Origin of the sequence: Cupriavidus sp. U2 (genome assembly GCF_009663685.2) — a bacterium.
Classification (GTDB): domain Bacteria; phylum Pseudomonadota; class Gammaproteobacteria; order Burkholderiales; family Burkholderiaceae; genus Cupriavidus; species Cupriavidus necator_C.
In genome coordinates, this window is record NZ_RCOG02000017.1 from 1 (window position 1) to 48,118 (window position 48,118).

Here is a 48,118-nt window from a genome sequence, read left to right on the forward strand (position 1 = left end):
ATCGACCATCGTACGCGCAGCTTCGCGCGGGAACTGGGCCTGGAGCCACTGACCACGCCGGTGCGTTCTCCGCAGAGCAACGGTATGGCCGAATCCTTCGTCAAGACCATGAAGCGCGATTACATCGCGTTCATGAACAAGCCCGACGTGCCGACCGCGCTCTCTCAGCTAACGGTCGCGTTCGAGCAATACAATGACTGGCATCCGCATAAAGCGTTGAAGTATCGTTCGCCTCGGGAGTTCCGACGCGCCGCAACATCATCAACTTAACGGTGTTCGGGTGTCCTGAGTTACAGGGTCAACTCCACCGAAACCGAAAAGAGGAATCTGCCGGAATAAAGCTCTTGACATTCCCATGGTAGGAATGATTAGGCTTCAGGTGCGCTCAGTTCGCCACTACACCAAGAAATGAAAAGCTCGATCGCCGTTCGCCGCCTTATTGCCTGGACTTGGCTCGCAGCGTTGCTGCTGACCGGTTCGGCATCTGCCGCCTATGTCTGCCCGACCGACATGGCTGGCGGCAATGTGGCCAGCATGCAGCAAGTTGGCTGCGTAGACGGCGATCAGCCCGCGCTTTGTGCAAGCTACCTTCGCGGTATCGCCACAAGCTCGCCACAGCCGCATCCGCCTGTTGGCGGTGATGCGCCCCCGCTAATCTCCGAGCCGTTCTGGCGTCTGTCTTCCCGGACTGCACAGGAAGTGTTGCCGGCGCTGCGAACCGTACCAACCACCTCGTCTGTACCAATCTATCTGGCGACAGCCCGATTGAGGCCTTGATGTTTCCCTATGCCTGACCACCTGACGGCAGGCATCCCGCGTTGACCACTGGGCAGGACGAAGCCACCTCTTCTTGTGCTTCGCCCGCTAGCCCGGCACGTTTGAACATCAATTCACTTAGTTGGGGAACATCATGAATCTCGCCAGAATCGCCACCGCCCTCGTATTCGCCGGACTCGCCACGTCTGCTTTTGCCGGTCCGAATTGGGATGTCATCCAGCGCGCGCGCCTGGCTGCGCATCAAGCCAATGTAACAGCCGCAGAAAACCAGGCCATGAAGGATCAATGCATGCAGATGATGCATCGGGTGTCTTCGTCCGATGCGCATTTGCAATGGATGAGCAATGCCCTCGACGCACACGGCACCACCACCGAATCAGACACTGTCTCCAACCGCACATGGGGCAACGCGCTTGCCTCGGTCCCCGGCGAACGGAGTCCGTACCTGGACGGTGGCCGCATTGAGCAGCGCAACGTCTTCACTGACGGAGCCTTGAGCGTGGCAGGTATGGACCGGACGGGGCCATCGGCACCACCGGCACGGGCCCGCGATCCGTACACCGATGGCGCGCGCGTCATCGATGCGTCATCGCTGGCATAACGCGCCCCTCGTCTTGTAGCTTGGACGCGCCGGCAGCCCATCACTGCCGGTGTGCCTGACGCTTCGCTATTGCAATCCATCAAAAAGCAGTTATGCTTGGCGTTGCTTTGAGATCCTCCACCATCGTGCGTTACTTGGCCCGCCGGCATTCATGGATTGCCGGATTCCTTCTAATTGTGTTCCTGTCAGTTCAACTGGCAACGGCCGCCTACGCCTGCGCGATGGGCGTGCACGAGCCAGCGGAACAGCCGATGGAAGCCATGGTGTCCTGCGCCGACATGGCCGAGCAGGATGCTACGCAGAGCGACGGTCAGAAGGCGCTTTGCATGGGCCATTGTCAGGCCGATTTCAAGCACGCCGATCACTCTGCGCCACAGATTCCGGCATTTATCCCGGTCCTCGCGAGCATCATCGTCGCAACTCCCGCGTTGGATGCCACGCCAGTCTTCGCCCGGCATGCACAGACGCAGCCGCGCGCGCCGCCACCTCCGCACACCATTCTTCACTGCTGTTTCCGCACTTAGCCTCCGAAGCCACGCCACTTCCTTGTCGCTCCCTATCCATCAGGAGCGGTGGTCGTTGTTTCCGGAGGCTTTATGTCATTCCCTCGTTGCCTAAGGCTGGCGCTCCTGTGCGCGTCCGCCCTCGGCATGTCGGCGTCGCTTGCCGCGTCGCCGCCTGCCGCACCCGCCCTATCCATAGAAGAAGTCGCCGCACTGGCAACGGCGCATGCGAATGACGCCGAGAATTCGCACGGTGCCATCGAAGCGGCCGTGCAACAGGCAGTTGCTGCCGGCCAGTTGCCGGACCCCGTGCTCAAAGTCGGGCTGAATGATGTTCCCGTCAATGGGTCCGACAAAGGTTCGCTGAGTCGAGATTCCATGACCACTCGCTCGATCAGCGTATTGCAGGAATTCACGCGGGCTGACAAGCGGCGGGCGCGCACCGCCCGCTTCGAGGCCGAATCCGCTTCCGCCGATGCGCGGCGCCTGGTGGGTGTGACCAATGTCCAACGCAACGCCGTCGCCGCGTGGATCGATCGCTGGTACGCCGAGCAGGCGGCGGCGCTGCTTGGCCACCACTCGCATCCGTTGAGCCTGGCGCTTGAAGCCGCCACTGCGGCCTACCGCAGCGGCCGCGGAACGCGTGCCGACGTGCTGTCCGCGCAACTGGAAGTGCAGAAACTGCGGGACCGTGAAGGCGAGAATCAGGCGGCACTCGATACCGCCACCGTCAATCTTTCACGCTGGATCGGCGCTGACGCCACGCGTCCGCTCGGCGAGCGGCCTGCGCTAATCGTACCGAATCGCGTCGAGCAACTCATCCGTACGCGCTACGACGGCGTGCCGGAGATCGTCGCAGCCCAGCGCGACGTTACCCTTGCGGAGAGCGAAGTGCGCGTGGCGGACGAATCACGCAAGCCCGATATCTCGGTCGAGTTGATGTATAGCCAGCGTGGCTCAGCTTACTCAAACCTCGCATCGGTCAACGTAAGCTTTCCGCTGCCATGGGATCGCGCCAACCGGCAGGATCGTGAAGTGTCCGCGCGTCTCGCACAGGCCACGGAGGCGCGCGCGAAGGCCGAGATCGTTCAGCGCAATACGGACGCAGCTGTCGGTATGCGCCTTGCCGAGTTGCGTCGCAACCTGGAACGCCTCAAGCGCTATGACGACGCCACGTTGCCGCTTGCCAATGCACAGGCAGAAGCCGCGCTGACAGCCTATCGAGCCAATACCGGGTCGTTGCTGGCCGTGGCGGAAGCCAATCACCGTGCCATCGATACCGCATTGGAGCGGCTGGCGCTGGAGCAACGCACGACAAAACTCTGGGCCGAGCTCACTTTCCTGACGCCCCTGCCGACCGCACAGACCGAATCGGCCACCAAGGATTTCAAATGACTCGACTGAAAATCGCCGCGGCGTGCCTGGTGCTGATCGGCGCGGCCGGATTTGCCGGCTATCGCTTCGGGGTTTCGCAAGGAACGTCAAACATGCTAGGCAAACCGGAGACGGGTGCGACATCGAAAACCGGCGATGTCGATCCGCAGACGGGTAAGAAGGTTCTCTACTGGCACGACCCGATGGTGCCGGGCCAGCGCTTCGACAAGCCAGGCAAATCGCCTTTCATGGACATGCAACTGGTGCCGGTCTATGCCGATGGCGACGGTGCAGGGGGCAACGGGGTCTCCATCGACAGCCGTGTGGCCCAGAACCTCGGGCTCCGCACAGCGGAGGTGAAGGCAGCACGCATGGGCACAGTGCTTGAGGCACCCGGCAATGTGACGATTGACGAGCGCAGCGTCCAGGTCATTCAGGCGCGCACCACCGGCTTCATCCAGCAATTAGGCGTGCGAGCCACGCTCGACCCCGTGCGAAAGGGTCAGACATTGGTCTCCCTCTACGCCCCCGACTGGGTGGCGGCACAGGAGGAGTACCTGGCCGTGGCGCGAATGCCCCAAGGAGTACAGGGCGATCTGACAGATGCGGCAAAAGCGCGCATGAGGCAGGCCGGCATGACGCCAGGCCAAGCCGATGCAGTCGTCCGTTCCGGCAAGCTGCAGACGAGCCAGAGCATCTCCAGTCCGCTCGACGGTGTGGTCACAGAAATTGCGGTACGCGAGGGCATGACGGTCAGCCCTGGTATGACACTCTTCAAGTTGGCGGATCTTGGGCAGGTGTGGGTGATTGCCGAAGTACCCGAGGCCCAGGCGCGCGGAATCATACCCGGACAGTCCGTCACGGTATTGGCCACCGCCGCGCCGGAACCCGTGGCCGGCAAGGTCGATGCGATCCTGCCCGACGTCAATCCCGCCACGCGCACCCTCAAGGTCCGCATCGTACTGCCCAACAAGCAGCGCCGGCTGGTGCCCGGCATGTTTGCCAACGTGAGGTTCGACAGCGGCGATCGCGAGGACGTCCTGCAGATTCCATCCGAGGCTGTGATTCGCACCGGCCAGCGTAACGTCGTCATGGTCGATGCTGGCTCCCAGGGCTACGTGAGCACCGAAATCCGCACAGGCCGTGAATCCGGCGGCATGACCGAAGTCCTTTCCGGACTGCACGCCGGGCAAAAGGTCGTGACCTCGGGTCAGTTCCTGATCGATTCCGAAGCCAGCCTGCGCGGCACGTCGGACCGACTGGCATCGCCGGCCAGTGCATCCGCGCCCGCCGCGGCTGCGCTGGAGCATGAGGGTACCGGTCGTATCGAAGCCGTAAATCCTGCGGGCCTGACGATCTCGCACGGACCGATTCCCTCGGCGCAGTGGGGCGCCATGACGATGGATTTCGCCACGCATGACGCTGCCATGCTTAAGGGATTGAAGCCTGGCGATCGCATCCGGTTCCGCTTCCGACTGGACCAGGACGGTGCCGCTACGCTATCGTCGGTGCAGCCGGCTGGCGCCGAGGGAGTCAAGCCATGATCGCGCGCATCATCCTGGCGTCGATACGCAACCGCTTCCTGGTGCTACTGGCAACGGTCATGCTCACCGCGTGGGGATTGTGGGCGGTACGAAGTACACCGCTCGACGCGTTGCCGGACCTGTCCGATGTGCAGGTGATCATCCGCACACCATTCCCCGGCCAGGCGCCCCAAATTGTCGAGAACCAGGTCACCTATCCACTCACCACCACGATGCTGTCCGTGCCAGGTGCCAAGACCGTGCGCGGATACTCGTTCTTCGGCGACTCGTTTGTCTATGTCCTGTTCGAGGACGGCACCGATCCGTACTGGGCGCGCTCCCGCGTGCTGGAGTACCTGAATCAGGTGCAGTCACGCCTGCCGGCAGCCACCAAACCAGCACTGGGACCGGATGCCACCGGCGTAGGCTGGATCTACGAATACACGCTGGTGGACAAGACCGGGCGGCACGACCTCTCACAGTTGCGCGCGCTACAGGACTGGTTCCTGCGTTTTGAGCTGAAGTCGCTGCCGAATGTTGCCGAGGTAGCCCCCATCGGCGGTATGGTGAAACAGTATCAGGTCGTATTGCATCCGGAAAAGCTGCGCGCCTACAGCATCCCCCAGGCCAGGATCTTGGAAGCGTTGAAGGGCGCGAACCAGGAGGCCGGAGGCTCTGTACTGGAGCTTGGCGAGGCCGAGTACGCGGTGAGAGCCTCGGGGTACCTGAATACGCTCGATGATTTTCGGCAAATTCCGTTGGTGACCAGTGAAGCGGGCATCCCAGTTCGGCTTGGCGATGTGGCCACAATCCAGTTTGGTCCCGAGTTGCGACGCGGTATCGCCGAACTTAATGGTCAGGGTGAGGTCGCCGGTGGCGTCATCGTGATGCGCTCGGGCAAGAACGCACTCGAAACCATCGAGGCGGTCAAGGCCAAGCTTGCCACGCTACAGAAGAGTCTGCCGGCCGGTGTGGAGATCGTCACCACCTACGATCGTTCCTCCCTGATCAATCGCGCCGTGGAAAACCTGACGCACAAGCTGATCGAAGAGTTTATCGTCGTCGCGCTGGTCTGCCTGGTCTTCCTCTTCCACCTGCGCTCCGCTCTGGTGGCTATTGTTTCGCTACCGCTGGGGGTACTGGCCGCGTTCCTCGTCATGCGGTATCAGGGCGTCAATGCCAACATCATGTCGCTTGGGGGGATAGCCATTGCCATCGGCGCCATGGTCGATGCCGCGGTCGTCATGATCGAGAATGCGCACAAACATCTGGAACACTGGCATGCGGACAATCCCGGGCGGGATCTGACAGGCCATGAGCGCTGGCGCGTGATCGGCGAGTCGGCGGCCGAGGTGGGACCCGCGCTGTTCTTCTCGCTATTGATCATTACACTGTCGTTCATTCCGGTGTTCACGCTTGAGGCGCAGGAGGGGCGGCTGTTTTCGCCGCTGGCCTTTACGAAGACGTACTCGATGGCCGCTGCCGCTGGATTGTCGGTGACCCTGGTGCCAGTATTGATGGGCTATATGATCCGGGGCAAGATTCCCAGCGAGCGGTCCAATCCGCTCAATCGATGGCTGATTCGCGCCTATCAGCCAATGCTGGCCAAGGTGCTCAGTTACCCGAAGACCACAATCGCAGTTGCAGCAGTTCTGCTGGTGGCGACCGCCTGGCCGATCATGCGAATTGGCGCAGAGTTCATGCCGCCCCTTGATGAGGGTGACCTGCTCTACATGCCTTCGGCACTGCCGGGGCTGTCCACCGGCAAGGCGGCGCAGTTGTTGCAGCAAACTGACCGCCTGATCAAAACTGTGCCAGAGGTGGCCACCGTGTTCGGCAAGGCGGGCCGCGCCGATTCGGCGACCGACCCCGCACCCATCGAGATGTTCGAGACCACGATCCAATTCAAGCCCCGCGACCAGTGGCGCGCCGGCATGACGCCGGACAAGCTGGTGGAGGAGCTCGATCGCGTGGTGAGGGTGCCAGGCCTGTCCAATATCTGGGTGCCGCCAATCCGCAACCGCATCGACATGTTGGCCACCGGCATCAAGAGTCCGGTTGGCATCAAGGTGGCAGGCACCGATCTGAAGGAAATCGACCGACTGTCGACTCGGATAGAGGAAGCCGTCAAGACGGTGCCCGGGGTCACGTCGGCGCTCGCCGAACGTCTATCCGGCGGGCGCTACATCGACGTCGATATCGACCGGATGGCGGCCGGGCGGTACGGGCTCAACATCGATGACGTGCAGAGCATTGTGTCGTCTGCCATCGGCGGCGACAACGTGGGAGAGGTGGTCGACGGATTGGCGCGCTTTCCAATCAATGTCCGCTATCCGCGCGACTACCGCGACTCGGTGGAGCAATTGCGCGCCCTGCCCATTGTCACTGGCAGGGGCCAGCAAATTACGCTTTCCGACGTGGCGCGCCTTGAGGTGGTGCAGGGCCCACCGATGCTGCGCAGCGAAAACGCCCGCCTGTCCGGCTGGATATACGTGGACATTCGTGGACGCGATCTTCGCTCCGCCGTCCAGGACATGCAAGCGGTGGTGGCCAAGGCGGTGCCGATGCCGGCGGGCTATTCCCTCAGCTGGTCGGGACAGTTCGAATACCTGGAGCGTGCCACCGAGAAGCTCAAGGTAGTGGTGCCATTCACGCTGCTGATCATCTTCGTGTTGCTCTACCTGGTGTTCGGTCGCCTGGACGAAGCGCTGCTCATCATGGGCACACTGCCGCTGGCGCTCATCGGCGGCTTCTGGCTGCTCTATGCGCTGGGCTACAACCTCTCTGTGGCCGGCGTCGTCGGCTTCATCGCCCTGGCCGGCGTCGCTGCCGAGTTCGGCGTCATCATGCTGCTCTACCTGAAGCAAGCCTGGGGCGAACGCGAGAACAGGGGAGAAACCAGCCTGTCCGCGCTGCTGGAAGCCATCCAGGAAGGCGCGGTGCTGCGCGTGCGCCCCAAGGCCATGACCGTCGCCGTCATTCTCGCTGGCCTGATCCCCATCATGTGGTCGCATGGGACAGGCTCCGAAGTCATGCAGCGCATTGCCGCCCCGATGGTCGGTGGCATGGTGACCGCACCCCTGCTTTCCCTCTTTGTTGTCCCGGCGGTGTACCTGCTCATACGCAAGCGCCAGACAAAGCCTATTTCACAACCCACCCACCCCTCACTTCAGGAGGAATCGCAATGAAACACGTCAAGGTTCTCGCACTCACGCTTGCACTCGCTGCGGCCCCCACCGCGTTCGCAGCCGGATCCATGGACGGCATGGACATGAAAAGCACGGACATGAAGCCGTCTGCCGCGTCGCAACAGGCGCCGCACCCTGTCGCGGCGGAGGTCAAGAATATCGATGCGAAGGCCGGTAAGGTCACGCTTAAGCACGGCCCGATCGAAAACCTCGGCATGCCCGCCATGGTGATGGCGTTTCCGGTCAAGGACCGTGCTTCGCTGAAGAACTTCAAGGACGGCGACGCGGTATCAGTGACGTTCGACAAGGTCAATGGCGCGCCGACCGTCGTAGACATGCAGCGACGGTAAGCGCGCTCAATTGCGTGTCGCCGCATTCGGCGGCATGCAATTGTCGGGCAATCCGATGCATCCCCGACATGAGGCCGAGCGTCCCGACTGATGCGACCACTCTACCTGCCATCCGACGTCGTTACGGTGATCCTGATCGCCCTGGCGCTGACATTCTGTACCGTTTGTTGGTTCGCCTGGTATCTCAGACGCCTGTATGGTCCTCGCCGCCGGCGTGCATCCACACAGGTCGTTCGCCCGCGCCGGGGGCGTCGCAAACCGAGGACGAGCCGCAAGTAAGCCAATCCAGACAATACGATCGAATGCGACCCGTCGGTTACTCGGCAGGCGGTAGATACTGTGCGCAGCCGTGATTTGGCGGACACACAAGTGGCGTACGAAACCGTCATCGCCAGATTTCCTGTCGCTGGCGCAACGCACTGTTGGGACAGTGGCCAGTAGATGACCGAGCGGCCGCACCTCTCCGTAGCTGACGCACTGCACCGCCCCACGCCCTGAGCGAAAGCAGGGATACCGTGGACGCGAGATGGCTTGGCGGAAGCGAGTTGATTCTTAGTCCATCGGCGCAAAGGGAATGCTGCCCTTGGTCATCTTGGGACCGCACGGGTACGGGCACCGGCAGGGCATCCTGATAGTCCCCGCACGGTGTTGCACAGGCACTGTCGCCCTGGGCATCGGCGCCATTCTCATGCTGTTGACCATTCGACAATTCGGCCATCCCGCTGCAAAACCCGCGTAAGTCGCCCGCCAGGAACGGGGTGTACAAGCCACACTGGCTTCTCTACGGCGAATCCACTCCGTTGGGAAAGAGAATGCTCCGATGTTCACGCCGTGCGAAGGGCGCCAATCTCACGACCTTTTGACTAGTGTCAAACACCAGATTCGCTAGTGGACGAAACTACAGAGAGCGATTTTGGATGCTCAACGACATGATTCCGAATGTAGCAGGCCGAACACCGCTAGCTCCGACGCCTGAAATCGACCGGTCCTCGCTGACGATAAAAAGGCGTCGGTAGCTACGCTATCGACCTCATTGCTGTTCCGACTGCCACCAGACGTAGCCGAATCTCGGCTTTTGAGCCGGAGGGGGATGCATGAAAAGCGCCGATAGCAATACCGAGCGGCCGGCAGACTCGCGTCGCCCTGTTTCCAGGTCAAGACTGGTCACGATCGGCTTTCTTCTCGTCATTGCCTACTTCCTGTGGACTGAACACCGCGCACACCTTGTTCAATTCCTGCCATACCTACTACTGGCTGCTTGCCCTTTGATGCATTTGTTCATGCACGGGGGGCATGGGCATAGTCGCGGCCACGAGCAAAAGTCCACGGATGTGGATCAGAAAGGAGCGCGATGATGCAAAACGGGACGCAACCCAGCTACGGCTTATGGTCGTTGGTGTTTATCAACTCCGCCATCTTCATCATCTTTGCCTTCAGCTTCACCAAGCCGAAGACACCGCGTGACTGGCGCTCGTTTGGCGCATTCTCGGCGTTCATTGTGGCGCTATTCACCGAGATGTACGGCATTCCTTTGACGATATATTTCCTGCTGCCGTGGCTCTCGGCAAAGTTTCCGGGCATCGACTTTCTATCCCACGACGCGGGCCATCTTCCCGAGATGCTATTTGGATGGCGTGAGAACCCCCACCTGGGACCGTTTCATATCGCAAGCAACCTTCTGATCTTTGGTGGCTTCATCATGTTGTCTTCTGCATGGCGCGTCCTGTACGCCGCACAGCAGCAGCAACGTCTGGCGACAACTGGCTTATACGCACGCATGCGCCACCCGCAATATCTCGCATTCGTACTGATCATGCTTGGCTTTTTGCTGCAATGGCCGACCATCCTCACACTGGCAATGTTCCCGGTGCTGGTCTGGATGTATGTACGGCTTGCACGAACGGAGGAGCAGGATGCGCTGGCTGAGTTCGGGCAAGAGTACGAAGCCTACCGTCACCGAGCTCCCGGGTTCCTTCCCCGTCTCCGTGCTGGCTATGCGCCTGGGAAACAACCAAGCTGACTCCCTCTTGGGGCCGCACGTGCATCCGGTGTTCGTCATGACGCATTTGAAAACAGGAGCCGCCCTGGCGGCCACCGTTGTGCTCTTTTACGCTCTGTGTACGCTGCTGTGGCTGTCGTTTCCCGAGCCCTTCCTAGACTTCATGAACGCGCTTTTTCATGGACTTGACTTCCGGCGCCTTCAGGCTGAGCGAGCGCTTTCATGGTGCTCGCTCATCTATCCGGCGGTAGTCTCGGCAGTCTGGCTCTTCGCTGCCGGCGCGCTTTTTTTATGGATCCAGAAGCGGCTGGAACGTAGAGCCTGAGTGCGTCGTCCCTGCGAGCCCCGCGTCTCACGACCCATCCGCCTCAAAAGACGGCTCTTCGTGCGTCAAATCTTCGCATTGCTCAGCCGCAAAGCATTTGCGACCACGGAAGCAGAGCTCAAGCTCATCGCCAGCGCGGCAATCATGGGGGACAGCAACATGCCGGTGGAGGCGTACAACGCCCCCGCAGCAAGAGGAACTCCCAAGGCGTTGTAGACGAATGCAAAACCGAGATTTTGCTTCATATTCCGAATTGTGCTCTCGGACAACTGCCGAGCCCGGGCGATGCCCCGCAGATCCCCCTTTACGAGGGTGACCTGCGCGCTGTTCATGGCAACGTCCGTGCCAGTTCCCATCGCAATACCGACATCCGCTTTGGCGAGTGCCGGGGCATCGTTGATACCGTCTCCGGCCATCGCCACAACCTTCCCCTCTGCCTGCAGCTTCGACACCAATGCCAACTTGTCTGCGGGTTTCACTTCTCCAAAAACCTCCTTGATGCCGAGCTTCTCTGCGACCGCTCGGGCGGTTTTCACCCCATCACCCGTCGCCATGACGACATGGATACCCTCGTCCCGGAGGCTCGCGAGAGCCTCTGGCGTGGTGGACTTCACGGGATCCGACACGGCCAAAATACCGGCTAGCGTGCCGTCCACAGCCAGGTACATGACACTGGCACCCCGGGCACGCAGCGTGTCAGCGTCTTTGGCCAGCGCGGCGGTAGAGACGCCCTCTGCTTGCATCAGAGCCGTATTACCTAAGGCAAGCCTGCGTCCACCGACCATGCCCCGTACACCGATACCGGTCCCCGATTCGAAGCCTTCGGTCTTTTCGAGCCCCAGGCCGCGCTCGCGCGCCGCAGCGACAATGGCAGCCGCGAGCGGGTGCTCACTGCCTTGATCCAGACTCGCTGCCAGCCTGAGCACTTCATCTTCGCCGAATCCATCGACGCCCATTGCTTGATCGAATGCCGGCCGGCCTTCAGTTAAGGTCCCAGTCTTGTCGACAATGAGTGTGTCTACTTTCCGAAGGTTCTCGATCGCTGCGGCATCCCGGAACAAAACACCATTCGACGCGCCTTTGCCGCTCGCGACCATGATCGACATCGGCGTGGCCAGACCCAATGCGCACGGACACGCGATAATAAGAACGGATACTGCGTTGATGAGGCCAAACACCCAGCCAGGCTCGGGCCCGAAGAGCCCCCAGACGAATAGTGTCAGCGACGCAATACCAATGACGGCCAGTACAAACACGCCGGATACCTGATCGGCCATGCGCTGCATGGGTGCGCGGGACCGCTGCGCCTGAGCCACCATCTGGACAATTTGCGACAGGACAGTCTGCGAACCCACCTTCTCGGATTTGATGACGAGACTGCCCGTGGTGTTCATCGTGGCACCGATGACGTGGTCACCAACCTGTTTGGTCACCGGAATTGGCTCCCCGGTAATCATCGACTCGTCCAGGGAACTCGAACCTTCGGTGACCACGCCGTCGACAGGCACTTTTTCTCCCGGACGAACTCGCAGCATATCTCCCACGTGTACGTGCGTCAGGGGAACATCCTCCTCCATGCCATCCGGTCTGATGCGGCGCGCGGTCTTGGGTGCCAGGCCCAGCAAGGACTTGATAGCCGCCGATGTCTGGCTACGCGCCTTGAGCTCGAGAAGCTGTCCCATTAGCGTGAGGGAAATGATGACCGCTGCGGCCTCGAAATAGACNTCCCCGGTAATCATCGACTCGTCCAGGGAACTCGAACCTTCGGTGACCACGCCGTCGACAGGCACTTTTTCTCCCGGACGAACTCGCAGCATATCTCCCACGTGTACGTGCGTCAGGGGAACATCCTCCTCCATGCCATCCGGTCTGATGCGGCGCGCGGTCTTGGGTGCCAGGCCCAGCAAGGACTTGATAGCCGCCGATGTCTGGCTACGCGCCTTGAGCTCGAGAAGCTGTCCCATTAGCGTGAGGGAAATGATGACCGCTGCGGCCTCGAAATAGACACCAACTCGCCCGTGCTCGCTGAAGGCGTCCGGAAACGCGCCGGGCATGACGGTAGCGATAACGCTGTAGATGTATGCGGCACCGGTGCCCAGTCCGATGAGCGTCCACATGTTCGGACTGCGATTGATGAATGAGCGGGCGCAGCGTTCAAAGAACGGCAGGCCGGCCCACAGCACGACAGGAGTCGCCAACGCCAACTCGACCCAACTCTGAGTGGTGGCCTCCATCCAACCCAGCCTGTGGCCGAACATCGCCAAAATGAACGCCACGACCGTAAGAGGCAACGTCCACCAGAAACGGCGACGAAAATCGGCGAGCTCGGGGTTTTCCTCGTCGTCTAGCCCCGGCATCAGCGGCTCAAGGGTCATGCCGCACTTGGGGCAGTTTCCCGGATGATCCCACCGGATTTCGGGATGCATCGGGCAGGTATATATGGTGCCCGCTAGCGCTGGCACATCCTCTGCTCGCGCAGCGGTTTGGACAAACTTCCCAGGGTCGGCTTGAAACTTGGACTCGCACGAAGCACTGCAGAAGTAGTAGGTCGCGCCTGCAAGCTCCAGATGAAATTCTGAGTCGGCTGTCACGGCCATACCGCATACTGGGTCTTTTAGCGCGGCCGGCCCGGCAGTTTCGGATGGATGATGGGCGGTCCGGTGACCGTCCCTGCCAGGAGAATGGTCGTGCAAATGACCGCCCGCATCGTGAGAACAGCCGTTATGGTTGTCTTCTCCGGCATGTGAAGCGGCTGCCTTATTACGGTCCATTCAGCGTGCTCCTTCAAGATCCATGGATGGGCGACCAACCTAAACCGAAGGTCTTGGAAAGGAGACTATCGTCGCCGGCATAGTCTCCTACGTGAAAGACTGTCGCTGCGGAGAATCATCCCTCGGGAGACAGTACGCCTAAAAACGCTACCACCGTAACAACCAACAAGCCAATCGCAAGTTCGGAATGCAGGCTTCTACGTAGTGCATCTGCCGCGACCGACGCGGTTGGGGAGTCCACCTCCGCGGCGAGCCTTGGCACTAACCGATATCGGTTCATGGTAGCCATACCCACCATGACCACGAAGAACGCAAGCTTCATCGACAGGAAAATGCCATAGGGCGTGACAGCTACCGCCATCGACGGCACCCCGGCAATGAGCCAAAAATTTGCCGCACCGGTGACGACAAGTGTCACGACTATTATGCTTCCCAATTTGGCGAAGTCGTCCCCTGTTCGCGCCAATAGTCCTAACGGCACGGTACCAGCCCGGGCTGAACGTGCGAGCATCACAAATGCTACCAACGCGCCCACCCACCCTCCAGCAGCCAGAAGGTGTGCCACATCGACCAGCAAGTGTATGACGCGGAGATCGCCGTCATCCATCGCGCCGTGGCCCGCCCACGCCAAGGTGGACAATGCCACTGCGCCAGTAAGTGCCAAGGCAAAAACCTGCATGACCGGCCGCCTCCGCAGAGCGATCGCGCCGGCGATATAGAGACTCAATGCGACTAGGCGAGCAATCCAGGCGATGCCAAAGTCCGTGCCCGCGATCATCATCTCGAAGACGTGTGCGCTTAGTTCCAAATACGCGGTGGCACCTGTCATGGATTTCGCCATGACCGCCATGCCGACCAGTGATAAAAAGATGCCCGCAACACAGGCCACAACAGACCATCTGAGATACCCGCAGGCGACTTCCGAACGCAACTCATTCCGGCGCAATGAGTAGCCCGCGAAGAGCGGCAGGCCGAACACCAACATCAAGTCCAGATACAGGAGGAGCCGCACCAGGATACTTTGCCATTCGACCTGCATGGGCTTATTTCACTTTAAAGTTCACGACGCCATTGACCGGGTGCGTATCCGAAGAAACCGCCCGCCACTCCACACGGTAGCTACCCGCGACGAGGGGGCTTTTGGGCGTAATGACCATTGTCTTCGGGTCGTCCGCACCCGAAACCGAAGCGGCAACCTTCATGGGCGCGTGATCACTCATGCCCGGCATGCCTGTCATGACAAGGCTCGCGCCGGAGAATTGCTTGGTCAGGTTCTCGGAGAATTGAAGTTCGATTTTCTGCGGCGCCGGTCCTTCCGTGCCGTCAGCCGGCGTCGAACTGACCAACTTGGGATGGGCAAATGCTGCGGCGCTGGCAAGAAGCGTCGCAACCGCGAGTAGGGGCTTTGCTACTGACATCATGGACTTCACTGGACTTCCTTTGAAGTTGGGGGCTGAATTTTTAGAACCAGACACGTACACCAGCGACGAAACGGGTCTCACCGCTACGTCCGCCTGATGAACGGACCATATCGGCAGTGTTGCCGAATGTTTGATAACGCTCCACGCCGATATAGGGCGCGAACTGACGGCTGAACTCGTACCGCAACCGGAGGCCAACGGCGCCATTCGAAAGCCCGCTGCCGACGCCGGTAGCAGGATCGTTCTTTCCATACACGTTGGCTTCAATACGCGGCTGCAGGATAAGGCGCTGGGTAATGAGCAACTCATACTCGGCGGACAGTCTCAGGGCGGTGCGACCTTCCGTTCCGACATAACCGGTAGCATCGACTTCGAACCAGTAGGGAGCGAGGCCTTGTACGCCGAATGCGAGCCAATTGCGCGCCGGACGTCCGTAACCTGAATCATTGCGCACACCGAGTTGGGTGTCCCAGTAAGTGGCAATGGCATGGCCCCACAGTAGTTCGGTGCGAGCGTCATGAACCTTGCCTTTCTCGGCCTCCCCTTCGGCCTTGATCACGAACTTGTTGTATGTACTACCGAACCAGGCCTGGGCTTCATACGAGGCGGCATTGCTGTCGCTACCGTGCGACCATTCGAGTCGATCCACCAGGATCGACGCGAAGGTGTGCTCGTCTGCCATATGAAGCTGACGATGCGGGCCAAGTGCGTATTGCCCGGCGCCCAGTTGATACCCACCCGAATAGGCATCTGGGTCCCTGGCGTCAGGCGGCGCCTTGCCCCCTTGCATATTCATGTCGCCATGATCCATCGACGTGGGTGGGGTTGCGCCTTCTTCCATGGTCTGGATTTGGTCTCCATCCATGGTCTGCATGTCCTCGCCCCCCATGCTTTGCATGCCACCATGATCCATGCCTTCCATGGCGGCCGACGGCGAGCTCTCCGCTTTCGGCGTGGCCGGCGCTCCGGCAGCGTCGCGCGAGGAACCGTGGTCCTCGTGGGAGTGCTGCGCCCACGCCGGCGCCATGCCGGTAGCGATCAGTAGCGCAACGAGAAGCGATGACCTGTATGTGTGCACGCGGGAATTTCCTTTGATATGAGACATCACGCGACCACCACTTCTCGGAACATTCCCGCATCCATATGCAGCATGAGGTGGCAATGCCACGCCCAGCGGCCGAGCGCATCGGCGGTCACGAGAAAACTGATGCGCTGCGCCGGCTGAACTGGGATCGTATGCCGTCTTGCCTGGAATGAGCCGTCCGGCGCCTCGAGCTCACTCCACATCCCATGCAGATGCATGGGGTGCGTCATCATCGTGTCGTTGTGTAGGATGACCCGCAGGCGCTCGCCGTACTTGAAGAACACCGGCGTCGATTTTCCAAACTCCACACCGTCGAACGACCAGCTATAGCGTTCCATATTGCCCGTCAGATGCAGTTCTACTTCGCGTCCCGGCCCACGCGCATCCATGGGACCTCCGATGGTGTGCTGGTCCGAGAGCGTCAAGACACGGCGACCGTTATCGCGCAGGCCGATTCCCGGATCATCTAGATTCGTGCGTGCCATGTCGACGCGCATGTCGGTGCTGGCTCCATATTCCGTGCGGGCATGCCGTGCCTTGGTGCTCGGAACCCTAAGGGGATCCATCCCAGCCATGTTGTGCATGCCAGACGAAGCGCTTTGGCTATGGTCCATTGCCATGCCGCCGTGTTGGCTATGGTCCATGCCGGCCATTCCGCCTTGCCCCATGGCGCTATGGTCCATGCCGGCCATTCCAGCGTGTCCCATGGCGGTGTGGTCCATGCCGGCCATACCACCGTGCCCCATGGAGCCGTGGTCCATGCTCCCCATCATGTCGGCCATGGTGAGCCATTTCACTGGGTCAAGAGCAGGGACGGGCGCCACGAGTCCGTCGCGGGATGCCAGTGTGCCGCGGGCAAAGCCTGTCCGATCCATCGACTGCGCGAAAATCGTGTGCGCCTCCTCTGTAGGCTCCACCAGGACGTCGCAGGTTTCTCCCGGCCCGAATCGGAATTCATCGACCGTAACGGGATCAATGTTCTGCCCATCGACTTGAACGACTTTGAGCTTGAGCCCCGGAATGCGAACGTCATAGAACGTGTTGCCTGCACCGTTGACAAAGCGCAAGCGAATCTTCTCGCCCGGCCGGAACAGCCCCGTCCAGTTGCCGGACGGCGTGACGCCGTTCATCAGATAGGTGAGCGTCGCTGCAGACAGATCGGCCAGATCTGTGGGATTCATCCGCATCTGATTCCACATCTTCCGCTTGTCCAGCGCCGCCTTAATACCTTCGTTCGAGACGTCGCGGAAGAAGTCGAGCGCCGTGGGTTGGTTGTAGTTGTAGTAGTCGCTTTGAACCTTAAGCTTGGAGAGAACCCGCATTGGATCCTCGTCCGTCCAGTCCGAGAGCAGGACAGAGTAATCCCGGTCGGCGCGTACGGGGTCCGTATCACCTTCGATGATCAGGGCGCCATAGACGCCCGTCATCTCCTGGAATCCGGAATGCGAGTGATACCAATAGCTACCGGTCTGTTCCACNCCTTCGTTCGAGACGTCGCGGAAGAAGTCGAGCGCCGTGGGTTGGTTGTAGTTGTAGTAGTCGCTTTGAACCTTAAGCTTGGAGAGAACCCGCATTGGATCCTCGTCCGTCCAGTCCGAGAGCAGGACAGAGTAATCCCGGTCGGCGCGTACGGGGTCCGTATCACCTTCGATGATCAGGGCGCCATAGACGCCCGTCATCTCCTGGAATCCGGAATGCGAGTGATACCAATAGCTACCGGTCTGTTCCACCTTGAAGCGGTAGGTGAAGGTTTCGCCTGGCGCGATACCGTTAAAACTGATGCCCGGGACTCCGTCCATTTGGAAGGGCAGGACGATGCCGTGCCAGTGGATCGAAGTCGGTTCGCGCAGGCGGTTCGTGACACGGATCGTGACGGTGTCACCCTTGCGCCAGCGCAGTGTGGGCCCTGGCAGCGTTCCATTGATGGTTTGCGCAACCCCTGGCTTGCCGGTGAAGTTCACCGCCGCGTCTTCGATAACAAGGTCGAATTCGGTTCCGCGCAGCACAGGAGCCGTACCAATCCCCGCACGACTGGGAGAGTTGGATTGAGCCCATCCGCCCGTCGACAGTCCGCCAAGAGCTCCCAGCACCCCGCCTGCTGCTAGCCCTTGGACAAAACGGCGCCGGGAAAGGCCCATGTGCTCGGGCAGGACAATGTCCGAAGACAGTTTCGATGGCATTAGTGCTTCCTTAGACACTTCATTCGCTCCAGGGGAATGGAGCAACGAGCACAGGTTAGGGAAAGCGGACTAACCTCGGAATTACCCAAAAATTACATTCCCGTAAGGTCGCTGTAATGTACAAGCCTCGGCATACACTGGCGGTCTTACTGTGGCTATGCCGGCATCCATTGGGGTTTTAATGAAGTTGTTGGTTGTTGAGGACGAACTTAAGACGGGGGAATACCTGCGTCAGGGCCTGACCGAGGCAGGCTTCGTGGTGGATCTCGTGCGAAACGGCCAGGATGGGTTGCATATGGCCATGTCGGAGGTGTACGACCTTCTCATTTTGGACGTCATGCTGCCCGATCTGGATGGCTGGAAGATACTCCAGCGCGTGCGGGCAACCGAGAACGCCGTGCCCGTGTTGTTTCTCACGGCACGCGACAGTGTCGCCGATCGGGTCAAGGGACTTGAACTAGGAGCAGATGACTACCTGGTGAAGCCCTTTGCGTTTTCCGAGTTGCTAGCGCGTGTGAGGACGCTACTTCGGCGCGGCGCAGGCGGCCTGCCCGCCGATCGCATACAGATTGGTGACCTCACCCTGGATCTGCCACGCAGGAGAGCCACCCGAAGCGGGCGCAAGATCGTTCTGACGAGCAAGGAATTCTCCCTGTTAGAGTTGTTTGCGCGTCGGCGTGGAGAGGTGCTTCCTCGCTCTCTGATTGCCTCCCAGATCTGGGACATGAACTTTGATAGTGATAGCAACGTGATTGACGTTGCAATTCGTCGCCTTCGCGCCAAGATCGACGACGGTTTCGAACCGAAGCTAATCCAGACGGTACGCGGGATGGGGTATGTTCTCGAAGTGCCGGAGGGCGATGAATGAGGCGGCGCCTGTCTTTGACTACGCGGCTGACTCTGTTGTTTTCGTTTTCGTCAGCGGTCGTATTGTCCGGTCTGGGCGTCCTCATTTGGTTGGCAATGGACAGGCACTTCGCAAACGAGGACTATGTGGTTCTTGGCGACAGTGTTCGGCTCATCCAGAAAATCACCAAGGAATCGCCTTCAGCCAACACTCGTGCGCAGTTGGAACAGATGCTGGAGCACCATCCCGGTTTTGTTGCACGGGTCCAGGCCGAAAGCGGTGGGACTCTGTACCAAACCAAGGGCTTCGACTTCGCTCTTGCTCTTAATGCAGTTCGCACACTCGGAAAGAGTGACGACAACCTGCTTTGGCGGCAGGATGGGCGTGTCTATCGCGGCATGCAAGCGCTAGCGACGACACCGAGCGATAACGGCAAGCTCCACATACTAGTGGGGATGGATACTGATATCCATGCTCATTTCATGGACGCATTTTGCCGGTCCTTAGCGTTCTATATCACCCTCGCCGTCATGGCCAGCGGCCTGTTCGGATGGTGGGCCGCGCGGCGCGGCCTAGCCCCGTTGCGAACCATGGCAGCCCGAGCCAGTGGAGTGACTTCGCACAAGCTGGATGCGCGGATGCCCGTCGAGACCGTGCCGGTGGAGATGGCCGATCTGGCCGTCACCCTCAATGCAATGCTGGGCCGCCTCCAAGAGGATTTTCGGCGGCTTACAGAATTCTCCTCTGATATCGCACACGAATTACGTACGCCGCTCACCAATCTGATGACGCAGACCCAGGTCGCGCTCTCCCAGCCAAGGAATACTGAAAAGTATCGGGAAGTGCTGGCCTCCAACGCCGAAGAACTTCAGCGTCTTTGCCGCATGGTGTCGGACATGCTTTATCTCGCAAAAATGGAACACGGTCTGACGCTCCCCAGCGAGGAAGCCATCACTATCAGCGAAGAGGTCAAAGCATTGTTCGAGTTCTACGATGCCTTGGCAGAGGACAAGGGAATCAGCCTTTCCGTGCAGGGCGACGCTCACGTCTGGGGCGACAGGCTGATGCTTCGCAGAGCATTGAGCAACTTATTGTCCAATGCGCTGCGCTATACCCCGCGCGGCAAGGCCATCGTAGTTACCGCATCGGAAGAGGATGGCACTGCGACGCTGGTTGTGGAGAACCAGGGTCCGGAAATCAATCCGGAACTTTTACCGTCGCTTTTCGACCGGTTCTTTCGCGCTGACAAGTCTCGCAACCGTGCCGACGCGGAAGGGGTCGGTTTGGGTCTGTCGATCACGAAGGCTATCCTGACCGCGCACGGCGGCACCATATTCGTTCAGTCCCATGGCGGCCACACAAGATTCGTCATGACATTCCCGCAAGTTGCAAAATGAGGCATGCGGCCTTTCGCTACGCTCTCGCTGAATAGGAGCGCGCAATGTCCGGCGAATACCACTGGACTGGTGTTAGTCGCTGCCCTTGGTCGGGTTGCCGGGGTGCCTTAAGGTGCGAAGAGTCGCGGCCCGACACATCGCTTAAGGCATGTCACCAGCGAACGTGGCGTCGACAAAGGCCCGCAACTGCGTCAGGTCCGTCCTGGCATAGGCCGCCGTGGTCTGCACGGAAGCGTGGCCGAGCAGTGCCTGGGCGGCGGGCAGCGGCACCTGGTGGTCAACCACCAGCGTGCGCGCATAGGCATGGCGCAGCCAGTGCGGCGATGCGGCGCGCAGCAGCAACGCCTGTGACGGCTCGCGCGCCTGCAGACCATCGGCCACGTCAGCAAAGATCGTTTTGACCTCCCGATAGAGGCCTGCCTGCTGCAGCGCTTCGCCCTTGTTGCCGTGGATCACGGGCAATGTCTCGTGCGCGGGCGGCTCGGGCGGCAGGCCGCGGGCGTGCCGGTAGGCCCGCAGCACCACCACGCACGACGTCGGCAGCGGAATGGCGCGCACCTTGCGCCCCTTGCCGCAGACATAGAGTGTCCACCGTCCGGGCGCCTCGACCTCCAGTCGGGGCAGTGCCGTCTCATCCGACCAGGCCAGTTCCGCTAGGCGCACGCCTGCATAGCGATACAGCGCCCAGATCGCCCGCCGTCGCCACGCCGGCAACGCATCGTCGGCACGGTTCGCCTCCAGCCAGGCATCGCACGCGTCCAGCAGCGCCGGCGGAATCAGCCGCGTCGGCACAAAACCGGTCCGCGCACGACTGCCGGCAGACAGGCCGGCGGCCGGGTTGGCATGCAGGTAGCCGGTGGCGTACCAGTAGCCGTAGAGGCTGGCCACCACGGCCAGTGCGCGCGTGCAGGTCGCTTCGGACAACGGCGGCGGGGCGGCCTCTGTGCCGGGTTCGCCGTGCTGCAACGTGTGCCGGTAGGCGAGCAGTTGCTGGCGCGTCAGGTCCGACAAAGGCCCTACGCCATGCAAGTCGCACCAGCGCATCAGCCGACGCAGCTCGGCGCCATAAGCGCGCAGCGTATGGCGCGATCGGCCGGTCCGGTCGCGCAGAAAAAGCGCCAGCGCCTGCGCGTCATCGATGGCGCCCAGCGTGTTGGCAGCGCTCTGCGGCTGGGCAAAGCGGCCGGCGCGCGCGAGCCACGCGGGGTCGGCAAGACCGGATGCGGCCAGCCATGGCGCAGCCACCCCCTCCGTTGCCTCTGTGGCGGCCAGCACTGCAGTCTTGCTCCCCGGCAAGGCGGCGCCGGAACGGAAGCGGCGGCGGTGCGTGTGCAGCAGCCGGGTGAGGACCGTCTCCCGGCTGGGCGCCTGGTCCGCCGGCGCGGCGCGCAGGCGTCCGCGCTCCCAATACTCGACCGCCCCGTCGTGGGCCAGCAGCAGCTTGAGGACCGTCGGCTGCGCGGCCTTGGCGTCCGCGAGCGATCCATACCGGCGCTTGATGCGCGTGAGGGTCCAGTGCGCGTACACCGGATGCCCGAGCGCTTCGGCGAGGTAGGCGAGCGCCGCGTCGACCGTCGCCGGCAAGGGGCGCGGCGGCACCGCGCCCGTATCGATCCAGTCGGCCGGATTCATGATTTGTCGCGGCGCTTGGTGCCGGGATTGGTGCCGGGCTGGTGGTCGGGCTTACCGGCTGGCTTGCCGGCCGGCCGCGGCACGCGGGCGACCTTGGCCGAGGGCGGTGCGGCGGCCAGCGTCGCGCGCAGCAGCTCATCAAGCTGGGCGCGCTGGCTGGCGGTGACGGCCTTGAGGGCACTCGCTTCTCCGACGGCGGTCTGGCGCGCGGCGCGCTCGCTGGCGAGCTCGGCGTCCAGTCGTCCGCGTTCCTCCTCGAGCGCCGCGATACGCCGCTCGGCGAACTTGAGTTGCGAGGCAAGTTGCGCACGCTCGGCACGCACGGCGTCGCGCTGATGGGCGGTTTCCTGCAGGAGCTGCTTCGACAGCGCCTCGTAGCGCGTCTGGACGGTAGCGATCGCCTCGATGTGGGCGCGCTCGTCCGCCCCGGCACGTGCCTGCACGGTCGCCAATGCCGTTTCGAGTTCGCCACGACGTGCCGCCTGCGCGTCGGCCCGTGCACTGGCGGCCGCGAGAGCAGCGCTGGCTTCGGCCAGCGCCGTGTCGCGCGCGGCCAGCTGCGCGCGCACCTCACTGAGCTCCTGGCGCAGCAGCTCGACCCGCAGGTCGGCCTCGGCGCGGGCGGCCTGCGCGGCCTCGGCGGTCTGTTGCGCCTCGCGCCGCAGGCGCACCACGTCGTCCAACTGGACCGCCACCGCGGCCTGCCAGAGCGCGCGCATCGCTTCGGCGATCTCGGCGGGAAGCTCGGGCAGGGCCAGGTCGGCCAGGCCCGCGCGCACGACTTCGGCCTCGATGGCATTGAGCGTGCGCGACAGGGTCGCCGGGTCGCCGCCGCCGAGGCGGTCGCGCAGCTTGCGCACCGACACCACGCGGCGAAAGCGCGCGGCGGTGGGCGGCGCTGCATCGCCGGCTTCGGTCAGCATGGCCAGCACGGTGGCGCGGATCTGGTCGGGCGTGGCGGCGAGGCGGGGCATGGCGATAGAAAGCAGTGGATGTGGCCCCTATCTTACGCACGAATATAACGTTAGGAAAGGTATATTCCTGCGGCTTAAGGAAATGAAAACAGGATAAATGTAATTATCTTGCCAAAACAGGCTGTCGCATGGCTCGCCGGCGCGCTGTCCGGGCCCAGGGCCGATCAACGGTTCAAAACAGGGAGCAAAGGACCAGTCAGCAAGTGACTGATTTGACTGGGGTATCAAGCGAGCAATGCCCGGAAACCCGCGTAGATGCTAGGGGCTGCTACCCCGGTAAAGTGTAGGGAAATCAAAGGGACCCCGAATAGCTCGGGATTCGGTCAAAACAGACGACGATGAACTTGCGCCGGCGCAGATAACGCGCAGGACCGTGCGAGCACCTCATACCAACAGGCGAAGAGAGCCTCGTTTCCAACACTCCTCCTCTGGCTGCAGCGAAGCTGGCTCGGACGTGCATGCCTGAGGGAAGGAGAACTCTTCAACCGTGAGTAGCGCCTCAGGGTTAGTCCAATAGGAGATGCTCTAGCGTCGCGCCGAGCCAATAAGTCGGCAGCGCGGGTTTCGCGTTACGGAGGCTAAGTGTCCGGAGATGCACTTTGTGGGTATCTTCGTAGCGAACAGGCGGAATGTTGAATAAATCGGTGCCACGGCGCGAGAGCCTAGTAGTTGCTACCCTCCTTCCCGGGGGGGGAGAGGTTCTTGTTGAGCTTCCTGTGTGCAGCTGTTGTTTGCGTAGCGCGCTTGCATTTTTCAGGCCTCATTCCTTGCTAAACTCGTGAGCGTCCATAAGGACGTTCAACCTTCACAATAAACGACTAGAAGGGGGATTGACCGGCTGAGACCCAGGGAGTCGCGTGCTGAAATGGCAAGCCGGCCAACGAGAAATGACGAGCACAGAGAACTCAGAAAGTCAGCAAAGACTAGAGCAATCGTTGATTGATATTGCCGTAGAGAGCTGGCGCTTTGCAAAATTGTTCGGGCGTGTCTTGAGCAAGATGGACGCGGGTGAAGGCACCCGATACGTGAATCAGGTTCGCTACTTTCACAAGAAAGTGGAAGAGAGCTTGTCCGAAAGTGGCCTAAAGCTTGTGAACGTCGAGGGCCATCCATTCGATCCTGGTATCGCAGCGTCAGCGTTGAATCTCGGTGACTTTGCGCCAGAGGACGTCCTAATCGTTGATCAGATGATCGAGCCCATCATCATGGGCCCGGACGGTCTCAAGAGGCAGGGGACCGTTATGCTCAAGAAGGAACACCAATGAAGTACATCGGCATCGACCTGGGCACGACCAATAGTGCCATCTGCTCGTTCGACGGCGAAAATGTTCGCCTTTACAAGAGCCCAGAGCAGAACGATGTGACCCCGTCAGCGATTTTCATTGACCGACGCGGAAACAAGTACCTTGGCAAGCGAGCATACGACAGTGCTGCGAAGAATCCAGATAACGCTGCGGTCAAGTTCAAGCGCATGATGGGCACGAGCACGCCCATCAAGCTCGACGCAGTATCCGTCACGATGACTCCGGAGGCTTGTTCGGCTGAGATCCTCAAGCTTTGTTTCGGCTATCTGCCCGAAGAGATTCGTAATAGTGGCGAAACTGGCACCGTCATCACGGTCCCAGCTGCGTTCAACCAAATGCAAAAGGACGCCACACTGGCCGCGGCGGAAATGGCCGGTCTCGGCCATGTTGCACTGATGCAGGAACCAGTCGCTGCCGTGATGGCCGTTATGCGCCAGCGCAAAGGTGATGGAATCTTCCTCGTCTACGATCTCGGCGGCGGTACTTTGGACATTGCGATTGCGGAGAGCATTAGCGGCCGCGTGAGCCTTCTGGCTCACGGCGGGGTAGCTATGTGCGGCGGCACAGATTTCGACAGGTCAATTCTCGACAATGTAGTGAAGCCCTGGTTGCTGTCGAACTTCGATTTGCCGCCAGACTTCTCCGTCGCCGCAAAGTACAAGCCTCTTTTGCGCATGTGTTTGTGGGCCTGCGAGAAGGCAAAGATTGAGCTCTCAGCCAAGGAAGATTCAGTCATCAGCCTGAACGAATCGGATCTTGGCGTGCGCGACGAGTCTGGGGAGGAGATTTATGTCGACATTCCTTTCATCCGCTCCCAACTGGATGACCTAATCGCCGAAAAGGTAGAGGAGGGCATCATCTCTGCACGCGATACCCTGGAAAAGGCGGGACTCAGTGCTCAAGACGTGGGGCGCATCGTCTTCGTAGGCGGACCAACGCAGTACAAGCCTTTGCGTGACAAGGTTGCCTTTGAGCTGGGCATCGCACCATCGCTTGATGTCAATCCGATGACTGCGGTTGCCGAAGGCGCTGCAGTATTCGCTGAGTCGATTGACTGGCAGTCGCAAACGCGCGGACGCAAGAGCTCCCGAGGCGCGCTTAGCGCTGGTGGGGCGCTCGATATCTCGTTTAACTATATCGCGCGCACGCCGGATTCCAGAGCCAAGGTTGTCGCGAAGCTTGGCGGTACGGCACTCGAGCGTGCAGAGTTCCAAATAGATAGTCTCGACACCGGTTGGTCGTCAGGGCGGATACCGCTCAAGAATGGCGCTTCGCTAGATCTGACGCTGTCGAGGCCGGGGGAAAACACGTTTAAGGTCTTTGTTTTTGACGCCGACGGTGGACCCTTGGGGTTGACGGACGACAAGATCGTCATTGCCAGGACCGCGGCGAGCATCGACGCTATCCCGGCCTCGCATTCTGTAGGGGTGGAAGTTCGCGACAAAATGGGCGGACGCTTAGTATTGGACTATTTGGTGCGCGAAGGCGACCAATTGCCAAAAAAGGGGCGTAAGCTCTTCCGCGCCGAAGAGTCGTTGCGGGCTGGATCGTCAGACTCGGTGAAGATCAAGCTGTGGGAGGGCGATATTTCCGACCCTATTACCGACAACCGTTTCATTGGAATGTTCGCAATCAAGGGGACCGACTTCCATGACAACGTCATTGCTGCCGGTGCAGAGTTGGTTTGCGACTACGAGATTTCGGACTCGGGAGCCATTTGGGTCGAGGTGTCTGTGCCGTCCATTGGCGGTTCGTTCGATAGTGGTCGAAACTTCTACTCGCGGATTGACGCACTGATCGACTACACGAAAGCTGCGGCGCTCGTGCGGGAAGAGACCGAGCATACGTTGAAACGTCTCCAAGACATGGCAGCCAAGGTCGACGATCCCAAGCTGAGTCAAGCGCGCGAACGTCTTGCACAGGCTAGCAAAGCTAACTCGCGTGACGCGGATGAGGAGGCCACTAAGCAGGCAATGGATCATGTGCAGGAAGCCAAGCGTCTCCTGGCACTGGCCCGAAAAGACAATCTTCCAGAAATCCGGCAGTTGGAGCTGGATCGGCTAAGGGAATACTTCGACGACTATGTGCGTGAGCATGCACGTCCGACGGAGGCCTCTGCCTATGACAACCTGGCGCGTACAGCGCAGCGCGCGATAGACAACAAGAGTGGGGATTTCGAGTCGCTGGCGGATGAGATGCGTACAAAGAACTTCCTCATCTTGTGGCGTCAAGACTGGTATGTCATTGACCGGTTCAACTGGCTGGCCAGGGACGCGCATCTCTTCCCAGATGGTGCCGAGCATGCTCGTCTTTCACAGCATGGATCGGATGCCATGCAGGCCAATGATATGGAAAAGCTCCGTGCGGTGGTCTTCGAACTGGATTCCCTGCGTTTCGGCTCGACTAGCGATGCCGATGACATGATGGCCGCGGCTAATATCGTGCGGAATTGATCATGGCACTCGAGGCATGGTTGCCCATAGGTTTCAAGCTGGAAGGGGGCGCGCATACAGGCCTGGCACTGTTCACGGGTCATGACTGGCAGATTGTGGACACGCGAGATGGTGGGCGGGCGTTGGTTGTCGGTGAGGATCTCCATAAGCGATGGCGAGGGGCTGGCCTGATTAGAGAGGGCCAGCTTCAGGAATTTGACTTTGGCCCACGCCGACTCTTTTCGCTGACTTCCGGATCCGGCCAAGTTTTAAGCCCGGTATTTGGTGGTGCTTCGCCCAACACGAAAGCAGAGGCTCTGTCGTTCGCGGTGGCCCTAAAGGAGACGCGTCGACTGGACGCTGACACTCCGATCCAGGACGCCCTGTACGTCGAACGGATCAGTCGCTTGCTGCCAACGTACGGCATCACGCCACGGGTAGATGATGATGTGGTGTTGGGTTGCTGGCTCACTGGCGGTGTTCCAATCTCTGCGAAGTCGGTCCGGCGCCTTCGTCAGACCTTGACCTGGCTGGGTGCAAAGCACTTGCAGGATGTAATTGAGGCGGCCGGCATTGCCTCTTCCTCGATCATACCCGCTGCGGACGGTGTTTCTCGTGTCGAAGTAGCCGATGGAGAGTGCCCAAGGGTGACTGCCTCCGGCCGTGAGCAGGAAGAACGCCGACAGTTTGTCCTGGCAGGTCGCCCGGCGCTGACGGCGTTTTTCAACGAGCACGTTGTAGACATCATCGAGAATCGCGAGCGTTACAAGGCGCTGGGTATTGATTTTCCGGGGGCAGTGATCCTTCATGGGCCGCCAGGATGTGGAAAGACATTCGCCGTAGAACAGTTGGTCGATTTTTTGGGATGGCCGAGCTTCGCGATTGATGCGTCCAGTATTGCGAGTCCATACATACACGAAACGAGCCGCAAGGTAGCCGAAATCTTTGAGAGCGCGATTAAGAGCGCACCATCTGTATTGGTAATAGACGAGATGGAGGCCTTTGTTGCCGACCGCGAATTCGGAAATGGTCACCATCGGGTCGAAGAGGTAGCGGAATTCCTGCGGCGCATTCCGGAAGCCGTCAAGAATGACGTCTTGATTATCGGGATGACCAACCGTATTGACATGATCGATCCTGCAATTCAACGCCGAGGTCGGTTCGACCACGTATTGAATGTCGGCTATGCGAGCGCAGCGGAAGTCGAGGCACTACTCGACAGTATGCTGACGAAGCTTCCGAAGGATGAATCCGTCTCGGCGACGTCGCTTGCAGTCCAGTTAGCCGGAAGACCTCTATCTGATGTGACATTTGTCGTTAGGGAAGGCGCGCGCTTGGCTGCGCGGGCCGGGAAGAATGTCCTCGACCAGAAGAGTCTTGAGGATGCATTAGCAAGTACCCCATCCCGCACCGAGGATAGTGGGGATCGGAAGATTGGTTTCCTTTGAGGCGACGTAGAGCGCAAAAAACAGTATGAATAACAGCGGGAAGAAGGGATTTGGCGGTCTGTCGTCATTGGTTTCAGACATCGAGTCAACTCTGGCCGAAGTGTCGACGGCGCAGCCAGAGCAGACGGGGTCGAAAGCGGAAAGGGGCGCAGGCACTACGACAGCGCCATTGAAAGGCGAGCTTCCCTCGGCAGGAGAAGACGCGGGTGGAGCGTCCTCTCCAACACCAGCCAAGGAAAAGACTGGATCGGTTGCAGGTTGGTATGTGGCAATCCTAGCGATTGCCCTCATCTTCGTTTTTTCAAAACTCATCGAGGATAGGGACGCACAGGTTGCTGCGAAAGCGCCTGTGGAAGACGCCGTACGAGCCGAAACGGCAGTTCCCGCGCCCCCGCCGGCACATACACGGCCAACTCCTGTACCCGCGGTGGTTGAGACAGCTCCACCGAAGCCGGCGGTTCTCCCGCCGGTGCAAACTCGCCCGTCAGAAGTTAAGCCTCCAGTTGGCTCGAATAACGTCCTCTCGGTCGCTGAGATTCGCTACTGCGAAGCTGAGAAGATTCGCCTTGATACGGGCGAGAAGGTTACAGACCGCTATAGTCAGGCCGCCATTCGAACGTTCAATGCCGCCGTCACGGACTTTAACAGTCGCTGCGGCTCATTTCGATACCACGGTAATGACGTTCTGACGGCTAGATCGGATATTTCCCAGTACCGCGGTGAGATCGAAATCGAGGCAATGGTCAAATTCAGATCCACACCTCCGGAGTCAGTCCCTAACGTTCAGCCGAGCAATGTCTATAGCCGGCCATATGGCAATAGTCGCTACGACACCGCTTCACCTTCGTCCACGTATGGCAACGCTTCGACTCGTACTCCGCGGTACGGCGTCACAGCCGATGACGACGAAGAGGAAGAGAAGGAAGAGTAACGAGACCTCAGTAGTCAGGGCGGTCCGACCGCGCCGAAGCAAATGCACTCGTGATAATAAAGATGAACAGCTCCACGACGAACGATTTGGGCCTGAGTACAGAGCTCTTACTTAATCCCTTTGCCGTACTTGGCGCGACGACGCGTGACGATAGGCGAAAAATTGTTGAGTTGGCTGATGAGGCGTCGCTAAGCCTCGATCATGACGTTTGCCAGAAAGCACGTGCCGATCTCACTAATCCGCGTACTCGCCTTAGCGCCGAAATGGGCTGGCTACCCGGCGTGTCTCCAAGCAAAGCTGCGGAGCTCCTTAAAGTCGTTCGAAAGGATCCATTGGCAATTGCCGACCGGGAGAATCTGCCGGTCCTGGCCCACTGCAACCTGCTTACCGCTGGGTTTGATGCCGTTACTGAGAAGCTGGGTTGGGCTAGGGTGGAAGGACTAGTCGAACGGATGGTGTATCTCGTGGACGCCCTGGAAGCAGATTGCGTTTTCAGGGAGATTAATGAGGATCGCGCCGTTTCGGGCTTCCCGGAAGTTCGTAGTGTCGAGTTGGTAGAGGAAGAGCTTGCGGAGCGCAAGCGAAGCTACCGGACCTCTATTCAAGCTGCGCTGAACCGCCTCTATACCGAGGATCTCATTGAAGTGATGTCATTTTTGGTAGAGGTGGCCACCGACGATGGGACGGAGCATGCCCCCGAATTCGTTGACGTGTTGGTGGACAGCTACGCGATCGAGACGCGGGATTTTCTCGATAAAGAAGCCGCCAATATCAACAAACTAATCACTATCGCTCAATCAAAGGCGCAGAGCGCCGACGGGGTTTTGGACCAGCTTGTGGCTTCGCTGGATGTGGTGGTTCGCAACTGGTTCAAGGTGGCCAAGCCTCTAACTATGAGCTTCGCATCGCGAGGACTGGATCATCCACCGAGCAAAGAAGTCGCTTACGGTGTACGGGGTCTAGCAATCGAGCTCTTCAACGACCACGCCAAGTTAGAGCCAGCACGTAGATTGACATTGCTCATCAAGGACGTATTTGCATGCCTGCCTGACCTAATGGAAAGGGTCCGGGCCGATGAAGCAGTTTTGAACGGTGTGGCTGAGCGGCATGAAGCGGAGTCCGCGCTCAAACCTATTTTGGACCTCTGCGCCTCGGTGCGCGAAGGCGTTGAGCGGGATGCGAACATTGGCTTGACTGCGGCGCAACGTGTGCTCGACACCGGGATGAGACTTCTGAAGCAATCCGAGCTCGGCGAGACATCGTCGGGCTATTCTGAGGGATGCGATGTTTTGGCGATGACCGCAATGTCAGGAGTCATTGCCTACGGAAATCTAACCTCAAAATGGGCATCTTGTATCGAGTTGCTTGAGCGCATCAAGGAGTTGGCGCGCGACGACAGGCTTAAGCAGAAGGTCAAGGAGAACCTAGACACTGCCCGAGAGAACGCCAATATGTATGGCGATCTTGAGCCAATACAATCCGCACCTTCGCTACGCACTATCAACGGAATCGGATTCTCACTGTATGGCAACACAGATCTGATACGTTCAAACGGTTCGTACATGGCCACCTACTACTTTGTGGTGCTGTTTGTGCCGCTGTTCCCGCTGGCCAGGTATCGAGTGATACCGTCGCCTGGTGGATACCGTTTCCTTGGCAAGGGGAAGCTCCGTGGCTTTGACCAAGCGCACATTGCTGTGTCGATCATCCTTATTCTGATCTTCCTGTCGAATCTCTAAGGATGATTTCACTCTTCAATTGTCTACGGAAGACTGGAGGCTATCCAAGCTGACGCGTTCTGCCGGAAGTTTGCGTTCTGTCCTTTTCTAGCCATGCGATCCGTATGGTCCCTTGCTGCACGCTCGCATCGGAGTAGAGGTTCAGCATAGTTGGACAGGTCTATTCTAATGCTGTCGGACGCATGCGGAGGATCTATGGTTTATCCCAATGATCTTGTGGTGGCGTACGTCGGGCGACGACGGCGGGGTTCGATTTCAGTATCTCATTGGAGTTACGAACGGAAGGCGCTTGTCCAGACACCATGCGTGTATTTCGTGAACGACGGCGCATCGATCAGGTCGACGTAAAGCGGGTCACAATAGATGACGCCGCAAAGCACTGGGAGCTTGAACGCATCCGTGAAGTCGCCATGGACGATGATTGCCTTGTCCGCGCACGCTCACTGAACGCTCGAATGCTGTCATTCTGGAAGCGCCGGCTCCTGGGTAGACCTTTCCCACGGCACATTGAATTGCTTTTTGCCGAGTATTGCGTCAGCAAGGAGGAGGGAAGACGTCGAACCGGAGTTCGAAATGCGATTCCATCTTACGCACCGCATTTAACATAAATTGCGATCTACCTCCCGGGGTCAGGCCGACGCACGCCAAAAGAGGGTCTGGAAGGCCGTTCTCATCTATTCTCATGCTTGTTGAGAATTCTCAAAGCATGTGAGAACGTGTGATACAACGGTACCGCCCATTCGGCTAGCGTCACAACGCGACACGCAAGAGACGCGTGCAGTGACTTCAATGAAGGAGAACGAATTGGCCCCCCAGCTAAAGGTTGAGCCGGTTATCGCGAGCGATGCGACGGACGGGCTTGGTCAGATGGAGCTTCCCATAGCTGAGGCGATGCGCGACGCGGATTGTCTCAGCTATGAAGCCAGAGATGCATGCATCGATATTGGAAGCGTTGACTCTCAGGCTCAACGCTCGGACTTCTGGTCGACAAGCCGGGGTGGCGGCCCGACGGCGACCGTGTCATATCGGCGCCGGCGGCGTTACACGGCCCCTGACGCTTCGACGGAAAAGGCAGCCGGGGAACCGATGGGAGTGACTGAATCGGAATCGTTGATGGAATCCGGCTCGCCGGAAGCGCCCCTTGAAGCCGCGCCCTCGGAAGCGACCTTTGAGTCTGTGCCCGAGGTCCCAGTTGAAGTCCTGGACACGGCGGAACCCACCGAAATTTTCTCCCGTGACGGATTGACGGAGTCGCACGCCCCGGTTGCGCCGCGTTATGCCACAGCTCGGGAAGCTGCGCCAGAAGCCACGCGAGCCCCGAAGCGCGGTCGGAAGCCTAGAGCCCTAGCCGAGGTTGCTGCTCCGGAAGTCACGACTCAAAAGGGCCCAACCCGGAAACGCGGTCGGAAGGCCAAAGCGCTCATCGAAACTGCCGCTCCGAAAGCTTCGCCGGAAGAGAGGCAGACCCCAAAGCGCGGTCCGAACCCGATAATCCTAACTGAGGTTGCCGGTGCGGGAGTCACGAATCAAGAGACTCCAACCCGGAAGCACGTACCGAAGCAGATAACACCGCCTGGAGGAGAGGCTGCCTCGCAGGCGCGGACCCACCAAACGCCAACTCGTAAGGCGCGACAGAAGCAAAAAGCGCCCATTGCGATCCAAAGGCCGTCCATATCCTCGCTGCTCGCTCAGCTAGCATCTATCAATGCGCAACTTGAGCGGTTGCGCGCCACGGAAGTGCCAAGGGTCGTGGCGGAGATTCAGCAGTTAATGCAGGAGTACGACCTCAGCGTTGACGACATTGCGCGCAAGCCCAAAGTCGAGGCCGCGGCCCGCGCTGTTCCAGCCGCGGCGAAGGCCGCACCGCTTCCGCGGTACCGCGATCCCAAGACGGGCCGAACATGGTCGGGGCGCGGTAGGGCTCCCGCGTGGCTTGGCAAGAAACCCGAGCGTTTTCTAATCGATCGCTTGTACTGAACGCCTGCTTGGCGAGTACAGTCGGTCCGCCCGTGTTCCGACGTTAATCTGCCAAAGTGTCCCGAGCTTCAACGCCCCCGCTAGTGTGCAGCTGCAAAGGTTTACAACTGGAGAGTAGCGTTTCCGCGCCAGCGATTCAGTCCCTTGGCCGACCAGGGCCGTCGGCTCATCCTGATAAGGTATGGGTGTTAGGGCAACTACCGGAGCCGCGGACCGCGGCCGGGATCTCTGAAGGAGGCGGCTTGGTGGTAAAGCAGCCGCCCCAAGGTCTATCGCTCGGACGCGTCGCGAGCGCTCGTTAAAGCTGAGCGAAGAATGGCATTGGAGAATTCTACGAAGCCAGAACCTCCAGGGCCGTGTGTAATCCACTGGGGTGGAATCGGCAACTGAGGAAGGCAATCAATTACCGTGCTAACGCCAGCCGTGTGCTTAAAGAACTCGAACATGGGTGCGTCGTTGGCGGAGTCGCCGGAATAGGCGACAACTTCGTGGGCTGTTTCAGCATTGACGCCGTATGCGTTGGCTAGTACTCGCAATGACATTGTCAGCTTGTCGTAGTCCCCTAACCAGCCTAGAACCCAAAGGTTATTGATTGTCGCGTTTGCTCCCGCCTGTCTCAGCACATCGACGATGCGGTGATCGGCATCGTTATCGGTGCGTCGATAAGCGAGGCTCGTCAATCGAAACACTTGATCGTCGGCCTGTTGTGCGTCGGGGGCCATCTTCTCGACAACCTGAGCGATCGACTTCAGTTGTTCACGTACATGCTCGATGTGTTCAGGCGGATGCCAAAATTGCCTATCTACGCCGAGTCCGTCTGGACTACGCCGTAGAAACAAGCCGCCGTTCTCGGCGATGACACCGTCTACCGGCCACATGCGGGCCATCTGGTCGCACCATCCGGCGGGGGCTGCCGTGACTGGCACGACGTGAATGCCGCTGGACTGCAACCTTTCCAGCGCAGTGTAGGTCTCCGCAGATAGACGGCCTTGATGTGTCAATGTTTCATCCATGTCCGTGAGCACGAACTGGATTGTCGAAAACTGATCTGCTGCTGCCTGGGAAAGGGGTTTCATCTGGACCAGTTTCAGAAAATTGGTGCAATCCGAGCGGGCCTCGGGCAGCCCCGCTTCGATTCCGTTTCGAGGCACATGGTTGACTGGTCGTGGATACACACGACCTCGACGGCTAATAGCGGTCTCGAGAGTTATACCTTCAGTCGGTGCTCCGCCAACAATCCAGCGGGCCTCACTATCAAGGCTCCGATAAGCGCGATCCCGATCAACATGAGCCGCAGCGCCGCCAGTTGCGCGGGCGTCATCCAGCCGACCTGGTCGTTCAGGAAGCGCGTACCTTCGAGCAACAGGATCACCGTAAACGCGCTCAGCAGCACACCACGATTGCTGCCGCGTCCGCCGATGATGACGCCCATGAACGCATAGGCCGTGATAATGGGCCCGAACTGCGTGGGATCGATGTACTGGTAGTAGGCGGCATGCAGCGCGCCGGCCACGCCAGTGACTGCGCCGCCGATGCCGAACAGGCGAACACGTAGCCACAGCACGTCCTTGCCCAGCGTGGCCGCCACGAGGGGATCGTCCCGCAAGGCGCGCCCGGCGCGTCCCAACGGCGAGCGGGAAATCGTTTCCAGGAGCAGGAAGCTCAGTAGTAATGCCGCCAGCGCCAGCAGCAGGAAGGCGCCGTCATTGGCCACGGGACGCGCGATGTTGGCAATGCCCAAGCTGCCGCGCGTGAGCCAGTCTTCGTGGATCACGATCAGTCGAAGGCATTCCGCAAACGCCAACGTCACGATCGCCAGGTAGTCGTCGGCCAGCCGCATCGAGATCAGGCTGGTCAACGCGCTGGCGATGCCACTGACGGCAATCGCGCCGGCCAGCGCGAGCCAGGGCGATGCGCCCGTGGCGGCCAGTTGCGCATACACGTAGGCCGCCAGCATGTAGAACCCGAACAGCCCGAAGTTGACCATGCCGGTCAGTCCCCATTGCAGATTGAGCGACAGCGCGGCGATGCCGGCAATCGACACCAGCACGAGGATGGAGGTTAGGTAGGTTGTCATTTTGCAATGCGGGCCGTGCCGAAAACGCCCCAGGGCCGCGCCAGCAACAGGGCGGTGAGCACGGCGAACGCGATGAGCGGCCGGTAATGAGGCGGGAGAATCAGCGTGGCCAGTTCGGCGATCACGCCCAGCGCCAGCGCACCAAACACGGCAGCCATCGGATGCGCGATACCACCGAGGATGGCTGCGGCAAAGACCTGGATCACGTAGTTCCAGCCCATCTGCGGGTCCAGCGTGGCATCGAGCCCGATCAGCGTGCCGGCAGCCGTCGCCAGCGCGCCCGCGATGAACCATGTGATGCCGATCACGCGATTACCCACGATGCCGCGCGCGGCCGCCAGCGACGGGTTGTCCGCCACGGCGCGCATGGCCCGCCCCAGCGATGTCAGCCGCAACAGGCCCCATATCGCCAGCAGCGCGAACAGGCTCACCGCCGCGATCAGCAACTGTTCATGGTTGATGCGCAAGCTGGCCACACGCAGTGAGCGCGCGGGATCCACCTCATAACCGACGGCGGCGTTGCCCGCTATGAAACGGACCGCGTTCTCGAGCACGAATGCGACGCCCATGCTGGCGACGAGCAGCGTCACGCCCGATCGATCGCGCAATCGCCGGTACACGACGGTATCGACCAGTACGGCGAGCAGGCCGCCGAGGACGGCGCCGGCCAGCGCCGACGGCAGCAGCGGCCAACCAAGGCCGGCATTGAACGCGTAGACGATGTAGCCTCCGGCAGTCAGCATGGCGCCGATGGCGAAGTTGGCAAAGCGCAGCACACTGAACGTCAGGGCGAGCGCCAGCGCGGGCAGGGCGACCAACAGTCCCGTAACCACGCCGTTGAATAAAGTCTGGATCATGCGGGAACGGTGCTATCGGGAGTGTCGGCTGAAGCAGTGTCAGTGTCAGCGTCAGTGAGTGCCTCGGGGTCGTGGCCGAAGAAAAGGCGCGGCAGATCATCGTCGTTGAGCAGCGCCTGCGCGGGACGCTGCCTTCGTACGTGGCCGTTGACAAGTACCACGCCGTGATCGGCGACCGTGAGTCCCAGCCGCACGTTCTGCTCGATCATCAACAGGGTCACGCCGGTACGGCGTACGTCGGCGATGCGTTCGAACAGCAGCGCGGCGTTGCGCGGTGACAGTCCCGCGGAAGGTTCATCGAGCACGAGCACAGAGGGTTGCTGCATCAGCGCGGCAGCCATGGCCGCCATCTGGCGTTGACCGCCGCTCAGCAGGCCGGCAGCGGTTCCCAGCCGCGTGGCGATTTCGGGGAACAGCGCTAGCACGGCGTCAAGATGCGCGCGTTGTGATGGGCCCTTGCTCCGGTCTCCATCGGGCCGGTTGCCCTGCACGCCTTCCCAGCCGAGCCTGAGGTTGTCCAGCACGCTCAGGTTCGGAAAGACATTGTGTTCCTGCGGTACGTAGCCCATCCCCAGCCGCGTGCGTGCTGGCGCATCGAGCGGACCGATGTGGCGCGCGCCTAGAGTCAGCGTGCCCGATGCCAGCGGCAGCAGGCCGACGACGGCTTTCAGCAGGGTCGACTTGCCGGATCCATTGGGGCCGATCACGGTGACGGCACCGCCCGCCGGGATGTGCAGCGAGACGTCGTGGATGATGCGCTTGCCGTGGTAGCCCGCGCTAATCCCGTCCAGTTGCAGGGCGAGGGTCATACGATTTCCCCGAGGTATGCGGCGCGCACGCGCGTGTCGGCCGTCACGTCGGCGAAGCTACCTTCGGTGAGCACGGCGCCCTGCGCGAAGACGTAGACGTGATCGCTCAGCGCGGCGACCATGTCCATGTTGTGCTCGACCAGCGCAAAGGTCATGCCCTCGTCGCGCAGATCGGATATGAAACGCCCCAGCGATTCCACCAGCACCGGATTGACGCCCGCCGCCGGCTCGTCCAGCAGGACGATCGACGGATTGGCCATCAGCGCGCGGCACAACTCCAGCAGCTTCTTCTGACCGCCCGACAGGCCGCCGGCCAGCTGGTTGGCCAGCGGCAGGAGCCGCGCCCGTTCGAGCAGCCTCCGTGCGCGATCAATGGCCTGTCGTTCGGCCGCCTGCACACGCCGACGCGCGAACAGCAAGTTCCAGAAACGCTCGCCGGGATGCGCCGGCACGGCCAGCAGCAGGTTCTCTAGCACCGTCAGGCTGTCCAGCTCGCGCGCAAGCTGGAAGGTGCGCGCCACCCCGTGGCGGGCGCGGCGATGCACGGGCAGCGCTGTAATGTCGACATCGCCCAGCGCGACGCGCCCGGAATCGGGCCGCAGCACACCAGCAAGGACGTTGAACAGCGTCGACTTGCCCGCGCCGTTGGGCCCGATGATGCCGGTGATGCGTCCAGGCTGCAGGGTGAGGGTGGCGTTGTCCAACGCGCGCAGGCCGCCGAACGCAATGTTCAGCGACGTGGCTGACAGGGTGGCAGCACTACGCATTACTTGAGGACGTCCACCAGATGGTTGGCGCCGTCGCGGATCACGAAGTGCCCGTACTCGCGATTCAATTGATCGCCGGTCGGCGTGAACTGGAACTGCGAACCCGCACCACTGTAGGCGATGGCCTGCTTTGCGCGAATGGCTTTCAGACCGTCCACCGGATTCTCCACTGCCTTGCCAGGCCCATTAACCACGGGCAGGATCGCCTTCGCAAATACCTTCGGGTCGGCGCTGCCGGCGCCTTCGATGGCCAGTGCCAGCACCGAGATTTCGTCCCACACATTCGACGGGAAGATGGCGAGCGTGCCTGACGGAATGCCGGCTTCGCGCGCGAAGGTCTTGTACGCCGTGGACGAGGCGGGCGGGATCGACTGGATGTGGTGGATGCCTTCGGCCACCTGCTTGCCTACGTTCTTGATGAACGCTCCTTCGGCGTCGGCGGCGGACGAGTTGGCGTAGAGACGCGTATCACTGAAGCCGCTGCGATACACCTCGCGCGAAATCGCCGACAGGTCGGGCAGGTAGCTGGGAATGAACACCGCATCAGGCTTGCGCGCGAACACCTTTTCCACTTCGGCGCGGTAGGAGGGCTGGTTCGGGTTGTAGTAGACGACGTCCAGAATCTGACCGCCCGATTTCTTAAACGTGTTGACGAACGGATCGACCATGCTCAGCGTGAACGGCGTCTGCAGCACCAGCAGCGATGCCTTGTGTGCGCCGTCCTTCGCGGCGGCGCGCGCGAACACCGTGCCCCAATCGCTGCCGCGCGCCTGGAATCGCCACACCAAGCCCTTGTTGTCGCCCTGCGTGACTTCGTCGCCCGATCCGGTCACGAACAACGGCACGCCGCGCTCGATCGTCAGCGGCTTGACGGCCATGGCCACGGCGCTGCTCCACACGCCGACAATCGCGTTCACCTTCGAAACGTCAAGCAGTTTGCGCGCCGCCGCAACACCTGCCGTCGGATTGCTTTCGTCGTCTTCGACCAGGATCTCGATCTTGCGGCCGCCCAGCAGCCCCCCGGCCTGGCTGTTGATGTAGTCGGCGGCCTTGCGCGCGGCGTTGGCCATGCCGGCACCATAGGCACCGCCACCGCCGCTCAGCGGTGCGAGGATGCCAATTCGGATCGGACCATTGTCCTGTGCGAGGGAAAGGGTGGGCAGGGCCAGGGCGGCCGCGCCGACGCCAGCGGCGCGCAGCCACGCGCGGCGCTGCAACGAGATAAGCGACGAAATGTCAGACATGCGAATGAAGACGGACGAAATGGAAAAAGGGGTGCGTCAGGCCGGATGTACCGCGGTGGCGTCTTCGCCAATCTGCAGTGCCTGATTGAAGCGGTTGAAAAAGCCGCACAGCGAGATGCGCAGCGTCAGCTCAACGATCTGTGCCTCGCTGAAATGTGCGCGCAGCCGCGTGAACACGTGGTCGCGAATGCGTTGTGGCTGCTGCGTGACAGCGATCGCGTATTCGACGACGAGCTTGTCGATGTCCGACAGTTCGGGGTGATCGACGTAGTCGAGCAGCTTGCGCGCGCCCGCTTCGCTAATCCCTTCCACTGCCAGCCGCGGCGCGTGATTGGCCACGCAGTATTCGCAGTCGTTGAGCAGGGAGACGACCACGATGGCCATCTCGATATAGCGATAGGACACCCCATTGCGTGCTTTCAGTTCCAGCAGCAACTGCGGAAGATGATCGACTGCGGGACCCACATGGGCTAGCACCGAGAACTGATCGGCGAAATGAGCGCCGTTTCCGGTGAAGGCGTCGAACAGTGCGCGGCGCGCCGGATCGAAGGTATTGGGAGAGATTTCGCTGACGCGAGGCATGGTGACTCCGGGGAGACGGTTATTTCGTGAAAGCGGCAACGCCGACCGACGCTGGTGACGTGATGCGACGGAACGTCGACCCGACATGCGGCGCACGCAGAGTCGGCCCAGCGTGGAACAACTTCTCGCGTAGCGTGCCGTCTGCGTACGCGGTCTTGTAGACGCCGCGGCGCTGCAGTTCGGGCACAAGATGGATCACGATGTCCCGGAACGTGCGTGGCATTTCGACAGAGGCCAGGTTGAAGCCATCGATGCCGGTGTCCGCCATCCAGGCCTGCAGTTCGTCGGCCACCTGCTGTGCGTCGCCAACGGCCAGGCCACCGCGACCGCCGATACCGACGAATTCCACGGCATCGCGCACCGTCCAGGTCTTGTTCGGATCGAGTTTGCTGAACGACGCCAGCGCGGATTGCCCCGCGTTGGTGTCCACGTAGTCGAGCGTGTCGTCAGGCGCGTAGCGGCTCAGGTCGATGCCGGTCCAGCCGGACAGCAGGGCTAGTGCGCCTTCGTAGCTCACGCGATCCCGGTAAGCGGCGTGACGAGCGTGCGCTTTTTCCGCCGTTTCGTCCACGATTACTGTAAACATTGCGAAGATCAGGACGCTGTCCGGGTCTCGCCCTTCAGCGCGCAATGCGTCGCGCAGCTTGGCAACGGTGCGGCGCAGCCCCTCGCGTGTGGGCGCGCCGACAAAGACGCACTCGGCATGGCGCGCCGCAAAACGTGAGCCGCGATCCGAGCCGCCTGCCTGGAACAGCAGTGGCGTGCGCTGCGGCGAGGGTTCGCACTGGAACACGCCGTCGATCCGAAGGTCGTCGTACTGATAGGTGGTGCGATGCACGCGTGCCGGATCCGCGTAGACGCCGGTCTCGCAATTGCGTACCACAGCGCCGTCTTCCCACGCGCGTTCCCACAGCCGATAGCAGATATCGAGATACGCGTCGGCGCGATCGTAGCGGGCATCATGCGCGCGCAGGCCGTCCTGGCCAAGGCTTTTCGCGCCACTGTCGAGGTAGGATGTGACGATGTTCCACGCCACCCGGCCCTGGCTCAGATGATCGAGCGTGGTCAGCCGTCGGGCGAGCAGATACGGATGCTCGTACGACACGGAAAGCGTTACGCCGAACCCAAGATGCCGGGTGGCGTGTGCCATCAGCGGGATCAATGGCGCGGGATCGTTCATGGGAACCTGCGCGGCCGTGCGCAACGCCGCATCTGGCGAGCCGCCGGCCACATCATAGATGCCGGTGATATCGCCAAGAAACAGCGCGTCAAATTTTCCTGCTTCCAGCAGTTGCGCGAGCTCTACCCAGTGATGCGTATGCAAGTAAGCCGCTGACCGGTCCTCCGGATTCGTCCATTGCCCTGGGGCAAGATGGACGACGCAGTTCATCGTGAAGGCGTTGAGGCGAATCTGGCGGGTCATGCTGAATGCGGGCGCGATTGCGGCGCGGTGTGGCGAAGGCAAGCGACCGATTGTGTGCCACGCCGAGGCTTCAAGGGAACTGCGGATTTTGCATAGTCTTATGCGTTGATCGTTGTGAGGCGGAGGTCGGGTAGCTCCATTGCGTAGACGTCATGGTGGCCTTTCCATATGCGTTATGGTGGCACCGATGCCTGGCGCGCGGCCGGCCAGGAGCTTCTGACGGGGGACGAAGACCATTGGTTGCTGACGGTTCATGCGCACGTTTTCCTGCTGCTGCAGAGTTCTGCGGACATTTGCAGGATCACGCCATTGCCGCCCGCTGCAATCCGAAGCTGCCGTATGACGCAGTCAAGTCGTTTGCGCCGGTGGCGCTGCCGGGCACCATCCTAAAGCAGCTGATCGTCGGGCCAACAGACATACAAGAGCGTTAAGGCCTTTCCTGGATGATTAGAGTCCATCATGCGACGTGCCCGAGTCCGAGCGTATTGCCGCGTGGGAACGATACCTCCGTTAGGGAGCGCAATCTCGCGTCACGGGTGACGCAAGATCCTGCCGTTCGGTTTTAGGTTCTTTGGCTAAGAGGAAAGGCGAGTAGACGGGAGGGGGGCTTTTCCAGGCACCGGCGATTGGACTCCGTACTTGCCATCGGAGAAAGCTGGATCTAATTGACCTCGGCCACGCGAGCCGTGGCGGAGTCGAGCCCGCAGATCGGCACTCGAGTATCACGCAGTGAGGAAACTGGGCGCCTGCGAATCATTTAGCATAATGCGTGCTATGTGATTGATAAGGCACTCGTCACGAGTGGGCATTCGAGTGTTTGAGAATGCCAATATAAACCGGTAAAGTGATCTCGATGGGGAATCCGTCCCGGCTCCGATCGGAGTAACGCAATGTCGTCCAGAGATGTTGAGCAAATCTTACTAAGCCGCTGCGCAGCAGCCGCAAGGGGTGAGCTGGGGCGTGCTGCCGATCAACGCGAAGCCAACGTTTTCCGGCTCGCCTCAATGGTCCTTCGTCCCCGGATGCCGTCAGAGGCGGACAGGCTTTTGGCCGTAAGCGAATCCTATTTCAGCCAGCATCCCACTGACCTCGTAGCGAGTGGCGACGTTGTTCGGAATGGTTGGGTCCTAAGTGTTCCGCGTCTCCGGGACATGTTGACCATGCGTCTGCGCCACGCTTGATATGTCCAACGGCTTCTACACCCACACTGCTCTCGCTGAGAGCCTTCGAGATTTGATGGCGCAACTCGAAGCGCGGCTGTCGCTGCAAAAGCCCCTGACTGTGTACCTGGCGGGCGGAATGGCTGTTCACCTGTACACAGCCAGGCGGGTGACTACAGACGTCGACGCCGAGTTCGCCAGGCGGGTGATGCTTCCGCAGGATTTACTCGTGGACGTGAAGCTCGAGAACGGTGTCACACAAGCGATTTACCTAGACACGAACTACAACCCCAAGTTCGCTTTGAGGCACGAGGACTACCAGGAGGACTCGATTCCGGTGGACCTTGGTCTCAAGCAAATCCGCGTGCGAGTCCTGTCACCGACCGATCTAGCCGTCAGCAAGATCGCTCGCCTAGTCGATAACGACCGGGAAGATATTCGCGCGCTGGTGTCGGAAGGCCTGACGTCAGCAGCGGAGATCGAGGCACGAGCAACTGAAGCCCTCGGGGGGTATGTCGGAGGCATTGAGATGCTACGCGCGAACCTCCGGGATGCCGTCGCCATAGCTCAGGATGAAGAGCGTGCAATGGACGCGGGCAAGTCGGTGAACAGGCCAAAACACTAAGTGCCGCCGGTGGCGGGCATTCGGTGCTCGCTTGCGTTTTATCTTTGCTCTGCGACGCCTCACTGTGGGGCCTCCAATTCTCCCTCCGGGAGATAGTAAGAGAATGGCCGGCCGCGGCAGTTCGGATCGGTCTGGAAATCGCTCGGGAGATTAGCTAGAACTTTTCCGCTCGGACGAGCTCACCGGTTTCGTAGTATTTCCCTGTGCTGAGGTCGCCATGTTCATTACCATTCATCAAAGCGAGCAGCGCGCGCTTTTCTTTCGAGCGGGCCCCCCGCTTTCGACCATCCCTCATCGCGTCAGGCGATCCGCGATAAAAAAATCCCGCAATTGTCGGCGACAGCCCGGCTACTCATCATCGGGTCCGCGCAGCCCTTAAACGGCCGATCAAAGCGCTCGGCAGATCGCCGTGCCCGGATTCCTTGCCGGAAAACTGACGGGCACTGCGGCCGTTGTACGCAGAAGAGCCGCTATAAACTGCGCTTGGATGGCATGAGTCGTTTCGCCAATCCAAAACATCTAAATGATACGCAACAGGAGATGTGATGGACGTTTTCGATATGGTGTCCGAACAACTCGACGCCGTGGGCTTGCCTCTATTCGCCGTGTCCGTATCGGTGGTTACGGGGGTCAACACGCCGGTGCTTGCCATCCTGCATTGGCATGGATTCAGGCGTACAACGCCCCTGGCACTCCCAGGCGTCGAAATTCCTCACCGTCCGGTGCCAGCGTCGGCGATCGAACTACACCAGCCTTGGCGGGAGTTCGAAGCAATGGAGGCCTCGCTCATTGACGCCGCGTGGCAACTCGGCGCTTGGGAACTGGAGCGAATTGAACGAAGGCCATGCAGCGTCATTGGCGCCTCGGCCCGGGAAGCGCTGGCCTGCCGTCAAGCGTTCGGCGATTATGCGGAGGGCGGTGCGGAGGAACACCTAATTGACGAAGGCGCCAACCGAGATGCATTGATGCATATGGCGGCGAATAGGGGCTATGTACGCTGGCTGTTCCGGCCGGTAAAGGGCGGCCTTTGGCGGGAACTGCGCGAACCGGATGACTCGCTTCAGAACGACGGTGGCAGGCACCCACCGTGCCCCATTCGCCCGTTACCGCGTTCTGGGCCCGGTACACGCACGGTCTACCGCCTCGGAAGGGTAGACCGCATCGTACTGAGTTGAAACATTTTGTTACATATTGGCGTTCGCGTGCGCTCTTGAAGAGCTCGGAAACTGCCTCTATTTCGCTCGCTGCCAGCCATTGGCAGACTTTCGGTGCATAGGCGACGTTGTTGCCGAGCCGATGAGTCAGATTCTTTTTTTGGTGATCTGTTATCGCACAGGAGATGAAAATGAAGATTCGTCCCCTCTACGACCGGGTTATCGTCAAGCGAATCGAACAGCAGCGGACGACGGCCTCGGGCATCGTGATTCCTGACAACGCCGCCGAGAAGCCCGAACAGGGCGAAGTCGTAGCGGTCGGCACTGGCCGGCTGCTCCAAGATGGAACGCAGCGCGCGCTCCAGCTGAAAGTCGGAGACCAGGTGATCTTCGGCAAGTATGCCGGGCAGACCGTCAAGGTGGACGGGGAAGAGCTGCTCGTCATGCGGGAGGAAGACGTCATGGGCGTTCTCGACGCTGAGGCGGATACTGCCTCGCGGCCCTTGCAGGCTGCCTGACCCAAACAAACCAAGGTTCAACGCATCCACAGGACGCGGACTACGCCGCATCCGCGGCACAGTCGCGTCCCGACCAGACCAACATTCTTTCGGGAGTATTTGGAAAATGAGTGCAAAGGACGTCAAATTTCATGACAGCGCGCGCTCGCGCATTGTCAAAGGCGTCAACGTTCTGGCGGACGCCGTGAAGGTAACACTTGGTCCCAAGGGCCGCAATGTGCTGATCGAACGGAGCTTTGGTGCGCCGACGATTACGAAAGACGGGGTGTCCGTCGCCAAAGAGATCGAACTGAAAGACCGGTTCGAAAACATGGGCGCGCAGGTTGTCAAGCAGGTTGCGTCCAAGACGGCTGATGTCGCTGGCGACGGCACCACTACCGCTACCGTGCTGGCCCAGTCCATTGTGCAGGAAGGCATGAAACACGTGGCCGCCGGCATGAACCCCATGGACCTGAAACGCGGGATCGACAAGGCGGTAGGGGCGGTGCTCGACGAGCTTCGCAAGCAATCCAAGCCAATCTCGACCAATCGCGAGATTGCGCAAGTCGGTTCCATTTCCGCGAACTCTGACACCTCGATCGGGCAGATTATCGCCGAGGCGATGGAGAAGGTCGGCAAGGAGGGCGTGATCACAGTCGAGGATGGTAAATCGCTCGAGAACGAACTGGATGTGGTGGAAGGCATGCAGTTCGATCGCGGATATCTGAGCCCATACTTCATCAACGACCCGGAGAAACAAGCGGCGTATCTGGATGATGCCGTAATTCTTCTGCATGACAAGAAGATCTCAAGCATTCGAGACTTATTGCCTGTCCTCGAAGCGGTGTCAAAGGCAGGAAAGCCATTGCTCATTATTGCCGAGGACATCGAAGGTGAAGCGCTTGCGACATTGGTGGTGAATGCGATGCGCGGCATCCTGAAGGTTGCGGCGGTGAAGGCTCCTGGCTTCGGAGACCGCCGCAAGGCCATGCTCGAGGACATCGCGGTCCTGACCGGTGGCACGGTCATCTCCGAGGAAACCGGCATGCAGTTGCAGAAGGCCACACTCGAAGACCTGGGCCGGGCGAAGCGCGTAGAGGTCCGTAAGGAGGACACCATCATCATCGACGGCGGCGGCGACGCCAAGAAAATCGAGGCGCGGGTGAAATCCATCCGGGTGCAGATCGAGGATACGACGAGCGACTACGATCGCGAAAAGCTGCAGGAACGGGTGGCAAAGCTGGCTGGAGGTGTCGCGGTGATCAAGGTCGGTGCAGCAACCGAGGTCGAGATGAAGGAGAAGAAGGATCGCGTCGATGACGCGCTTCACGCCACGCGCGCAGCGGTAGAGGAAGGCATCGTACCCGGTGGCGGCGTGGCGTTGTTGCGCGCGCGCACTGCGGTCTCCGGACTGAAGGGCGCGAACGCGGACCAGGAGGCCGGCATTCGTATCGTCGAGCGAGCCCTCGAGGCGCCGTTGCGCGTCATCGCTGCAAACGCCGGGGACGAGCCCTCGGTGGTAGTCGCAAAGGTCCTCGAAGGCAAAGGGGCTTTCGGCTATAACGCAGCCTCCGGGGAATACGGCGACCTTGTCGAATTGGGCGTCGTCGATCCCACCAAGGTTACGCGAACAGCGCTTCAAAATGCAGCGTCGATTGCTGGCCTCATCTTAACGACGGATGCCACGGTAGCGGATGCGCCTAAGGAAGACAAAGCGGCGACGGCGCCAGCACCAGACTTCGACTATTAAAGGGTCCGCGGGATTGAGCTGGGCTTGCCTGGTGCAATCCGCTGTGGCACCGCGCGGTACTTACGCCGCGCGGTGCCTCCCTTCGATGGCTGGCCCTCGTCGCTACATCGCATCGAGTTCGCTCTCTCGCAATCGCTTAACGCGCGACTCGAGGGGGGGGGCGAGAATGTGTCTCGCAAGACACTTGAATCGTACTTTTCTGTTGCTATTTTTGTTTCCGCTCAGGCAGTCGCGATGTCGCGCTGCGTGTTTCTGTTTGTTTGCCAGCAGTGAGGGCAGGTGAATGGGAGCGCGTAATGCCCCAAACTCCTCGCTGCGCTGTACAGGAGGACACGACCATGACTGACGCATTCTTCGGAACCGACCTGTTCAACGACCTTGATCGTCTCCAAAGGCAGATGACGAGTCTGTTCGGCGGTTTCCCTTCCAGCATCCGCGCCGGGCGCTCAGAGCGCTTTTCCTGCCATCAACATCGGGGCAACCGACGACTCGATCGAGATCGTTGCTTTTGCTCCCGGACTCAAGCAGGAAGACATTGAAGTCACCATCGACCGTGGACTGTTGACAATCAGCGGCGAACGACGCCCGCTCTGGCAAGACGATTCACCAGAGTCGCGGCATTACGCGCAGGAGCGTTTTGTCGGCACGTTCAGAAGGGTAATTGAACTGCCCGAGGCCGCTGATCCGGACAAGGTCCAGGCACGATATGCCAACGGTTGTTTGTCAGTGAGCGTAGGTAAGCGCGAGGCGTCGCGGCCGCGTGCGATTACCGTTCAGTAACGACAAGGAGGCTGCCATGAACGACAACACCCAGCTTGCGCAACGCAACGATGGTGCTGTGACGCAACGCTCCGATGAGAACGGCGCGCGACAAGTCACCTTGATCCCTGCAGTGGACATTGTCGAGGATACCAACGGCGTGACCGTGTGGGCTGACCTCCCCGGCGTAAGCCGCGAGAATCTGCAGGTCAGTCTCAACGGCGGTGCATTGCACATCGAAGGGCAAGCGGTGGTGCCCACGCCCTCGGAGCTTCGTTTGCAACATGCGGAAATCCGCCAGCCTCACTTTGCGAGGTCGTTCTCGCTGAGCCCGGATTTGGATGCCGGCCAGATAGGCGCCCAGCTGCAAGACGGCGTGCTGAAGCTGACTATCCCTCGGCGTGAGGAAGCGAGGCCGCGACGCATCGCGATCAACCGGGCTTAGACGCTTGGCGTCAGCCGAGGAACATTCCGTGCCGGGATGCATGTGGCGCCCCGGCAAGGTCATCTCACCATGAATATCAGGAGTCCGAGATGAAAACCGAAGTCGGAAAGTGGAATCCTTTCAAGTTTCTTCGCAAATTTTCGGCCGACGAGACGGGCGTCAACGGAGCCACGGAAACCACGACGCCTAGCCGTCTTGTGCCGGAGTGGCCGGATATGTCCCGGTTTTTTTCGGGAGAGCCCTGGCGGGCAATGGGGGGACTTTTACATGATCCGTTCGCAAGCTTTACGGGCTTGGATCGATGGTTCGGCGACTACAGCTCACCTCGTTTCCAGCCCCGTATCGACGTCGTCGACGATGGGAATGTCCTCAGGGTTACGGCCGAACTTCCAGGAATGGAGCGTAGCAAGGTGCACACGACCATCGAGGATGGCGCCTTGGTACTCCGCGGAGAGAAAAGGCAGGACAAACGGATGCTACCGTCGGGAACGGGCATACGGCACCTTTATGCGGAGCATTCCCTTACCGGATGGACTGGATCTTGACCATGTCGATGCACGGTTTGTGAACGGCGTATTGACGATGCGCTTCAAGAAAACAGACCCTCCTTCGTCGTCGGTTCGAAAGATTGAAATTCAGTAGTTGTGTTCCGCGGCATAACAAGCGAGAACTTACGCCGCCGGTTCAGTCCAATTATCGGGGCCGCCGTTCCGATAAGTGTGGCACGTCGCAAGGCCTCGGCGAAGGCGGATATCAGCGATTGCCTTCGCCGAGGTGTTTCACTCTCTCGTGCTTCGTAGTGTTTTACTCCGTCAAATTGATTCACCGTCCCCATGATCGTGAGCGCACTCTGCACAGAGATGAATGGCAGATCGACTTTCTGAGGCGGTTTCAAGTCTGAGATGCAACACCAGTTCGTAATTTGTTGATCTCTTCGGCCATGGCTTCGGCGGGAGTGGCGAAGTCGAGAACCGCCCGAGGCCGATAGTTCAGCGCCTTCGCGACTCTGTTCAAGTACCCCTGCGAGAAGACCGATAGATCGTCGCCCTTCGGTAGATACTCTCGAACCAGTCCGTTCATGTTCTCGTTGCTTGGCCTCTGCCACGGACTGTGCGGGTCGGCAAAGAACACTTCGATACTGACTCGCCTGGTCAACTCCGCGTGATGCGCCATCTCTTTGCCCTGGTCGTAG

At 60.4% G+C, this 48,118-nt stretch carries 38 protein-coding genes and 4 pseudogenes; 25 read left to right on the plus strand and 17 right to left on the minus strand.

Annotation, left to right across the window (positions count from 1 at the left end; genetic code table 11):
* The 10 genes from D9X30_RS14500 to D9X30_RS14550 all read left to right on the plus strand — a co-directional run.
* Nucleotides 1–270 (plus strand): integrase core domain-containing protein (locus D9X30_RS14500; RefSeq protein WP_153950411.1); only part of this gene is annotated, 270 nt, incomplete at its 5' end.
* 640 nt (nucleotides 271–910) lie between these two features.
* Nucleotides 911–1,378, plus strand: coding sequence for a hypothetical protein (locus D9X30_RS14505; RefSeq protein WP_153950412.1), 468 nt, complete (start codon nucleotides 911–913; stop codon nucleotides 1,376–1,378).
* Between the two features lie 92 nt (nucleotides 1,379–1,470).
* Nucleotides 1,471–1,902, plus strand: coding sequence for a copper resistance protein (locus D9X30_RS14510; protein ID WP_153950413.1), 432 nt, complete (start codon nucleotides 1,471–1,473; stop codon nucleotides 1,900–1,902).
* 72 nt (nucleotides 1,903–1,974) lie between these two features.
* The gene (locus tag D9X30_RS14515) at nucleotides 1,975–3,276 is read left to right on the plus strand and encodes a TolC family protein (protein WP_153950414.1); all 1,302 of its coding nucleotides are present in this window, start codon (nucleotides 1,975–1,977) and stop codon (nucleotides 3,274–3,276) included.
* The gene (locus D9X30_RS14520; RefSeq protein WP_153950415.1) at nucleotides 3,273–4,799 is read left to right on the plus strand and encodes an efflux RND transporter periplasmic adaptor subunit; all 1,527 of its coding nucleotides are present in this window, start codon (nucleotides 3,273–3,275) and stop codon (nucleotides 4,797–4,799) included. Before D9X30_RS14515 ends, D9X30_RS14520 begins: the two co-directional genes overlap by 4 nt.
* Nucleotides 4,796–7,966, plus strand: a complete 3,171-nt coding sequence (locus D9X30_RS14525; RefSeq protein ID WP_153950416.1) for an efflux RND transporter permease subunit — start codon at nucleotides 4,796–4,798, stop codon at nucleotides 7,964–7,966. The genes D9X30_RS14520 and D9X30_RS14525 overlap by 4 nt, the downstream gene beginning before the upstream one ends.
* Nucleotides 7,963–8,316 (plus strand): copper-binding protein, encoded by a 354-nt coding sequence (locus D9X30_RS14530; protein WP_153950417.1) that lies wholly within the window; start codon nucleotides 7,963–7,965, stop codon nucleotides 8,314–8,316. The genes D9X30_RS14525 and D9X30_RS14530 overlap by 4 nt, the downstream gene beginning before the upstream one ends.
* A 1,094-nt stretch (nucleotides 8,317–9,410) precedes the next feature.
* The gene (locus D9X30_RS14540; RefSeq protein WP_153950418.1) at nucleotides 9,411–9,671 is read left to right on the plus strand and encodes a DUF2933 domain-containing protein; all 261 of its coding nucleotides are present in this window, start codon (nucleotides 9,411–9,413) and stop codon (nucleotides 9,669–9,671) included.
* Entirely contained in the window at nucleotides 9,671–10,336 is a 666-nt protein-coding gene (locus D9X30_RS14545) for a methyltransferase family protein (RefSeq protein WP_153950419.1), read from the plus strand. Before D9X30_RS14540 ends, D9X30_RS14545 begins: the two co-directional genes overlap by 1 nt.
* Nucleotides 10,337–10,373: 37 nt before the next feature.
* Nucleotides 10,374–10,640 carry a DUF5676 family membrane protein gene (locus D9X30_RS14550; protein WP_153950420.1) on the plus strand — a complete coding sequence of 89 codons (267 nt, stop codon included), beginning with the start codon at nucleotides 10,374–10,376 and terminating at the stop codon, nucleotides 10,638–10,640.
* A gap of 65 nt (nucleotides 10,641–10,705) precedes the next feature.
* Here D9X30_RS14550 and D9X30_RS14555 read toward each other — a convergent pair whose 3' ends face one another.
* From D9X30_RS14555 to D9X30_RS29860, 6 genes and pseudogenes are all read right to left on the minus strand, one after another.
* The gene (locus tag D9X30_RS14555) at nucleotides 10,706–13,411 is read right to left on the minus strand and encodes a heavy metal translocating P-type ATPase (protein WP_283780791.1); all 2,706 of its coding nucleotides are present in this window, start codon (nucleotides 13,409–13,411) and stop codon (nucleotides 10,706–10,708) included.
* Between the two features lie 115 nt (nucleotides 13,412–13,526).
* Complete coding sequence (gene copD, locus D9X30_RS14560) at nucleotides 13,527–14,450, minus strand: copper homeostasis membrane protein CopD (protein WP_153950428.1); 924 nt, start codon at nucleotides 14,448–14,450, stop codon at nucleotides 13,527–13,529.
* A gap of 4 nt (nucleotides 14,451–14,454) precedes the next feature.
* On the minus strand, nucleotides 14,455–14,832 hold the full coding sequence (gene copC / locus D9X30_RS14565; protein WP_153950431.1) for a copper homeostasis periplasmic binding protein CopC: 378 nt from the start codon (nucleotides 14,830–14,832) through the stop codon (nucleotides 14,455–14,457).
* A 40-nt stretch (nucleotides 14,833–14,872) separates the two neighbouring features.
* Complete coding sequence (locus tag D9X30_RS14570; protein ID WP_228771154.1) at nucleotides 14,873–15,937, minus strand: copper resistance protein B; 1,065 nt, start codon at nucleotides 15,935–15,937, stop codon at nucleotides 14,873–14,875.
* Nucleotides 15,937–17,394: pseudogene (locus D9X30_RS14575) on the minus strand (copper resistance system multicopper oxidase); the annotation flags it as partial. The pseudogene D9X30_RS14575 and the gene D9X30_RS14570, both read right to left, overlap by 1 nt.
* A gap of 168 nt (nucleotides 17,395–17,562) precedes the next feature.
* Nucleotides 17,563–18,096: pseudogene (locus D9X30_RS29860) on the minus strand (multicopper oxidase domain-containing protein); the annotation flags it as partial.
* Between the two features lie 181 nt (nucleotides 18,097–18,277).
* On the opposite strand from D9X30_RS29860, the gene D9X30_RS14580 reads away from it, so the two are divergent.
* The gene (locus D9X30_RS14580; protein WP_153950329.1) at nucleotides 18,278–18,964 is read left to right on the plus strand and encodes a heavy metal response regulator transcription factor; all 687 of its coding nucleotides are present in this window, start codon (nucleotides 18,278–18,280) and stop codon (nucleotides 18,962–18,964) included.
* Nucleotides 18,961–20,340 (plus strand): heavy metal sensor histidine kinase, encoded by a 1,380-nt coding sequence (locus tag D9X30_RS14585; protein WP_153950328.1) that lies wholly within the window; start codon nucleotides 18,961–18,963, stop codon nucleotides 20,338–20,340. The genes D9X30_RS14580 and D9X30_RS14585 overlap by 4 nt, the downstream gene beginning before the upstream one ends.
* A gap of 141 nt (nucleotides 20,341–20,481) precedes the next feature.
* Here the strand turns inward: D9X30_RS14585 and D9X30_RS14590 are convergent, their stop codons facing one another.
* Together D9X30_RS14590 and D9X30_RS14595 are read right to left on the minus strand one after the other, a co-directional pair.
* On the minus strand, nucleotides 20,482–21,972 hold the full coding sequence (locus tag D9X30_RS14590) for a tyrosine-type recombinase/integrase (RefSeq protein ID WP_153950327.1): 1,491 nt from the start codon (nucleotides 21,970–21,972) through the stop codon (nucleotides 20,482–20,484).
* Nucleotides 21,969–22,946, minus strand: a complete 978-nt coding sequence (locus D9X30_RS14595) for a DNA-binding protein (RefSeq protein ID WP_153950326.1) — start codon at nucleotides 22,944–22,946, stop codon at nucleotides 21,969–21,971. Before D9X30_RS14595 ends, D9X30_RS14590 begins: the two co-directional genes overlap by 4 nt.
* 857 nt (nucleotides 22,947–23,803) lie before the next feature.
* Between D9X30_RS14595 and D9X30_RS14600 the strand changes: the two genes are divergently transcribed.
* The 6 genes from D9X30_RS14600 (at nucleotide 23,804) to D9X30_RS14625 (ending at nucleotide 32,777) form a co-directional block, all read left to right on the plus strand.
* The gene (locus D9X30_RS14600; RefSeq protein WP_349632231.1) at nucleotides 23,804–24,211 is read left to right on the plus strand and encodes a hypothetical protein; all 408 of its coding nucleotides are present in this window, start codon (nucleotides 23,804–23,806) and stop codon (nucleotides 24,209–24,211) included.
* On the plus strand, nucleotides 24,208–26,703 hold the full coding sequence (locus tag D9X30_RS14605; protein WP_153950325.1) for an Hsp70 family protein: 2,496 nt from the start codon (nucleotides 24,208–24,210) through the stop codon (nucleotides 26,701–26,703). Before D9X30_RS14600 ends, D9X30_RS14605 begins: the two co-directional genes overlap by 4 nt.
* A 2-nt stretch (nucleotides 26,704–26,705) precedes the next feature.
* Nucleotides 26,706–28,130, plus strand: a complete 1,425-nt coding sequence (locus D9X30_RS14610) for an ATP-binding protein (protein WP_153950324.1) — start codon at nucleotides 26,706–26,708, stop codon at nucleotides 28,128–28,130.
* A gap of 25 nt (nucleotides 28,131–28,155) precedes the next feature.
* Entirely contained in the window at nucleotides 28,156–29,061 is a 906-nt protein-coding gene (locus D9X30_RS14615) for a hypothetical protein (RefSeq protein ID WP_153950323.1), read from the plus strand.
* Between the two features lie 62 nt (nucleotides 29,062–29,123).
* Complete coding sequence (locus tag D9X30_RS14620; RefSeq protein ID WP_153950322.1) at nucleotides 29,124–30,800, plus strand: hypothetical protein; 1,677 nt, start codon at nucleotides 29,124–29,126, stop codon at nucleotides 30,798–30,800.
* A 789-nt stretch (nucleotides 30,801–31,589) separates the two neighbouring features.
* A complete protein-coding gene (locus D9X30_RS14625; RefSeq protein ID WP_153950321.1) occupies nucleotides 31,590–32,777 on the plus strand; it encodes an H-NS histone family protein in 1,188 nt (395 codons plus the stop codon).
* A gap of 269 nt (nucleotides 32,778–33,046) precedes the next feature.
* On the opposite strand, the gene D9X30_RS14630 is transcribed toward D9X30_RS14625, so the two are convergent.
* The 8 genes from D9X30_RS14630 to D9X30_RS14665 form a co-directional block, all read right to left on the minus strand.
* Complete coding sequence (locus D9X30_RS14630; protein ID WP_153950320.1) at nucleotides 33,047–33,853, minus strand: HAD family hydrolase; 807 nt, start codon at nucleotides 33,851–33,853, stop codon at nucleotides 33,047–33,049.
* Nucleotides 33,854–33,984: 131 nt separating this feature from the next.
* The gene (locus D9X30_RS14635) at nucleotides 33,985–34,854 is read right to left on the minus strand and encodes a branched-chain amino acid ABC transporter permease (RefSeq protein ID WP_153950319.1); all 870 of its coding nucleotides are present in this window, start codon (nucleotides 34,852–34,854) and stop codon (nucleotides 33,985–33,987) included.
* Nucleotides 34,851–35,711, minus strand: coding sequence for a branched-chain amino acid ABC transporter permease (locus tag D9X30_RS14640; protein WP_153950318.1), 861 nt, complete (start codon nucleotides 35,709–35,711; stop codon nucleotides 34,851–34,853). The genes D9X30_RS14635 and D9X30_RS14640 overlap by 4 nt, the downstream gene beginning before the upstream one ends.
* Nucleotides 35,708–36,520 (minus strand): ABC transporter ATP-binding protein, encoded by an 813-nt coding sequence (locus D9X30_RS14645; protein WP_153950317.1) that lies wholly within the window; start codon nucleotides 36,518–36,520, stop codon nucleotides 35,708–35,710. Before D9X30_RS14645 ends, D9X30_RS14640 begins: the two co-directional genes overlap by 4 nt.
* Entirely contained in the window at nucleotides 36,517–37,224 is a 708-nt protein-coding gene (locus D9X30_RS14650; RefSeq protein WP_228771143.1) for an ABC transporter ATP-binding protein, read from the minus strand. The genes D9X30_RS14645 and D9X30_RS14650 overlap by 4 nt, the downstream gene beginning before the upstream one ends.
* A gap of 62 nt (nucleotides 37,225–37,286) precedes the next feature.
* Entirely contained in the window at nucleotides 37,287–38,531 is a 1,245-nt protein-coding gene (locus D9X30_RS14655; protein ID WP_153950315.1) for an ABC transporter substrate-binding protein, read from the minus strand.
* A gap of 36 nt (nucleotides 38,532–38,567) precedes the next feature.
* Nucleotides 38,568–39,113 (minus strand): carboxymuconolactone decarboxylase family protein, encoded by a 546-nt coding sequence (locus D9X30_RS14660; RefSeq protein WP_153950314.1) that lies wholly within the window; start codon nucleotides 39,111–39,113, stop codon nucleotides 38,568–38,570.
* A 19-nt stretch (nucleotides 39,114–39,132) separates the two neighbouring features.
* A complete protein-coding gene (locus tag D9X30_RS14665) occupies nucleotides 39,133–40,536 on the minus strand; it encodes an LLM class flavin-dependent oxidoreductase (protein ID WP_153950313.1) in 1,404 nt (467 codons plus the stop codon).
* A gap of 1,182 nt (nucleotides 40,537–41,718) precedes the next feature.
* On the opposite strand from D9X30_RS14665, the gene D9X30_RS14670 reads away from it, so the two are divergent.
* From D9X30_RS14670 to D9X30_RS14700, 7 genes and pseudogenes are all read left to right on the plus strand, one after another.
* On the plus strand, nucleotides 41,719–42,321 hold the full coding sequence (locus tag D9X30_RS14670; RefSeq protein WP_153950312.1) for a DUF6036 family nucleotidyltransferase: 603 nt from the start codon (nucleotides 41,719–41,721) through the stop codon (nucleotides 42,319–42,321).
* Between the two features lie 545 nt (nucleotides 42,322–42,866).
* The gene (locus D9X30_RS14675; RefSeq protein WP_153950311.1) at nucleotides 42,867–43,496 is read left to right on the plus strand and encodes a diguanylate cyclase; all 630 of its coding nucleotides are present in this window, start codon (nucleotides 42,867–42,869) and stop codon (nucleotides 43,494–43,496) included.
* A gap of 170 nt (nucleotides 43,497–43,666) precedes the next feature.
* A complete protein-coding gene (gene groES / locus D9X30_RS14680) occupies nucleotides 43,667–43,993 on the plus strand; it encodes a co-chaperone GroES (RefSeq protein WP_153950310.1) in 327 nt (108 codons plus the stop codon).
* Between the two features lie 106 nt (nucleotides 43,994–44,099).
* Nucleotides 44,100–45,722, plus strand: coding sequence for a chaperonin GroEL (groL, locus tag D9X30_RS14685; protein ID WP_153950309.1), 1,623 nt, complete (start codon nucleotides 44,100–44,102; stop codon nucleotides 45,720–45,722).
* Between the two features lie 338 nt (nucleotides 45,723–46,060).
* Nucleotides 46,061–46,502: pseudogene (locus tag D9X30_RS14690) on the plus strand (Hsp20/alpha crystallin family protein).
* A gap of 16 nt (nucleotides 46,503–46,518) precedes the next feature.
* Nucleotides 46,519–46,926: an Hsp20/alpha crystallin family protein gene (locus D9X30_RS14695; protein WP_153950308.1), complete on the plus strand. Its 408-nt coding sequence runs from the start codon at nucleotides 46,519–46,521 to the stop codon at nucleotides 46,924–46,926.
* A gap of 89 nt (nucleotides 46,927–47,015) precedes the next feature.
* A pseudogene (locus D9X30_RS14700) lies at nucleotides 47,016–47,568 on the plus strand (Hsp20/alpha crystallin family protein).
* 249 nt (nucleotides 47,569–47,817) lie between these two features.
* Here the strand turns inward: D9X30_RS14700 and D9X30_RS14705 are convergent.
* Nucleotides 47,818–48,118 (minus strand): IS30 family transposase (locus D9X30_RS14705; RefSeq protein ID WP_153946827.1); only part of this gene is annotated, 301 nt, incomplete at its 5' end.

Bases quoted from the DNA above. Each gene is read 5' to 3' on its own strand.
- D9X30_RS14505 (WP_153950412.1), top strand. From the start codon at position 911: ATGAATCTCGCCAGAATCGCCACCGCCCTCGTATTCGCCGGACTCGCC.
- D9X30_RS14510 (WP_153950413.1), top strand. From the start codon at position 1,471: ATGCTTGGCGTTGCTTTGAGATCCTCCACCATCGTGCGTTACTTGGCC.
- D9X30_RS14515 (WP_153950414.1), top strand. From the start codon at position 1,975: ATGTCATTCCCTCGTTGCCTAAGGCTGGCGCTCCTGTGCGCGTCCGCC.
- D9X30_RS14520 (WP_153950415.1), top strand. From the start codon at position 3,273: ATGACTCGACTGAAAATCGCCGCGGCGTGCCTGGTGCTGATCGGCGCG.
- D9X30_RS14525 (WP_153950416.1), top strand. From the start codon at position 4,796: ATGATCGCGCGCATCATCCTGGCGTCGATACGCAACCGCTTCCTGGTG.
- D9X30_RS14530 (WP_153950417.1), top strand. From the start codon at position 7,963: ATGAAACACGTCAAGGTTCTCGCACTCACGCTTGCACTCGCTGCGGCC.
- D9X30_RS14540 (WP_153950418.1), top strand. From the start codon at position 9,411: ATGAAAAGCGCCGATAGCAATACCGAGCGGCCGGCAGACTCGCGTCGC.
- D9X30_RS14545 (WP_153950419.1), top strand. From the start codon at position 9,671: ATGCAAAACGGGACGCAACCCAGCTACGGCTTATGGTCGTTGGTGTTT.
- D9X30_RS14550 (WP_153950420.1), top strand. From the start codon at position 10,374: ATGACGCATTTGAAAACAGGAGCCGCCCTGGCGGCCACCGTTGTGCTC.
- copD (WP_153950428.1), bottom strand. From the start codon at position 14,450: ATGCAGGTCGAATGGCAAAGTATCCTGGTGCGGCTCCTCCTGTATCTG.
- copC (WP_153950431.1), bottom strand. From the start codon at position 14,832: ATGATGTCAGTAGCAAAGCCCCTACTCGCGGTTGCGACGCTTCTTGCC.
- D9X30_RS14570 (WP_228771154.1), bottom strand. From the start codon at position 15,937: ATGTCTCATATCAAAGGAAATTCCCGCGTGCACACATACAGGTCATCG.
- D9X30_RS14580 (WP_153950329.1), top strand. From the start codon at position 18,278: ATGAAGTTGTTGGTTGTTGAGGACGAACTTAAGACGGGGGAATACCTG.
- D9X30_RS14585 (WP_153950328.1), top strand. From the start codon at position 18,961: ATGAGGCGGCGCCTGTCTTTGACTACGCGGCTGACTCTGTTGTTTTCG.
- D9X30_RS14590 (WP_153950327.1), bottom strand. From the start codon at position 21,972: ATGAATCCGGCCGACTGGATCGATACGGGCGCGGTGCCGCCGCGCCCC.
- D9X30_RS14595 (WP_153950326.1), bottom strand. From the start codon at position 22,946: ATGCCCCGCCTCGCCGCCACGCCCGACCAGATCCGCGCCACCGTGCTG.
- D9X30_RS14605 (WP_153950325.1), top strand. From the start codon at position 24,208: ATGAAGTACATCGGCATCGACCTGGGCACGACCAATAGTGCCATCTGC.
- D9X30_RS14610 (WP_153950324.1), top strand. From the start codon at position 26,706: ATGGCACTCGAGGCATGGTTGCCCATAGGTTTCAAGCTGGAAGGGGGC.
- D9X30_RS14615 (WP_153950323.1), top strand. From the start codon at position 28,156: ATGAATAACAGCGGGAAGAAGGGATTTGGCGGTCTGTCGTCATTGGTT.
- D9X30_RS14620 (WP_153950322.1), top strand. From the start codon at position 29,124: ATGAACAGCTCCACGACGAACGATTTGGGCCTGAGTACAGAGCTCTTA.
- D9X30_RS14625 (WP_153950321.1), top strand. From the start codon at position 31,590: ATGAAGGAGAACGAATTGGCCCCCCAGCTAAAGGTTGAGCCGGTTATC.
- D9X30_RS14630 (WP_153950320.1), bottom strand. From the start codon at position 33,853: ATGAAACCCCTTTCCCAGGCAGCAGCAGATCAGTTTTCGACAATCCAG.
- D9X30_RS14635 (WP_153950319.1), bottom strand. From the start codon at position 34,854: ATGACAACCTACCTAACCTCCATCCTCGTGCTGGTGTCGATTGCCGGC.
- D9X30_RS14640 (WP_153950318.1), bottom strand. From the start codon at position 35,711: ATGATCCAGACTTTATTCAACGGCGTGGTTACGGGACTGTTGGTCGCC.
- D9X30_RS14645 (WP_153950317.1), bottom strand. From the start codon at position 36,520: ATGACCCTCGCCCTGCAACTGGACGGGATTAGCGCGGGCTACCACGGC.
- D9X30_RS14655 (WP_153950315.1), bottom strand. From the start codon at position 38,531: ATGTCTGACATTTCGTCGCTTATCTCGTTGCAGCGCCGCGCGTGGCTG.
- D9X30_RS14660 (WP_153950314.1), bottom strand. From the start codon at position 39,113: ATGCCTCGCGTCAGCGAAATCTCTCCCAATACCTTCGATCCGGCGCGC.
- D9X30_RS14665 (WP_153950313.1), bottom strand. From the start codon at position 40,536: ATGACCCGCCAGATTCGCCTCAACGCCTTCACGATGAACTGCGTCGTC.
- D9X30_RS14670 (WP_153950312.1), top strand. From the start codon at position 41,719: ATGTCCAACGGCTTCTACACCCACACTGCTCTCGCTGAGAGCCTTCGA.
- D9X30_RS14675 (WP_153950311.1), top strand. From the start codon at position 42,867: ATGGACGTTTTCGATATGGTGTCCGAACAACTCGACGCCGTGGGCTTG.
- groES (WP_153950310.1), top strand. From the start codon at position 43,667: ATGAAGATTCGTCCCCTCTACGACCGGGTTATCGTCAAGCGAATCGAA.
- groL (WP_153950309.1), top strand. From the start codon at position 44,100: ATGAGTGCAAAGGACGTCAAATTTCATGACAGCGCGCGCTCGCGCATT.
- D9X30_RS14695 (WP_153950308.1), top strand. From the start codon at position 46,519: ATGAACGACAACACCCAGCTTGCGCAACGCAACGATGGTGCTGTGACG.